The organism is Streptomyces sp. NPDC050658, from assembly GCF_044457025.1.
Lineage (GTDB): Bacteria > Actinomycetota > Actinomycetes > Streptomycetales > Streptomycetaceae > Streptomyces.
This window is the reverse complement of the sequence record NZ_JBITGM010000003.1, coordinates 276,693-332,136: the sequence shown is the minus strand read 5'-3', so window position 1 is coordinate 332,136 and position 55,444 is coordinate 276,693. Positions and strand designations below refer to the sequence as shown.

General features: G+C 69.2%; 55 protein-coding genes and 4 tRNA genes (2 of these 59 only partly in view). 41 read left to right on the top strand and 18 right to left on the bottom strand.

What is annotated here, in order from left to right; all coding sequences use genetic code 11:
• The 5 genes from ACIBKX_RS13125 to ACIBKX_RS13105 form a co-directional block, all read right to left on the bottom strand.
• On the bottom strand, positions 1–50 hold the 5' end (the start) of the coding sequence (locus ACIBKX_RS13125) for a 2-oxoacid:acceptor oxidoreductase subunit alpha (protein WP_363272874.1). Its footprint begins 1,882 nt before the window's first position; 50 of the gene's 1,932 nt are visible here — the first part of the coding sequence; the start codon lies at positions 48–50; its stop codon lies off the left edge, out of view.
• A gap of 341 nt (positions 51–391) precedes the next feature.
• Positions 392–1,069 (bottom strand): response regulator transcription factor, encoded by a 678-nt coding sequence (locus ACIBKX_RS13120; protein WP_363272875.1) that lies wholly within the window; start codon positions 1,067–1,069, stop codon positions 392–394.
• Positions 1,070–1,132: 63 nt separating this feature from the next.
• Positions 1,133–2,587: a hypothetical protein gene (locus tag ACIBKX_RS13115; RefSeq protein WP_363272876.1), complete on the bottom strand. Its 1,455-nt coding sequence runs from the start codon at positions 2,585–2,587 to the stop codon at positions 1,133–1,135.
• A 137-nt stretch (positions 2,588–2,724) separates the two neighbouring features.
• Positions 2,725–4,080, bottom strand: coding sequence for a sensor histidine kinase (locus ACIBKX_RS13110; protein ID WP_399375745.1), 1,356 nt, complete (start codon positions 4,078–4,080; stop codon positions 2,725–2,727).
• A gap of 106 nt (positions 4,081–4,186) precedes the next feature.
• Complete coding sequence (locus tag ACIBKX_RS13105) at positions 4,187–5,470, bottom strand: sensor domain-containing protein (RefSeq protein WP_363272878.1); 1,284 nt, start codon at positions 5,468–5,470, stop codon at positions 4,187–4,189.
• Between the two features lie 216 nt (positions 5,471–5,686).
• Between ACIBKX_RS13105 and ACIBKX_RS13100 the strand changes: the two genes are divergently transcribed.
• From ACIBKX_RS13100 to ACIBKX_RS13040, 13 genes are all read left to right on the top strand, one after another.
• The gene (locus ACIBKX_RS13100) at positions 5,687–6,076 is read left to right on the top strand and encodes an NADH-quinone oxidoreductase subunit A (RefSeq protein ID WP_363272879.1); all 390 of its coding nucleotides are present in this window, start codon (positions 5,687–5,689) and stop codon (positions 6,074–6,076) included.
• Complete coding sequence (locus tag ACIBKX_RS13095) at positions 6,067–6,714, top strand: NADH-quinone oxidoreductase subunit B family protein (protein ID WP_363272880.1); 648 nt, start codon at positions 6,067–6,069, stop codon at positions 6,712–6,714. The genes ACIBKX_RS13100 and ACIBKX_RS13095 overlap by 10 nt, the downstream gene beginning before the upstream one ends.
• Complete coding sequence (locus tag ACIBKX_RS13090) at positions 6,711–7,679, top strand: NADH-quinone oxidoreductase subunit C (protein ID WP_363272881.1); 969 nt, start codon at positions 6,711–6,713, stop codon at positions 7,677–7,679. Before ACIBKX_RS13095 ends, ACIBKX_RS13090 begins: the two co-directional genes overlap by 4 nt.
• Complete coding sequence (locus ACIBKX_RS13085; protein ID WP_363272882.1) at positions 7,676–8,644, top strand: complex I subunit 1 family protein; 969 nt, start codon at positions 7,676–7,678, stop codon at positions 8,642–8,644. The genes ACIBKX_RS13090 and ACIBKX_RS13085 overlap by 4 nt, the downstream gene beginning before the upstream one ends.
• Positions 8,644–9,240 (top strand): NADH-quinone oxidoreductase subunit I, encoded by a 597-nt coding sequence (locus tag ACIBKX_RS13080; RefSeq protein WP_363272883.1) that lies wholly within the window; start codon positions 8,644–8,646, stop codon positions 9,238–9,240. Before ACIBKX_RS13085 ends, ACIBKX_RS13080 begins: the two co-directional genes overlap by 1 nt.
• Positions 9,237–9,854 carry an NADH-quinone oxidoreductase subunit J gene (locus tag ACIBKX_RS13075; RefSeq protein ID WP_363272884.1) on the top strand — a complete coding sequence of 206 codons (618 nt, stop codon included), beginning with the start codon at positions 9,237–9,239 and terminating at the stop codon, positions 9,852–9,854. The genes ACIBKX_RS13080 and ACIBKX_RS13075 overlap by 4 nt, the downstream gene beginning before the upstream one ends.
• Positions 9,854–10,261 (top strand): NADH-quinone oxidoreductase subunit NuoK, encoded by a 408-nt coding sequence (nuoK, locus tag ACIBKX_RS13070; RefSeq protein ID WP_363272885.1) that lies wholly within the window; start codon positions 9,854–9,856, stop codon positions 10,259–10,261. The genes ACIBKX_RS13075 and nuoK overlap by 1 nt, the downstream gene beginning before the upstream one ends.
• Positions 10,258–12,291, top strand: a complete 2,034-nt coding sequence (locus ACIBKX_RS13065) for an NADH-quinone oxidoreductase subunit L (protein ID WP_363272886.1) — start codon at positions 10,258–10,260, stop codon at positions 12,289–12,291. The genes nuoK and ACIBKX_RS13065 overlap by 4 nt, the downstream gene beginning before the upstream one ends.
• 6 nt (positions 12,292–12,297) lie before the next feature.
• Entirely contained in the window at positions 12,298–13,887 is a 1,590-nt protein-coding gene (locus tag ACIBKX_RS13060) for an NADH-quinone oxidoreductase subunit M (RefSeq protein ID WP_363272887.1), read from the top strand.
• A complete protein-coding gene (locus ACIBKX_RS13055; RefSeq protein ID WP_363272888.1) occupies positions 13,884–15,425 on the top strand; it encodes an NADH-quinone oxidoreductase subunit N in 1,542 nt (513 codons plus the stop codon). The genes ACIBKX_RS13060 and ACIBKX_RS13055 overlap by 4 nt, the downstream gene beginning before the upstream one ends.
• A 176-nt stretch (positions 15,426–15,601) precedes the next feature.
• The gene (gene htpX / locus ACIBKX_RS13050; RefSeq protein ID WP_363272889.1) at positions 15,602–16,465 is read left to right on the top strand and encodes a zinc metalloprotease HtpX; all 864 of its coding nucleotides are present in this window, start codon (positions 15,602–15,604) and stop codon (positions 16,463–16,465) included.
• The gene (locus ACIBKX_RS13045) at positions 16,462–16,854 is read left to right on the top strand and encodes a YccF domain-containing protein (protein ID WP_363272891.1); all 393 of its coding nucleotides are present in this window, start codon (positions 16,462–16,464) and stop codon (positions 16,852–16,854) included. Before htpX ends, ACIBKX_RS13045 begins: the two co-directional genes overlap by 4 nt.
• Positions 16,855–16,932: 78 nt before the next feature.
• Positions 16,933–17,472 (top strand): SMI1/KNR4 family protein, encoded by a 540-nt coding sequence (locus tag ACIBKX_RS13040; RefSeq protein WP_363272892.1) that lies wholly within the window; start codon positions 16,933–16,935, stop codon positions 17,470–17,472.
• Between the two features lie 61 nt (positions 17,473–17,533).
• On the opposite strand, the gene ACIBKX_RS13035 is transcribed toward ACIBKX_RS13040, so the two are convergent.
• Positions 17,534–18,781: an APC family permease gene (locus ACIBKX_RS13035; RefSeq protein ID WP_363272893.1), complete on the bottom strand. Its 1,248-nt coding sequence runs from the start codon at positions 18,779–18,781 to the stop codon at positions 17,534–17,536.
• A 104-nt stretch (positions 18,782–18,885) separates the two neighbouring features.
• Here ACIBKX_RS13035 and ACIBKX_RS13030 point away from each other — a divergent pair, with 104 nt between their 5' ends.
• Positions 18,886–19,152 carry a GlsB/YeaQ/YmgE family stress response membrane protein gene (locus ACIBKX_RS13030; protein ID WP_363272894.1) on the top strand — a complete coding sequence of 89 codons (267 nt, stop codon included), beginning with the start codon at positions 18,886–18,888 and terminating at the stop codon, positions 19,150–19,152.
• Positions 19,153–19,281: 129 nt separating this feature from the next.
• On the opposite strand, the gene ACIBKX_RS13025 is transcribed toward ACIBKX_RS13030, so the two are convergent.
• Complete coding sequence (locus ACIBKX_RS13025; RefSeq protein WP_363272896.1) at positions 19,282–19,770, bottom strand: YajQ family cyclic di-GMP-binding protein; 489 nt, start codon at positions 19,768–19,770, stop codon at positions 19,282–19,284.
• A 197-nt stretch (positions 19,771–19,967) separates the two neighbouring features.
• Here ACIBKX_RS13025 and ACIBKX_RS13020 point away from each other — a divergent pair.
• The 3 genes from ACIBKX_RS13020 to ACIBKX_RS13010 all read left to right on the top strand — a co-directional run bounded on the left by ACIBKX_RS13020 (position 19,968) and on the right by ACIBKX_RS13010 (position 21,278).
• Positions 19,968–20,049: transfer RNA gene (locus ACIBKX_RS13020), tRNA-Tyr, on the top strand.
• Between the two features lie 223 nt (positions 20,050–20,272).
• Positions 20,273–20,983, top strand: a complete 711-nt coding sequence (locus ACIBKX_RS13015) for a hypothetical protein (protein WP_363272898.1) — start codon at positions 20,273–20,275, stop codon at positions 20,981–20,983.
• Positions 20,984–21,065: 82 nt separating this feature from the next.
• Positions 21,066–21,278 carry a hypothetical protein gene (locus ACIBKX_RS13010; RefSeq protein ID WP_363272899.1) on the top strand — a complete coding sequence of 71 codons (213 nt, stop codon included), beginning with the start codon at positions 21,066–21,068 and terminating at the stop codon, positions 21,276–21,278.
• Positions 21,279–21,325: 47 nt separating this feature from the next.
• On the opposite strand, the gene ACIBKX_RS13005 is transcribed toward ACIBKX_RS13010, so the two are convergent.
• Both ACIBKX_RS13005 and ACIBKX_RS13000 read right to left on the bottom strand, forming a co-directional pair.
• Entirely contained in the window at positions 21,326–21,982 is a 657-nt protein-coding gene (locus ACIBKX_RS13005; protein WP_363272900.1) for an SDR family oxidoreductase, read from the bottom strand.
• Positions 21,983–22,146: 164 nt separating this feature from the next.
• Positions 22,147–23,475, bottom strand: a complete 1,329-nt coding sequence (locus ACIBKX_RS13000) for an amidohydrolase family protein (protein ID WP_363272901.1) — start codon at positions 23,473–23,475, stop codon at positions 22,147–22,149.
• A gap of 282 nt (positions 23,476–23,757) precedes the next feature.
• Between ACIBKX_RS13000 and ACIBKX_RS12995 the strand changes: the two genes are divergently transcribed.
• From ACIBKX_RS12995 to ACIBKX_RS12960, 8 genes are all read left to right on the top strand, one after another.
• Positions 23,758–23,830, top strand: a tRNA-Thr gene (locus ACIBKX_RS12995).
• Between the two features lie 47 nt (positions 23,831–23,877).
• A tRNA-Met gene (locus tag ACIBKX_RS12990) sits at positions 23,878–23,950 on the top strand.
• 88 nt (positions 23,951–24,038) lie between these two features.
• Positions 24,039–24,203, top strand: coding sequence for a 50S ribosomal protein L33 (rpmG, locus tag ACIBKX_RS12985; RefSeq protein ID WP_003948671.1), 165 nt, complete (start codon positions 24,039–24,041; stop codon positions 24,201–24,203).
• 145 nt (positions 24,204–24,348) lie between these two features.
• A complete protein-coding gene (locus tag ACIBKX_RS12980; protein WP_363272902.1) occupies positions 24,349–24,801 on the top strand; it encodes a MaoC family dehydratase N-terminal domain-containing protein in 453 nt (150 codons plus the stop codon).
• Between the two features lie 3 nt (positions 24,802–24,804).
• Entirely contained in the window at positions 24,805–25,233 is a 429-nt protein-coding gene (locus tag ACIBKX_RS12975) for a MaoC family dehydratase (protein WP_363272903.1), read from the top strand.
• 134 nt (positions 25,234–25,367) lie between these two features.
• The gene (locus ACIBKX_RS12970) at positions 25,368–25,916 is read left to right on the top strand and encodes a helix-turn-helix domain-containing protein (RefSeq protein WP_363272904.1); all 549 of its coding nucleotides are present in this window, start codon (positions 25,368–25,370) and stop codon (positions 25,914–25,916) included.
• 75 nt (positions 25,917–25,991) lie between these two features.
• Positions 25,992–27,428 (top strand): MFS transporter, encoded by a 1,437-nt coding sequence (locus ACIBKX_RS12965; protein ID WP_363272905.1) that lies wholly within the window; start codon positions 25,992–25,994, stop codon positions 27,426–27,428.
• A 116-nt stretch (positions 27,429–27,544) separates the two neighbouring features.
• Positions 27,545–28,600, top strand: a complete 1,056-nt coding sequence (locus ACIBKX_RS12960) for a UDP-N-acetylmuramate dehydrogenase (protein ID WP_399375744.1) — start codon at positions 27,545–27,547, stop codon at positions 28,598–28,600.
• 47 nt (positions 28,601–28,647) lie between these two features.
• Here the strand turns inward: ACIBKX_RS12960 and ACIBKX_RS12955 are convergent, their stop codons facing one another.
• Positions 28,648–29,286 (bottom strand): NAD(P)H-binding protein, encoded by a 639-nt coding sequence (locus tag ACIBKX_RS12955; protein WP_363272907.1) that lies wholly within the window; start codon positions 29,284–29,286, stop codon positions 28,648–28,650.
• Between the two features lie 87 nt (positions 29,287–29,373).
• On the opposite strand from ACIBKX_RS12955, the gene ACIBKX_RS12950 reads away from it, so the two are divergent.
• Positions 29,374–29,973 carry a TetR/AcrR family transcriptional regulator gene (locus ACIBKX_RS12950; RefSeq protein WP_363272908.1) on the top strand — a complete coding sequence of 200 codons (600 nt, stop codon included), beginning with the start codon at positions 29,374–29,376 and terminating at the stop codon, positions 29,971–29,973.
• Here the strand turns inward: ACIBKX_RS12950 and ACIBKX_RS12945 are convergent.
• Together ACIBKX_RS12945 and ACIBKX_RS12940 are read right to left on the bottom strand one after the other, a co-directional pair.
• Positions 29,963–30,982: an adenosine deaminase gene (locus ACIBKX_RS12945; protein WP_363272910.1), complete on the bottom strand. Its 1,020-nt coding sequence runs from the start codon at positions 30,980–30,982 to the stop codon at positions 29,963–29,965. The two genes, ACIBKX_RS12950 and ACIBKX_RS12945, sit on opposite strands and share 11 nt — an antisense overlap.
• A 144-nt stretch (positions 30,983–31,126) precedes the next feature.
• Complete coding sequence (locus ACIBKX_RS12940) at positions 31,127–32,353, bottom strand: pyridoxal phosphate-dependent aminotransferase (protein ID WP_363272911.1); 1,227 nt, start codon at positions 32,351–32,353, stop codon at positions 31,127–31,129.
• Positions 32,354–32,534: 181 nt separating this feature from the next.
• On the opposite strand from ACIBKX_RS12940, the gene ACIBKX_RS12935 reads away from it, so the two are divergent.
• From ACIBKX_RS12935 to ACIBKX_RS12885, 11 genes are all read left to right on the top strand, one after another.
• Positions 32,535–32,607, top strand: a tRNA-Trp gene (locus ACIBKX_RS12935).
• A 108-nt stretch (positions 32,608–32,715) separates the two neighbouring features.
• Entirely contained in the window at positions 32,716–33,003 is a 288-nt protein-coding gene (gene secE / locus ACIBKX_RS12930; protein ID WP_190084400.1) for a preprotein translocase subunit SecE, read from the top strand.
• Between the two features lie 77 nt (positions 33,004–33,080).
• The gene (gene nusG, locus ACIBKX_RS12925) at positions 33,081–33,971 is read left to right on the top strand and encodes a transcription termination/antitermination protein NusG (protein WP_363272912.1); all 891 of its coding nucleotides are present in this window, start codon (positions 33,081–33,083) and stop codon (positions 33,969–33,971) included.
• 176 nt (positions 33,972–34,147) lie between these two features.
• The gene (rplK, locus tag ACIBKX_RS12920) at positions 34,148–34,582 is read left to right on the top strand and encodes a 50S ribosomal protein L11 (RefSeq protein WP_030782612.1); all 435 of its coding nucleotides are present in this window, start codon (positions 34,148–34,150) and stop codon (positions 34,580–34,582) included.
• An 86-nt stretch (positions 34,583–34,668) separates the two neighbouring features.
• The gene (rplA, locus tag ACIBKX_RS12915) at positions 34,669–35,391 is read left to right on the top strand and encodes a 50S ribosomal protein L1 (protein ID WP_363272913.1); all 723 of its coding nucleotides are present in this window, start codon (positions 34,669–34,671) and stop codon (positions 35,389–35,391) included.
• A 155-nt stretch (positions 35,392–35,546) separates the two neighbouring features.
• The gene (locus ACIBKX_RS12910) at positions 35,547–36,446 is read left to right on the top strand and encodes a hypothetical protein (protein WP_363272914.1); all 900 of its coding nucleotides are present in this window, start codon (positions 35,547–35,549) and stop codon (positions 36,444–36,446) included.
• Positions 36,447–36,508: 62 nt separating this feature from the next.
• Entirely contained in the window at positions 36,509–37,480 is a 972-nt protein-coding gene (locus ACIBKX_RS12905; protein WP_363272915.1) for a hypothetical protein, read from the top strand.
• A gap of 259 nt (positions 37,481–37,739) precedes the next feature.
• Positions 37,740–38,270 (top strand): 50S ribosomal protein L10, encoded by a 531-nt coding sequence (rplJ, locus tag ACIBKX_RS12900; protein ID WP_363272916.1) that lies wholly within the window; start codon positions 37,740–37,742, stop codon positions 38,268–38,270.
• Positions 38,271–38,383: 113 nt separating this feature from the next.
• Positions 38,384–38,767, top strand: a complete 384-nt coding sequence (gene rplL, locus ACIBKX_RS12895) for a 50S ribosomal protein L7/L12 (RefSeq protein ID WP_363272918.1) — start codon at positions 38,384–38,386, stop codon at positions 38,765–38,767.
• 592 nt (positions 38,768–39,359) lie between these two features.
• Entirely contained in the window at positions 39,360–42,845 is a 3,486-nt protein-coding gene (rpoB, locus tag ACIBKX_RS12890; RefSeq protein ID WP_363272919.1) for a DNA-directed RNA polymerase subunit beta, read from the top strand.
• Positions 42,846–42,942: 97 nt separating this feature from the next.
• Positions 42,943–46,842 (top strand): DNA-directed RNA polymerase subunit beta', encoded by a 3,900-nt coding sequence (locus ACIBKX_RS12885; RefSeq protein WP_363272920.1) that lies wholly within the window; start codon positions 42,943–42,945, stop codon positions 46,840–46,842.
• 62 nt (positions 46,843–46,904) lie between these two features.
• On the opposite strand, the gene ACIBKX_RS12880 is transcribed toward ACIBKX_RS12885, so the two are convergent.
• On the bottom strand, positions 46,905–47,729 hold the full coding sequence (locus ACIBKX_RS12880; RefSeq protein WP_363272921.1) for a M48 family metalloprotease: 825 nt from the start codon (positions 47,727–47,729) through the stop codon (positions 46,905–46,907).
• A 21-nt stretch (positions 47,730–47,750) separates the two neighbouring features.
• Here ACIBKX_RS12880 and ACIBKX_RS12875 point away from each other — a divergent pair, with 21 nt between their 5' ends.
• Entirely contained in the window at positions 47,751–47,885 is a 135-nt protein-coding gene (locus ACIBKX_RS12875) for a hypothetical protein (RefSeq protein ID WP_363272922.1), read from the top strand.
• Between the two features lie 193 nt (positions 47,886–48,078).
• Here ACIBKX_RS12875 and ACIBKX_RS12870 read toward each other — a convergent pair whose 3' ends face one another.
• The 5 genes from ACIBKX_RS12870 to ACIBKX_RS12850 all read right to left on the bottom strand — a co-directional run bounded on the left by ACIBKX_RS12870 (position 48,079) and on the right by ACIBKX_RS12850 (position 53,492).
• Positions 48,079–48,576, bottom strand: a complete 498-nt coding sequence (locus tag ACIBKX_RS12870; RefSeq protein WP_363272923.1) for a Pycsar system effector family protein — start codon at positions 48,574–48,576, stop codon at positions 48,079–48,081.
• On the bottom strand, positions 48,573–49,715 hold the full coding sequence (locus ACIBKX_RS12865) for a hypothetical protein (protein ID WP_363272924.1): 1,143 nt from the start codon (positions 49,713–49,715) through the stop codon (positions 48,573–48,575). Before ACIBKX_RS12865 ends, ACIBKX_RS12870 begins: the two co-directional genes overlap by 4 nt.
• A gap of 19 nt (positions 49,716–49,734) precedes the next feature.
• Positions 49,735–51,891 carry a hypothetical protein gene (locus tag ACIBKX_RS12860; RefSeq protein WP_363272926.1) on the bottom strand — a complete coding sequence of 719 codons (2,157 nt, stop codon included), beginning with the start codon at positions 51,889–51,891 and terminating at the stop codon, positions 49,735–49,737.
• On the bottom strand, positions 51,888–52,637 hold the full coding sequence (locus ACIBKX_RS12855) for a hypothetical protein (RefSeq protein WP_363272928.1): 750 nt from the start codon (positions 52,635–52,637) through the stop codon (positions 51,888–51,890). The genes ACIBKX_RS12860 and ACIBKX_RS12855 overlap by 4 nt, the downstream gene beginning before the upstream one ends.
• Before the next feature lie 135 nt (positions 52,638–52,772).
• A complete protein-coding gene (locus tag ACIBKX_RS12850; protein WP_363272929.1) occupies positions 52,773–53,492 on the bottom strand; it encodes a Crp/Fnr family transcriptional regulator in 720 nt (239 codons plus the stop codon).
• A gap of 392 nt (positions 53,493–53,884) precedes the next feature.
• On the opposite strand from ACIBKX_RS12850, the gene rpsL reads away from it, so the two are divergent.
• The 3 genes in view from rpsL to fusA are tightly spaced (at most 39 nt apart) and all read left to right on the top strand, a layout consistent with a single transcriptional unit that may run on beyond the window.
• The gene (gene rpsL / locus ACIBKX_RS12845; protein ID WP_003948652.1) at positions 53,885–54,256 is read left to right on the top strand and encodes a 30S ribosomal protein S12; all 372 of its coding nucleotides are present in this window, start codon (positions 53,885–53,887) and stop codon (positions 54,254–54,256) included.
• A 2-nt stretch (positions 54,257–54,258) separates the two neighbouring features.
• Entirely contained in the window at positions 54,259–54,729 is a 471-nt protein-coding gene (gene rpsG, locus ACIBKX_RS12840; protein WP_003974303.1) for a 30S ribosomal protein S7, read from the top strand.
• Positions 54,730–54,768: 39 nt separating this feature from the next.
• Positions 54,769–55,444: the 5' portion of an elongation factor G gene (gene fusA / locus ACIBKX_RS12835; protein ID WP_363272930.1), read on the top strand. Its footprint extends 1,451 nt past the window's final position; 676 of the gene's 2,127 nt are visible here — the first part of the coding sequence; its start codon is at positions 54,769–54,771; the stop codon falls past the right edge of the window.

Here is a 55,444-nt window from a genome sequence, read left to right as displayed (position 1 = left end):
ACGACTGCCCCGTCGGCCTGCTCGGCTGGGCTACTGACCTGGCTGGTCACTGAACTGGACCTCCTCGAGGCGGCTGAGCGGCAAAGGCCGGAAAGACCAGCCTTCCCAAGGCCCACCCTACGTCGGTAAGGGTCGCCTTCCCGGGCTCGCTCGCATGATGGACGTGCTTTTGAGACGCGCAATTGCCCTGATTTGCCATGTTCTGCCTCGCCCCCCGGTCCCTCATGGAAGACGCTCCCACTCATCCTTTGGTTCTAGGACTGTGCTCTGTGTGCTGCTTCCTGTACTCGTCCTTGCGAGTGCCTGGCCGGAGTCATGGTCACCCCTCGAACTAGCTTCGACCTAGTGGCACCCTTGTTGCCCGCTAAATAACTGACAGGGTGTCAGTTCCTCAGGAGTTGAGATAGGTCAGCACGGCCAGAACCCGTCGGTGATCCCCGTCACTCTGCGAGAGGCCGAGCTTCAGGAAGATGTTGCTGACGTGCTTCTCGACGGCGCCGTCGCTCACCACCAGCTGCCGGGCGATCGCCGAGTTCGTCCGCCCCTCGGCCATCAGGCCCAGCACCTCGCGCTCGCGCGGCGTCAGGTTCGCCAGCACGTCCTGCTTGCGGCTGCGGCCGAGCAGCTGCGCCACGACCTCCGGGTCGAGCGCGGTGCCGCCCTGCGCGACCCGCACCACCGCGTCCACGAACTCACGCACCTCGGCGACCCGGTCCTTGAGCAGGTAGCCGACCCCGCGGCTGGACCCGGCGAGCAGCTCGGTGGCGTACTGCTCCTCGACGTACTGCGAAAGGACCAGCACCCCGAGCCCCGGATACTGCTGGCGCAGCCGCACCGCCGCCCGCACCCCCTCGTCGGTGTGCGTCGGCGGCATCCGCACGTCGGCCACCACCACGTCCGGCAGCGCGTCCGCCGCGGAGAGCTCGTCGACCGTCTTGATCAGCGCCTCCGCGTCGCCCACCCCCGCGACGACGTCATGCCCGCGGTCGGTCAGCAACCGGGTCAGCCCCTCCCTCAGCAGCACCGAATCCTCGGCGATGACGACCCGCACTCTGTCCTCCACGTCCATGGCCCCCCGGCATATTGGTTCCTGCGTCCCCCGGCACCTCAGTATCGCGCGTGCGCGCGGGCGTTACCTGGTTCGTGGACAGACCGCCTTCTTGTGTTCGCTCTTGGCGGGCACGAAGGAGGCGTCTTCAAGACGCAAGCTGAGAGCGCGCTTCGTCTTCGGATCCCAGAGGGTCACGCGGTCACCCTTGGGTCCGAAGGTGAGGAGGGGACGGTCCTGGGGGAGGGTGCCGCCGTAGACGGGGGTGTCCTTGTCCTTCGGATGTACGCAGATGAAGTCGGCCTTCAGTCCGTAGTAGGCACCGGGCGTCTTGTACTCCTTCGCCGCGGCGAGGGCCCGGTCGCCGGAGTCGCCGGCGCGTTCGACCACGGCGCCGGCGAGGACGAACAGGCCCGCGGCACAGCCCAGGTACACGCCCAGCACCACGGTGATGCTGAGGGCGGAGCCGGAACGTGCGGTCGTCCGGAACACCCAGCCGCTCGCACCCAGGCCCGCCAGCAGTCCGTACAGAAACGCGAGCGACACCCAGAGCCCGGCGATCAGGCCGTCCGGCCACGCCCCCGCCGAGACCTCGCCGGACAGACCGAAGGCCGACAGATAGCCCGCGTACACCGACTGCCCCACCTGCGGAACCGCGGCGAACGCGGCGGGCAGGACGACCGGGAGCACCCAGGGCAGGATGGTGCGCAGGGAAGGGGACTGGAAGTAGAGCCACTTGACGCCGATGCCGAGATGGACGGTGAGCGCGATGACGCACAGGACGCGTCCGTCGAGCCACCAGTAGGAGTCGAACGGCTTGCGCATCGACAGGATGGCGTGCGAGGCGATGAGGACCGCGGCGCCGGCCATGACGCAGTGCGCCAGCGCCATCGGCGACGCCTGGTTGATCCGCGCGGGCCGCACCTCGTGCTGCCGGGGGTCGAACGGCGGCCAGGCCGGCGAGTGCGAGGCCGCCGCGGCCAGCGCGTCCGCCTCGGGTGCGTCCTCCGGGATCCGGATCACGCGCTCGGGCTGCGGATCCTCCGTCGATTCGGCGGTGCGAAGGCCCAGCAAGCCCCTCAGCCGCTCGCGCGGCGTTGGGACCCGCCGCGAATGGACCCGCCAGGTGATGTGCGGGTCCGGCCGGTGCTGGATCAGCGCCGCGTCCCTTACGTGCAGGGCGAGTTCCCTCGCGTACGACAGGTCCATGACCTGGTGCAGCGCATGCTGGGCCGCGCCCTCGCGAGCGCCGATGAGGCGGACCTCGACGATTCTCGGTACGTACGACGGTGTCACCTCGTCCGGCGCGTACTCGCCCGGCTTCGGCTCCCGGACCGGCCAGCCGCGGGCGGTCAACTGGCTCTCGGCGAGCGCCAGTTCATCGGGGTCCTCCTGGATCTCGACGAGGACGCGTACGCGGTAGTCGAACGGCAGCCCGTTGCCCGCGTCCTGCCCGCCGCCCCCGGAGTCCGCGACGGGCTCCGCGCCCCGCAGCCGCTGCTGTATCCGCTCGCGCAGACGGGACCGCCCTCGCTGCATGACGCGCCTCCCCCGAGAACTTCCCCTGTGGCCGATCAGCCAGAAGGTACCCAACTCGGGGGAGGCGAGGCACTGTTGATGCGGGCTGTTGATGCGGGCTGTTGATGTGTGCTGCTGATGCGGTCTGCTGGTGCGGGCTACGCCCGCCAGGGCAGCTCCGCCGTCACCATCGTCGGACCGCCCACCGGCGAGTCCACGACCAGGATTCCGTCCACCGCGTCGAGCCGCTCCGCGAGCCCCGCGAGGCCGGAGCCCGCGGTCACGTCCGCGCCGCCCGCGCCGTCGTCGGTGACCTGGAGCATCAGCCGGTCCTCGACCTTCCAGACGTCGACCGAGCCGCGCTGCGCCCGCGCGTGCTTCGAGATGTTCTGCAGGAGCTCGGAGACCGTGAAGTACGCGATGCCCTCGATCGCGGCGGCCGGACGCGCGGGCAGATCCACCTCGACCTGCACCGGAACCGTGCACCGCGCGGCGAGCGCGGACAGCGCCGCGTCCAGACCGCGGTCGGTGAGGACCGCCGGATGGATGCCGCGGGCCAGGTCGCGCAGCTCCTGGAGGGCGACCTTCACCTCGCCGTGCGCCTCGTCCACCATGCGCGCCGCGGCCTCCGGGTCCTCCGCCAGCTTCTCCTTGGCAAGCCCCAGGTCCATGGCGAGCGCGACCAGTCGGGCCTGCGCCCCGTCGTGCAGGTCCCGCTCGATGCGCCGCAGGTCCGCCGCCGCGGTGTCCACGACGACGCCCCGGTCCGACTCCAGCTCGACGACGCGCGTCGCCAGGCTCGACGGGCCGAGCAGACCGGCCACCATGACGCGGTCGACGGTGGTCAGGGCCCGGATGATCCAGGGCGTGGCCAGCGTGATCAGCAGTCCGGTGAGGGCGACGACGCCGATCTCGAAGGGGTTGTCCAGGTAGACGCGGTGGTTGTCGTCGCCGTAGAGCTGGATGCCGCCCTGCCCGCCGTACATCGGGAAGGTCCACTGCCACAGCGGGTACGTCAGCATCGTCCAGCCGTACGACCAGAAGACCACCGACACGGTGAACGAGAAGATCGCCCACGGCATGTGAAGCACCGAGTAGAGGAAGTGCCGCCAGGAGACACCGCTCTTGAGGACGGCGCCCATCCACGCCAGCGCGCCGCCGCCCTTGGGCCGCAGCGGCTCGGGGTTCGCCACCTCCAGGCCGAGCAGCGACCGCGCCCGCACCCGCTCCAGGGCGCCGATGCCGCGGCAGCCGGCCAGGCCCGCGGCGAGCACCGGGATGCCGATGAACGTGATCAGAAGGCCGGCGCCGAGCGACAGCATCGTGATCGCGTACGTGAACGTGACGATGCTGATGGGCAGGCTCAGCAGGACATAGCCGAACTCCTTCCACGCGCGGGCCTCGAACGGCGCGCGCAGCCCGGCGGGGACACGGCGGCGCCGCTCGTCGAGGTCGGAACCCCGGAACTCCGAACGGTCCATGCGTCCGTACTCCTGTCCGTACTCCGTGGCCATCGCTGTCGTCCGTTTCTGCTCGGTCGTGCGCCCTGTACCTCCAGCGTCCTCGCCGGGGCCGATCCGGACCATGTGGTGAGTTGGTGTCTTGGACCGGGGGTTTTCCCTACTCCCGAGCCGCCTCCCGACCGTCCCGCTCCCGGTCCTGCCCCTTGTCCCGGTCCCTGTCCTGCCCCTTGTCCTGCCCCTTGTCCTGCTCCTTGTCCTGCCCCTTGTCCTGCTCCCGGTCCCGCCACGGCAGCTCGGCCGTGATCGTCGTCGGGCCGCCCTGCGGCGAGTCGATGACGAACAGGCCGTCGACCGCGCCGAGCCGGTCGGCGAGCCCCGCCATGCCCGAGCCGCCGTCGAGACTCGCGCCGCCCCGCCCGTCGTCCCACACCTGGATGAGCAGCCGCTGCTCCGAGCGCCACACCTCCACGGACGCCGTGCGCGCCCCGCTGTGCTTGGACACGTTCTGCAGGAGCTCGGAGACAGTGAAGTACGCGATGCCCTCGATCGCGGCGGCCGGGCGGGTCGGCAGATCGGCCGTCACCTTCACCGGCACCGTGCACCGCGAGGCCACGGACGACAGCGCCGCGTCCAGACCGCGGTCGGTGAGGACCGCCGGATGGATGCCGCGAGCCAGGTCACGCAGCTCCTGGAGGGCCAGCTTCACCTCGCCGTGCGCCTCGTCGACCATCGCCGCCGCCGCATCCGGATCCTCCAGGAGCTTCTCCTTGGCCAGACCGAGCCCCATCGCGAGCGCGACAAGGCGGGCCTGCGCCCCGTCGTGCAGATCCCGCTCGATACGCCGCAGATCCGCCGCCGCCGTGTCGACCACGACGCCCCGGTCCGACTCCAGCTCGGCGATGCGCCGCTCCAACTCGTCGGAGGGCGAGAGCAGCCCGCGCACCATCGCCCGGTCGGCGTTGGTCAGCCCGCGCGCTATGTAGGGGAGCACGGGCCAGAACACGAAGAGCCCGGTGAAGGCGATCGCGAACGTCACCACGCCCCAGGGCAGCCGGATGAACTCGTACAGCATCGTGCGCCAGGCCACCGGATCCTTCAGGCTCGACCGCAGCCAGCCGAGAAAACCGTGCCCCCGCAGCTTCGGCATCGGGCTCGGCTCCTCGATCCGCAGCCCCAGCAGCCCCCTGGCCCGCGCCCGCTCCGCCTTGCCGAGCAGCCGCGCGCCGAGCAGCGCGCCCGCGAGCAGCGGCAGACCGACCACCGTCACCGAGAGCCCGAGACCCGCCGCGAGCGCCACCGTCACATAGGCGAAACCGGCCACGCCCAGCGGCAGATTGGCGAGGAGATGCGCGATCTCCTTCCAGGTCTGCCCGTCGTACGCCGCGAAACGCGCGGGCGGCAGTGCGGCGTGCGGGGCAGAAGACAGGGCGCGTGCGGTCATACGTGCCAGCCTGCCTGGCCGACCCCTCCCGCGCCATGAGGTTGACCGCCAACCAGGGCGGGGGATATCCCCACCCCAGACAGACCCCAGTCTCCTGACCGATACGTGACGCTCTGCTTACCTCGTCTTTAGCAGGCCCTAGACTCCCGTGCGTACAGATCGTCGAACAGTGATCAGTGACTGTGTCAGAGGGCGGTCAGGGAGTGAGGGGCTGACGTGGACGTGACGAACGTCGCGGCGAGCTACTACCAGTCGTACTCCGTCGTCGGACTGCTCGCCGTCGTGGGCGTGCTGTTCGTCGCCGTCGCGTTCGGCGCCGGGCGGCTGCTGCGGCCGGTCGTGCCGACCCCAGAGAAGCTCCTGACCTACGAGTGCGGAGTCGACCCGGTCGGCGAGGGCTGGGCCCACACCCAGGTCCGCTACTACGTCTACGCGTTCCTCTACGTCATCTTCGCCGTCGACTCGATCTTCCTCTTCCCGTGGGCGACGGTCTTCGCCGCGCCCGGCTACGGTGCGACGACGCTGGTGGAGATGTTCATCTTCCTCGGCTTCCTGACCGTGGGTCTGCTGTACGCATACAAGAAGGGCGTCCTGACATGGACGTGACCCCCGACTCCGCGGCCGCTCCGGTGGATCTGCCGGAGCCGACGCTGCTCCCCGAGCCGAAGAAGCTCGGCGTGCTCTCGCGCCTGGCCCCCGAGCCGATGAAGGTGGTCCTCAACTGGGGCCGCCGCTACTCGCTCTGGGTCTTCAACTTCGGCCTCGCCTGCTGCGCCATCGAGTTCATCGCGGCGTCGATGGCCCGCCACGACTTCATCCGGCTCGGCGTCATCCCGTTCGCGCCCGGCCCGCGCCAGGCCGACCTGATGGTCGTGTCCGGCACGGTCACGGACAAGATGGCCCCCGCCGTGAAGCGGCTGTACGAGCAGATGCCCGAGCCGAAGTACGTCATCTCGTTCGGCGCCTGCTCCAACTGCGGCGGCCCGTACTGGGACTCGTACTCCGTCACCAAGGGCGTCGACCAGATCATCCCGGTCGACGTGTACGTCCCCGGCTGCCCGCCCCGGCCGGAAGCCCTCCTCCAGGGCATCCTCAAGCTCCAGGAGAAGATCGCCCGGGAGTCGCTGGGCGAGCGTTACGGGAACGGCGCGCGGCCCTCGACGGCGGCGCTGCGGAGCGGCTTGGTGAAGCCGCCGGTTCCTTCGGCTTCTCCGTCTCCGGCTTCGGGGGAGGGACAGGCATGAGCGGCTGGCTCCCGAGCCCCGTGGAGGAGCTCTTCGGCGCGGACGCGACGGCCGAGGAGGCGTACGACCTCCTGACGGTGGACGTCCCGCCCGCCTCCTGGATCGCGGCGCTCGAAACGGCCCGCACGACCCTGGGCTGCACCTACTTCGACTGGCTGAGCGCCGTCGACGAGCCGGGCACCGGCTTCCGGGTCTCGGCCCACGTCGTCGCCCTGACTCCCGTACGCCGCCTCCTCGTCCGTACGACCGTCCCGCACGACGCCCCGGTCCTGCCGACCGCGGTCGACGTCTACGCGGGCGCCGCCTGGCACGAGCGCGAGACGCACGAAATGTTCGGCGTCGGCTTCGAGGGCCACCCGAACCTGGTGCCGCTGCTCCTGCCCGACAGCTTCGAGGGCCACCCCCTGCGCAAGGACTTCGTCCTGGCGGCGCGGGTCGCCAAGGCGTGGCCCGGCGCGAAGGAGCCGGGCGAGTCCGAGCACGGCGGCCCCAAGCGCCGCCAGATGCTGCCGCCGGGCGTACCCGACCCGAACGAGTGGGGCCCCCTGAAGGGCCAACTCCCCGCGGCCCCGGCGCGTCCTGCCCGCCGTACCCGGACCGCGGGAGACGCCGCAGCGGCCCGCACCGCCGGGGACGCTGCCCCCGGTGGCTCGGAAGCAGCGCCCCGTCCCCGCCGGTCCCGCAGCGTGAGCCAGGGCTCGGCGTCGCAACGTCCGGCCCCGGCCCCGGCTCCGGAGCCGAAGCCCGAAGCCGCACCGCCCGCTTCCGACGCCCCGTGGCACCAGGACCGCCCGGCGTTCGAGGAGCCGGCCGAGCCGTCGGGCGAGCCGGAGAACCCGAAGCCGGAGCCGTCGGGTGAACCGGAGACCCCGGATTCTTTGGGGACCTCGGAGTCCCCGGAGTCCCCGGAGTCCCCGGAGCCCACGAACACCACCGAAGACAATCGCCCAGGAGGCACGGAGTGACCGACGTACTCGACGTCGCCCTGCGGCTCCTCGTCGTCTTCGCCGTCTTCCTCGTCCTGCCCCTCGTCATCGGCCAGACCGAGCACAAGGTGATGGCCCATATGCAGGGCCGCCTCGGCCCGATGTACGCGGGCGGCTTCCACGGCTGGGCCCAGCTCGTCGCGGACGGCGTGAAGTTCGCGCAGAAGGAAGACGTCGTACCGGCCGACGCCGACCGCCGGATCTTCCAGCTCGCCCCCGCCATCGCCCTCCTGCCCTACCTCCTGGTTCTCGTCGCGATCCCGATCGGCCCCGGCGAGGGCGCGGTCGGCGAGGTCGTCGACGCGGGCATCTTCTTCGTCCTCGCGGTCATGGGCGTCGGCGTGCTCGGCTCGCTCATGGCGGGCTGGGCCAGCGCCAACAAGTTCTCCCTGCTCGGCGGCCTGCGCACCGCCGCCCAGCTCCTCGCGTACGAACTCCCGATGCTGCTCGCCGCCGCCTCGGTCGCGATGGCCGCCGGGACGGTGTCGCTGCCCGGCATCCTGAACGCCTTCGAGTGGTGGTGGCTGCCCTGGCAGATCGTCGGCGCCCTCGTCTTCTTCGTCGCGGGCCTCGCCGAACTCCAGCGCCCGCCCTTCGACATGCCGGTCGCCGACTCCGAGATCATCTTCGGCGCGTACACCGAGTACACGGGCCTGCGCTTCGCCCTCTTCCTGCTCGCCGAGTACGCCGGAATCGTCGTCCTCTGCGGCCTCACCACCGTCCTGTTCCTGGGCGGCTGGCACGGCCCGTGGGGCGCCGACGGCCTCGGTTGGGTCTGGACCCTCCTGAAGACCGGCGTCCTCGCCTTCGTGGTCATCTGGCTGCGCGTCAGCTACCCCCGTCTCCGCGAGGACCAGCTCCAGAAGCTCTCCTGGACCCTCCTCGTCCCGCTCGCTCTCGCGCAGATCGCGCTCACCGGAATCGTGAAGGTGGCGATCAACTGATGCCCCCGATCCCTGGGTCAGGCCTCGCCAAAGGCCTCGCCGTCACCCTCCGCACGATGACGAAGAAGACCGTCACCGAGCAGTACCCGCAAGCCCAGCCCGAACTGCCGCCCCGTACCCGCGGCGTCATCGGCCTCTTCGAGGAGAACTGCACGGTCTGCATGCTGTGCGCCCGCGAGTGCCCGGACTGGTGCATCTACATCGACTCCCACAAGGAGACGGTGCCGCCCGCCGCCCCCGGCGGACGCGAGCGCAGCCGCAACGTCCTCGACCGCTTCGCCATCGACTTCTCCCTCTGCATGTACTGCGGCATCTGCATCGAGGTCTGCCCCTTCGACGCCCTGTTCTGGTCCCCGGAGTTCGAGTACGCCGAGACCGACATCCGCGAACTCACCCACGAGCGCGACAAGCTCCGCGACTGGATGTGGACCGTCCCGGCCCCGCCCGCCCTGGTCCCCGCCGCCGAGGAGCCCAAGGAGATCGCCACCGCCCGCAAGGCGGCGGAGAAGCTGGCGGCGGCGGAGGCCGCGGAGGCCGCGGAGGCCGCGGAGGCCGCACAGGCGGCCCCGTCCGGTGAGCGGGAAGGGGAGTCGTGAACATCGCCGCGCAAACCCATGGCTTCCTCTCCCCGACGGGCGTGGAGATCGCCTTCCTCCTCGTCGGCCTCGTCACCCTCGGCGCGGCGATCATCACCGTCACGACCAGGCAACTGGTGCACGCGGCCCTGTGGCTGGTGGTCGCGCTCGGCGGGCTCGCCGTCGAGTACCTCCTGCTGACCGCCGAGTTCATCGCCTGGGTCCAGGTCCTCATCTACGTCGGTTCCGTCGTCGTTCTCCTCCTCTTCGGTCTGATGCTCACGCGGGCCCCCATCGGCCGCTCCCCGGACGCCGATTCGGGCAACCGTCCGGTCGCGCTCGCGGTGGCCGTCGCCGCGGCCGGCGCCCTGGTCTGGGTCGTCGTCGACGCCTTCCGCACCACCTGGATCGACCTCGACCGTGCCGCGGACGAGGCCCAGGGCTCCACCGCCGTGACCGGGAAGTTCCTCTTCCGGCACTGGGTGCTGCCCTTCGAGGCGCTCTCGGTCCTGCTCCTCGCCGCCCTGGTCGGCGCGATCGTCCTCTCCCGCAGGAACGCCCGCATGACCCGCCTGAACGGCGCCTCCGCAGACAGCCGCCCGACCGGCGCCCCCGGCGACAAGGAGCAGCGCTGATGCACCTCGCCTATCCCGCGGTCCTCGCCGCCCTCCTCTTCTGCGTCGGCCTGTACGGCGTACTCGCCCGCCGGAACGCGATCCTGGTCCTGATGTCCGTCGAGCTGATGCTCAACGCCGTCAACCTCAACCTCGTCGCCTTCGACGTCTGGCTGCGCGACACCCTCCACGCCGGCCAGGCGCTGACCCTCTTCGTCATCGCCATCGCCGCCGCCGAGATCGGCATCGGCCTCGCGATCGTCCTCGCCGTCTACCGCAACCGCGGCTCCTCCGCCGTCGACGACCTCCGCGACACCGCCGAGGGCACCGACGACCCCGATGACGACGACGATGACGATGCCGAGGGCGCGGCCGCCGAAGTGCCCGCCCCGGCCCAGCAGTCGCAGAAGGCTGAGGCCACCGCGTGACCACGACCACCCTCGCCGTACTCGTCCCCCTCCTGCCGTTCCTCGGCGCGGTCGCGGGCCTGCTGTTCGGCCGCCGGATCCCCGGTCTCGTACGCCCCCTTGCCGTCCTGCCGACGCTGACGGCCCTGGTCCTCGCCGTACTCGTGGCGGTCCGCCAGGGCGGGGAGACGTCCGTCGACGCCGCCACCGAACTCACCCCGACCGGCTCGGTCCCCATCGAACTCGCCCTGCACATCGACGGCTTCGCCGCCCTGGTCGCCGTCCTCGTCGGCGTCGTCGCGTCCTGCGTGCAGATCTACTCGACGGGCTACCTCCGCGACGACCCGCGCTACCCCTCGTACGCCGCTCTCGTCTCCCTGTTCACCTCCGCGATGCTGCTCGTCGTCTACTCCGGCGACCTGATGGTGCTCCTGGTCGGCTGGGAGATCATGGGCATCTGCTCGTACTTCCTGGTCGGCCACTACTGGGAGACGCCCGAGGCGCGCGCCGCCTCCCTCAAGGCCTTCCTGGTCACCAAGCTCGGCGACGTCCCCTTCCTGATCGGTCTGTTCGCGCTGGCCGTCGACGCCGGGTCGTTCCGCATCACGACCATCCTCACGAAGGTCGAGGTCGGCGGGCTCGACCACCCCACGCTCATCGCCCTGCTGCTCCTCGCGGGCGTGGCCGGCAAGTCCGCCCAGTTCCCGCTGCACACCTGGCTCCCCGACGCGATGGCGGGCCCCACGCCCGTCTCCGCGCTGATCCACGCCGCGACGATGGTCGCCGCCGGTGTCTACTTCGTGGCCCGGCTCCTCCCCGTCTTCGCCGCCTCCGCCGCGGCCCTCGTCGTCCTCGCCGTCATGGCCGCCGTCACGATGGCCGGCTCGGCCCTCGCCGCGCTCGCCCAGGACGACATCAAGCGCGTCCTCGCGTACTCGACGATCGGTCAGCTCGGCTACATGACCGGCGCCCTCGCCGTCGGCGACCGCGGTGCCGCCGTCTTCCACCTCCTCTCGCACGGCGCCTTCAAGGCGCTCCTGTTCCTCGCGGCGGGCGTGATCATCCACGCCGCCGGCACCAACTCGCTGGCCGCCATGTCCCGCATGCGGGGCCTGCGCGACCGCGTCCCCGACGCCTTCTGGACGATGACCGTGGCGCTCCTCGCGCTCGCCGCGATCCCGCCGTTCAGCGGCTTCTTCTCCAAGGAAGCCGTCCTGGGCGCCGCCGAGCACGCGGCCACCGGCCACTCCGAGACCGCCCCCAGTTCGGCGGGCTGGATCGTCCTCGTCGCGGGCCTGCTCACCGCCCTCCTCACCGCCGCCTACGCGACCCGCCTGTGGCTGCTCGCCTTCAACGGCAGGGGAGCCGAGGCCCCGGACCTTCCCCAAGCTCTCAACTCGGTTCGAGCAGGGGAGACCCCACCCCGCCAGCCCGTCGCGATGACCGCCGTGCTCTGGGTGCTCGCCGTCCCCTCACTCGCCTTCGGCCTCACTGTCGGCGTCCTGCCGGACTGGTTCGACGGCCACTCGCTCACCCCGACCCTCACCACCTCCGTTCTGGGTACGGGAGTCGCCCTCGTCGGCGGCCTCGTCACCTACGGCGCCTGGCGCCACACCACCGCGCTCGCCGCCCGCGTCCCGATGGGCGCGGTCGCCGCCGACGCGGGCGCCGACGGAGGCCTGGTCGAGGCCGAGGCCATCGCCACGCACGCCCCCGCGTACGGAGATGTGGCCGCCGCCCACGACCCGGCGGACCCGGGCCGCCTCCTGCTCGGCCCGCTGCACCGCCACGCCGCCGTCGGCTTCCACCTCGACGCCGTCTACGCCGCCCTGTTCGTACGCCCCGTCCAGGCCGCCGCGGGCCTCGTCCGGTTCCTCGACCGCGAGGTCATCGACACCTACGTACGCGGCGCGGGCACCGCACCCCGCTGGCTCGGCACGGCCGTCCGCCGCGCGCAGACCGGCAATGTGCAGACCTATCTGAGCGCGCTGCTCGCAGGCACCGTCGTCCTGGCTGTCGCCGCCGTCCTCGTCGCCACCGTCGGAGCGTGAGCAGCCGTGATCGGTATCAGTGAGTCCGTGATGCAGTTCCTTCTCGCATTGATCGTCGTCGGCCCGCTCATCGGCGCCGTCGCCGCTCTTCTCCCCGCCCCGCCCGGGCTGAAGGGGAAGTCGCCCGACCAGGCCGTGCTCCGCCACGGCGTGACCGTGACCGGCGCGGTGCTCATCGCCGCGATCGTCCTCGCGCTCGGATTCGACCACGACCAGCCGTCGAAGATGCAGGCCACGACGGACATCAGCTGGATCCCCGCACTCGACGTGCGCATCCATCTCGGCATCGACGGCATCTCCCTCCCCCTTCTGGTCCTGACCGCGCTGCTGACCTTCCTCTGCGCGCTGTACTCCTACTTCAAAATGCCTGCGGGCCCGTCTCCCAAGGCATTTGTCGCGCTGATCCTCGTGCTCGAGTCCGGCACCCTCGCGACCTTCGCCGTCCTCGACCTGCTGCTGTTCTTCCTGGCGTTCGAGATGGTGCTCATCCCGATGTACTTCCTCATCGCCTGCTGGGGCGGTGAACAACGGACCCAAGCCGCTTGGAAGTTCATCCTCTACACGCTGCTCGGCTCCGTCGTGATGCTGCTCGGTCTCCTCCTCATCGGCCTGAAATCCGGCACATTCGACATGGTGGCACTCGCCACTGACAACGGCCGTGAGCTGACCACATCCGTGCAGGTCATCGCCGTTCTGGCGATCGGGATCGGGCTCGCGGTCAAGACGCCGATGTGGCCGCTGCACAGCTGGCTGCCGGACGCGCACACCGCCGCGCCCACCGTCGGCTCGGTCCTGCTGGCCGGCGTGCTGCTGAAGATGGGCACGTACGGGTTCGTCCGCATCCTGCTCCCCATCGCACCCGACGGAATGCGGGAGTTCGCGCCGTACCTCGCGGCCTTCGCGGTCGTCGGGATCATCTATGGATCCCTCGCCTGCCTCGCGCTCGCCAAGCAGGGCGCGAAGGGTGACCTCAAGCGCCTCATCGCCTATTCGTCCGTGGGCCACATGGGCTTCGTGCTGCTCGGCATCTCGACGATGAGCCCGACCGGCGTGAACGGCGCGCTGTTCGCCAACATCGCGCACGGCCTCATCACCGGCCTCCTCTTCTTCCTCGTCGGCGCGCTGAAGGACCGCACGGGCACCAGCGACCTCGACACCCTCGCGCAGGAATCCGGCGCCGCGCTCTACGGCAAGGCGCCCCGCCTCGGCGGTCTGCTCGCCTTCGGCGCGGTCGCCTCGCTCGGCCTTCCCGGTCTCGCCGGGTTCTGGGGTGAAATGCTCGCGCTGTTCGGTGCGTTCAGGCCGGCCGACGACCTCAGCCGCCCCGCCTTCCTCACGTTCATGGCGATCGCCGCCTTCGGTACCCTGCTCACCGCCGCGTACATGCTCATCGTCGTACGCCGTGTCTGTATGGGCCCGATGCCACAGGGCGCCGCCAAGACTGACACCCCGGCGCTCGCCGACGTCCAGGGCTATGAGTTCGCCGCCTGGACCCCGCTCGTCGCCCTCACCGTCCTCGCCGGACTCTGGCCCGCCGCACTGCTCGGCCTCACCGACCCGGCCGTGCAGCAGCTCCTCGCAGGAGGCAAGTCGTGACCGTGGCCGCCGAAAGCGCCGCCAGTGTCGTCCAGTCCGTCGACTGGCTCGCGATCGCCCCGCCCACCATCGCGGCGGTCGTCGGTCTCCTGGTGCTCGTCGCCGACCTCTTCGTGGGCGACTCCAAGAAGGCGCTGCTCGGCTGGATCTCCGTGGCGGGCCTCGCCGCGGCCGCGCTGTCGCTGCTGCCGATCCTGAACGACGACCGGTCCACCTTCTGCCTGACCGGCAGCGGCACGCAGGCGTGCAGCTACACGGCCGACCGCTTCACGCTCGTCATCCAGCTCCTCGTGCTCGGCGGCGCCCTGCTGGCCGCGCTGCTCTCGATGAGCGCCCTCAAGGACGCGGGCGGCACCAAGAGGGAACTCCCCGAAGGGGAGTTCTGGTTCCTGCTGCTGTCCTCCGCCGCGGGCGCCGCGCTGCTGCCCGCATCGCGCGACCTCGCGACGCTGGTCGTGGCCCTGGAAGTCGCCTCGCTGCCCGCCTTCGCGCTCGTCGGCCTCCGGCACGGCGACAAGCGGTCCTCCGAAGCGGCCCTGAAGTTCTTCCTGTCCTCGGTCACCGCGACCGCCGTCACGCTGCTGGGCGTCAGCTTCGTGTACGCGGCGACCGGCACCCTGCATCTCACCGAGATGGCCGCCGAACTCCGGGGCGTGGACGGACAGCTGGACACGCTCGCCCAGACCGGCGTCGCCCTCACCCTCGTCGGCTTCGCCTTCAAGGTGGCGGCCGTGCCCTTCCACTTCTGGGTGCCCGACACCTACGTAGGCGCGCCCCTGCCGGTGGCGGCCTACCTCTCCGTGGTCGGCAAGGCGGTCGGTTTCACCGGCCTGATCCTCGTCACCGTCGTCGCCTTCCCGGCGTACGCGGACGTGTGGGGCCCGGCGCTCGCCGTGCTCGCCGCGCTCACCATGACCGCTGGCAACGTGGCGGCGCTGCGGCAGCAGGCCACGCGCGCGTACAGCGCGGTCCGCCTGCTCGCCTGGTCCTCCGTCGGCCAGGCGGGATACCTCCTGGTGCCGATCGCGGCCGCCGGTTACGCGGACAACCCGGCGGAGGCCGAGAAGGCCATCGGCTCCACCGTGGCGTACGCCCTGATGTACGCGGCGGTGAACCTCGGAGCCTTCGCGGTGGCGGCCCTCGTGGGCCGTACGCAGCGCCTCAACCGGGTCAGCGACTACCGCGGCCTGTACGCGCGCAGCCCGCTGTCCGCCCTGGTGCTCGGCTTCTTCCTGCTCTGCCTCGCGGGCCTGCCGCCGGGCATCATCGGCCTCTTCGCGAAGGTCACCGTCTTCTCGGCGGCGGTCGACGCGGGCCTCGGCTGGCTCGCCGTGGTGATGGCCGTGAACGTGGTGATCGCGCTCTTCTACTACCTCCAGTGGACCGCGCTGCTGTTCCGCGCCCCCGAGGGCGAGCCGGTCAAGCACCGCGTACCGGCCCCGCTCACTGCGGCCATCGCCCTGACCGCCGTCCTCGGTATCGCCCTCTCCGGAGCGCCCCAACTCGTCCTGAGGTTCTCCGACACCGGCCTCTTCTGACGAGGCCCGGCCTCTGGGGGCCGCTCGGGGCGTCACCCGGGCGGCCCACACCGCTCCTGCGCGCACAAGGGAACTAGTGCTCCCCGCCTGGCGTTGACCAGTACGGGAGGGTCCACTGAAGAGTGGAAGCACCAGTAGACAGAGGGTTCCCCCACGCACCACCAGGAGGGCGTACCGTGCACCGCCGGCACAACGGGCTGAAGACCGCCGTACTCCTCGGGGGACTGTCCGCACTCATCCTCGTCATCGGCAGTTTCTTCGGGCGTACGGGCTTGATCGTCGCGCTCTTCGTGGCGCTCGGCACGAATGCGTACGCGTACTGGAACAGCGACAAGCTCGCCCTGCGCGCCATGCGCGCGCGCCCGGTGAGCGAGTTCGAGGCCCCTGAGCTGTACCGCATGGTCCGCGAGCTCTCCACCCAGGCCCGCCAGCCCATGCCCAGGCTCTACATCTCGCCGACCGAGGCGCCGAACGCGTTCGCGACGGGCCGCAATCCGCGCAACGCCGCGGTCTGCTGCACGGAAGGGATCCTGCGGATCCTGGACGAGCGCGAGCTGCGGGGCGTCATCGGCCATGAGCTCAGCCACGTCTACAACCGGGACATCCTGATCTCGTCCGTCGCGGGCGCACTCGCCTCGGTGATCATGTTCCTGGTCAACTTCGCCTGGCTGATCCCCGTGGGCCGCTCGAACGACAACGAAGGGCCAGGCATCTTCGGCATGCTGCTGATCATGCTCCTCGGCCCCCTCGCCGCCTCGGTCATCCAACTCGCGATCAGCCGCTCCAGGGAGTACGAGGCGGACGCGTCCGGCGCGCAGCTCACCGGCGATCCGCTGGCCCTCGCGAGCGCCCTGCGCAAGCTCGACGCAGGCACGAAGCAGCTTCCGTTGCCTCCGGAGCCACGCCTGGAGACGGCGAGTCACATGATGATTGCGAACCCTTTCCGTCCGGGGCAGGGCATGTCCAAGATGTTCTCCACGCATCCGCCGATGGCGGAGCGCATCGCCCGGCTCGAACAGATGGCAGGTCGCCAGCAGTGAAGACAATCCTCAACATCATTTGGCTCGTCCTGTGCGGGTTCTGGATGTTCCTCGGTTATCTGGTGGCGGGCTTGCTCCTGTGCATCACGATCATCGGCATCCCGTTCGGACTCGCCAGCTTCCGGATCGGCCGCTATGCCCTGTGGCCCTTCGGCTACACGACAGTTGAGCGCCGAGACGCGGGCGCGCCGTCCTGCGTCGGCAACGTGCTGTGGCTGATCCTGGCGGGCTGGTGGCTGGCCATCGGCCACATCGTCACCGGATTCCTCCTCTGCGTCACGATCATCGGCATCCCGCTCGGCGTCGCCAACTTCAAGCTCATTCCGGTGTCGTTGATGCCGCTGGGCCGCGAAATCGTGCGCACGGACCAGCCGTTCGCCGCCCGCTAGGGCGGATCGCGGGGCGGCGGGAGCCCTGAGGCGGTCGCGCGGGGCTCGATTGTCAGTGCCGTGGTCCACCATGAACACATGACGGACATCGAGGAGTTGCTGGACCGCGTGGCCGCCGAGGCCCGGACCACCAGGCCCTGGGGCTGGGACGCGCTGCCCGCTCCCGCGGCCGCGAGCACCCTGGCCCGGGCGGAGGCCACCCTCGGCTTCGCCGTCCCGCCGCTCCTCGCCGCGCTCTACACCCGCATAGGCGACGGCGGATTCGGCCCCGAGTACGGCCTGTTGCCCCTGCTCGACGGAAACTCGTCCGGGGGCGAGCCGTCCGCCGTCGAGAAGTACGCGGGGATGCGCGACTCCGACGAGGGCTGGCCCGCGGGCGTCCTCCCGATATCCCACTGGGGCTGCGGGATGTACGCGTGCGTGGACTGCCGGGGCGAGTCCACCCAGGTCCTGCTCTTCGACCCGAACGGCGGCGATCCGGACCACGCCTGGTTCATGGACGCCCCGAGCCTCGCCGACTGGCTGACGACCTGGCTGGACGGCACCGGCTGGTACGAGGAGGACAACGACGACATGGACCTACCTCCGTGGCCCCACGAGGCCCGCATACCGGCCTGAGCGCCAGCCTCTTTAGAGCGTCCGCTATTGGCGCCCACCCGCCACTGGCCCCCGCCCGCCGTCATTTCGGCGCCCGCCCCACCCTCCACCGCACCTCATATGCCCCGGCCCCCACACAGAGCACCGCCGCACCCGACACCACCGAAGTCACCGGCAGCGCGAACGCGAGCACCACACAGCCGATCCCGCCGAGCGCCGGCAGTGCGCGGCTTCGGAGGGACGAACTCAGTGTCCAGGCGGCAGCGTTGGCGATCGCGTAGTACGCCAGTACACCGAAGGAGGAGAAGCCGATGGCGCCCCGCACGTCCACGGTCGCCGCGAGCACCGCCACCACCGCCCCCACCGCGAGCTCCGCCCGGTAGGGCACCCGGAAGCGCGGATGCACGGCCGCCAGCGCCCCCGGCAGATGCCGGTCCCGCGCCATGGCCAGCGTCGTCCGCGACGCCCCCAGGATCAGCGCGAGCAGCGAACCCAGCGCCGCCACCGCCGCGCCCACCCGCACCACGGGGACGAGCCCCGGCACACCCGCCGCCCGCACCGCATCGGCCAGCGGCGCCGCCGCGTCCGCCAGCCCGCCGACCCCGAGCACCGAGAGCACGCCCACCGCCACGGCCGCGTACACACACAGCGCGATGCCCAACGCCAGAGGGATCGCGCGCGGAATGGTCCGTGCCGGATCGCGTACCTCCTCGCCGAGCGTCGCGATCCGCGCGTACCCGGCGAAGGCGAAGAACAGCAGCCCGGCGGCCCCGAGCACCCCTTGCACGCCGCCCGAGAGCCCCACATCGATCCGCCCGGCATCGGCGGCCCCCGACCCCAGACAGACCGCCACGACCACCACAAGCACGGCGAGGACGACCGCCACGACGGCCCGCGTCAGCCGCGCCGACTTCTGGACGCCTCCGTAGTTCACGGCGGTCAGCGCCACCACGGCCGCCACGGCCACGGCATGTGCCTGCCCCGGCCAGACGTACGCCCCCACGGTCAGCGCCATCGCGGCGCACGAGGCGGTCTTGCCGACGACGAAGGCCCAGCCCGCGAGATACCCCCAGAACGCCCCGAGCCGCTCCCGCCCGTACACATACGTCCCGCCAGAAGCCGGATAGCGGGCGGCCAGCCGCGCGGACGCCGTCGCGTTGCAGTACGCCACCACGGCCGCGACCCCGAGCCCGAGCAGCAGCCCGGACCCCGCAGCCTCGGCGGCGGGCGCGAGGGCGGCGAAGATCCCCGCCCCCACCATCGAGCCGAGCCCGATCACCACCGCGTCGAAGACGCCCAGCGTTCGCCGCAGCTCGGGCTGTTGTGTCATACGCCGCACCTTACGGATCACCGCAACCGGGCCACTCCGTAGTGACGTCCTCCAGGACAACAGCGCACAAAAGTTCACCGCGCGAGAAAGGCCGGGTCACCGTTATGGGCATCATCAGCTGGATCGTTCTGGGGCTGCTGGCCGGCGCCGTCGCCAAACTGCTGCTGCCCGGCCGCGATCCGGGCGGCTTCATCGGCACGACCGTCATCGGCATAGCGGGTGCCTTCATAGGAGGCTGGCTCTCCGCCCGCTACCTCGACCGCCCGATCGTCAACGACTTCTACGACGGAGCGACCTGGGCGGCGGCCATCGGCGGCTCCCTTGTCCTGCTCGTCGGCTACCGCATCCTCTTCGGCCACTCACGCCGCTGAGCGCCACGGAGGGGCCGTCGAGCGCCCCGCTTCCCCCGATCTGCGGCCAGCAGCAAGGGCGGGCACCCCACCCGGGATGCCCGCCCTCCGCAGTCGTACGTACGACGGTGAAGCACCGCCCACCGCGAACTACCGGTAGTTCACGAACTGCAGCGCGAAGTCGAAGTCCTGCCCCTTGAGCAGCGCCTGCACGGCCTGCAGGTCGTCCCGGCTCTTCGAGCTGACGCGCAGCTCGTCGCCCTGGACCTGCGCCTTGACGCCCTTGGGGCCCTCATCGCGGATGGTCTTCGCGACCTTCTTGGCGTTCTCCTGGGAGATGCCCTCCTCGATCGAGGCGAAGATCTTGTACTCCTTGCCGGACAGCTGCGGCTCGCCCGCGTCCAGCGACTTCAGCGAGATGCCCCGCTTGATCAGCTTGGACTGGAAGATGTCGAGGATCGCCTTGACCCGCTCCTCGCCGTTCGCCTCCATGAGGATCTTCTCGCCGGACCAGGCGATCGAGGCGCCCGTGCCCTTGAAGTCGTAGCGCTGCGAGATCTCCTTGGCGGCCTGGTTGAGGGCGTTGTCGACCTCCTGCCGCTCGACCTTCGAGACGATGTCGAAACTGGAGTCGGCCATGTCCTGTGGCTCCTTGTATCGGGGTCTGCGTACTCAGCTGGTGCACGGCCGTCGGTCCTCGGCCGCACCCGCAAAGCCTAGCCACCGCCCCCGCGCCGGGTGCCGATCAATCGGGTGGCGAAGCACCCCTGTCCATCAGGTATCGTTTACGTCGTTGCCACGGAGCGCCGCGCAAGCGGAACAGGGGCAGCAACCTTGGCGGTGTGCCCGAGCGGCCAAAGGGAGCAGACTGTAAATCTGCCGGCTCAGCCTTCCCAGGTTCGAATCCTGGCGCCGCCACACTTGGGGAAGCCCCCGGTGAACTGCGAATTCGCAGCTCATCGGGGGCTTCGTCGTATCCGGCGGGCCCCCTTCGGGGCGGGCGGTCGCCATGCCCAAAGAGACAATTTCCCGCGCTTTCCTTTCTCCCTAGGGTCGTCGTGCGCCAGCCGTTCCTTGCAAGCCAGCGGGCGGAGGGTGTGGCAGTCATGCGACTCAGGACGTCAGAACGGGGGGCGCCGAGATGCGCCAAGTGATCCAGCGCGGTGCGATGGTCGTCGCACTCGTCTCATGCCTGGCCGGCGGCACCGTAGGGGCCGCGCAAGCACAGTCGGACGCTCCCGCGGGTGGTGCCGTGGCCGCGAAGAGCGACGGCGGGAGCGTGAGTGCCAAGGCGGAGGGGAAGTGGAAATCCGCGGGCTACAAGAGGGCGTTCTCGGGCTGGTCCAAGCCCCTCAAGAGGTGCGTGAGCGTCAAGATCACGGGCAAGATGCGCTACTACACCACGGAGAAACCCATCGGTGGCGGCCTTCCCAGGGTCATGGTCACGAGGGTCAAGCTCATCAAGCCGAAGGTCATCGCCAGCACGTCGAACCGGTGCGGCCGCAGCGTGCCGCGCAAGGTGGGCAAGATGCAGCTGTCGCAGAAGTGGTACGAACGCGCCTGCTCGACGAGTTCGAGCATCTCCGTGAGTGTGCCCTGGGGCGCAAGCGTCGGGAGCTCCCGCACCTGTGGCACCGTCCGCCGCGCCATTCGGTCGACGACGTACACCAAGAATGCCTCGTCCTACTTCCAGTACAACTCGGGGGCGCCGGTCACGTTCAAGGCCTGGCAGATGCCCGAAAAGCAGGGCAAGAAGGTGTGCGAACGCGTGGACGTGTCAGCGGTGGCGTACATCGGCAACAAGTCGGACGCCTTCGCCAAGAGCTTCATGGTCTGCGTCAAGCACAAGTGACCGCCCGTTAGAAAGAACACGCGAAGCCCTTGCCGTCTTGCGGAACCGCAGGACGGCAAGGGCCTTTTCGTACGCTGATGCCATGTCGTCCCGCCGCAGGAACTGCCCCGAGTGCCGTCGTGAAATCGCCGTCGTCGGAGGCCGGTTCGCCCGGCACGATCCGCCGGGGCCGCGCGGCAGCGGTGAGTTGGTCTCCTGTCCGGGTTCGCGCAGGCAGGCCCAGCTAGGGGCCGCGCAGCCCGCTCTGGACGGTTACGCGGTTCCGGAGTTCCCCGGGCAGCTCCCGCTGTTCTGAGGCGCTCACACGGGCGCTCAGGGCGTCGCCGCCCCGGTTGGCCGAACTCAGTTCCCCGCAACGGACTTGACCGCCACCGACACCGGCGTGGAGCCGCTGACCAGCTCCAGGGTCAGGCCCGCCGTCGCCGACGAGTCGACCAGCTCGGCGAGGACCGCGGCCACGTCGTCGCGCGGGATCGGGCCGCGCCCCGTCGACGCCTCCAGGCGGACCAGGCCCGTGCCCGCGTCGTCCGTCAGCATGCCGGGGCGCAGGATCGTCCAGTCCAGGCCCGCGCGACCGCGTACCGAGGCGTCCGCCTCGCCCTTGGCGCGGAGGTACGCGTCGAAGATCTCGTCGCCCTGGTGCGCGGGGTCCGCGCCCATCGACGACACGACCACGTGGCGGCGCACCCCGGCGCGCTCCGCCGCGTCCGCGAAGAGCATGGCCGCGTCCCGGTCCACGGTGGTCTTGCGGTCCGCCCCGCTGCCCGGACCCGCGCCCGCCGCGAACACGGCCGCGTCGGCGCCCTCCAGATGCCGTGCGACCTCGTCGACGGACGCCGACTCCAGGTCGCACAGCACCGCTTCGGCGCCCGCCGCCCTCAGGTCGGCGTCCTGCCCGGCCTTGCGGACGAGCCCGACCGGCTCGTCACCCCGCGCGGCGAGCAGTCGCTCGAGCCGCAGCGCGATCTGACCATGACCCCCAGCGATGACAATGCGCATGTCTTCGACCGTACGGCAGCCTCCGCTTGATCGCCCCGCGCACGCGGGAGCACATGCGGGGACTCACACGTGCGCCGCGAAATGACCGACCCAGGCGCCGCCACCCGCCCATGCGTCGCGCGAGCACACCCACTCGCCCATGCGTCGCGCGGGCACACCCGCCCTCAGGAAGCTTCGCCGCCCTTGGGCCGCCCCGGCCCCGGACCCGGACCCGGACCCGGACCCGTCCCCTTCGCCCGTCCCTGGCGCGGCAGATCCAGCGCAACGGCGGCCGCCGAGTCGCAGTACTCCCGCACCGCGCTGGTCCGCGCCACCACGCGCCCCCGGTGCACCACGATGCGGCTGTACGCGAGCGACAGCGCGCCCGCGAGACGGTCCCCGCGCACCGCGAGAAGCTCAGCGGGGAAGCCCGCCTCCACGCGGACCTCGGGGAGCCGCATCGCCGCCCTGGCGGCCCCGCTCACCGCCCCGTACGCGTCCTCCGGGCGCAGCCCGCAGCGCGACGCGAGGAGGTAGGCGGCCTCCAGGGGATCGCCGCGCCCCACCGGGTTCGACACGTCCCGCATGGCCCCGCTGCCCGCGGCCACCCGCACACCGGCCGCCCGCAGCAGCCGTACGGGAGCGACCGCGCCGCGCCGGTCCACGCTGCCGCACCCGCCCTGCGGCAGGCAGACCACGGTCACCCCGGCCGCCGCCAACTGGTCGGCGGTCCGCGCGGCCACGTCCGACGGCAGCCGGCCGAGCCCGCCGCACGGGCCGATCGTCACTCCGGGGCGCAGCCCGCCCGCCATCGCGGCGAGCCGCCCGAGGCGCGCCGGATCGCTGCCGTCCGTGTGCAGGTCGACCGGGCAGCCGTGCTCCGCGGCGACTTCGAGCACCGCCTCCACGTACCCGGTCGGATCGGGGTCCAGATCCGGGCAACCGCCCACTACGGAGGCGCCCATTTTCACCGCGTCCCGCAGCATCGCCAGGCCTTCGGCGCCCGCCGCCCCGGTCAGCAGCCGGGGCACGGCCACCGCCGTCAGATCGACCAGGCCGCGCAGCGAGCGCCGCGCCTGGAGCACCGCCTCCATCGACGTGAGGCCCTGCACGTCGCCGATCCGCACGTGCGAGCGCAGCGCCGTCGCACCGTGCCCGAGCTGCAGCAGGGCGGCTTCGGTGGCCCGCCGCTGGACATCCGGAAGGTCGTACGAGACAGGGCCGTCCGCCTCCGCCGACAGGGCCGTGTCGCTGTGCGCGTGCGGCTCTGCGGCCGCCGGCAGCAGGAGATAGCCGCCGAGGTCCACGCGCGCCGCGTGCGCGGTGAGACTGCCCGCCGTGCCGACCGCTTCGATGCGCCCGGACCCGAGTCGTACGTCCACGGTGCGGCCGTCGGTCAGCCGGGCGCCGCACAGCAGCACCGCGGTGCTGTCGGCGGCGTCACCGGAGGAGCCGGAAGAGGAGCCGGAACCGGACGAGCCGGAGGAATGGGGCTGCGGCTGGCTGTCGGGCATCGCGCTCCTGAGGTTCGGGGGCGGCTGCGGACCTGCGGCACGGCGTACGGACCGGCTGTCCAAGATCACGCAGCGTAGGTCGAGCCTAGGGCGACGACCGGCCCTCTTCGAGGAGGAGCGCAATAGTCGTACCGGTGTGGTGTGGGCCGTCCGGCGGCGCCGCCGAGGGGCTGCGATGTGACGTGGTGAGACGCCTGGGGCGGTTGTCGCGATGCCCCCGGACAGCCCCGGCGAAACGGATTTGGGCGATCGGCGACCAACCGTGTAATGTCTTCATCGCTCGCCCCAATAGCTCAGTCGGTAGAGCGTCTCCATGGTAAGGAGAAGGTCTGCGGTTCGATTCCGCATTGGGGCTCTGATGTCGAGTGATCCCCGCCTTCGGGCGGGGGGATCCGGCATCGCAGCGGTGTAGCTCAGTCGGTAGAGCAAGCGGCTCATAATCGCTGTGTCACCGGTTCAAGTCCGGTCACCGCTACTACTGGTAGCCGATTGTGGGGTCGGTCCTTCGATCGGCTACTCTTTTATGCGTTCATCCGTCCATCCGTCCGTCAAGGAGCACTCACGTGGCTGCCACCGACGTCCGCCCGAAGATCACGCTGGCCTGCGTGGAGTGCAAGGAGCGGAACTACATCACCAAGAAGAACCGGCGTAACAACCCGGACCGTCTTGAGATGAAGAAGCACTGCCCGCGCTGCAACGCGCACACTGCGCACCGCGAAACGCGCTAAACACAGGCTCGTACACGAGGCCGTCCCCGATTCCTGGGGGCGGCCTCGTGTCGTTTACCTGAAGACGTGTAGACGAAGACGTGCAGACGTGGCGCTCAATCCACAGACCTTGCAGCCCATAGACCTTGCAGGAGGTACCGAGTCCATGGCGCTCGACCAGTCCTTCGTGGGGCGGTCCTACCCGCCCACCGACCCCTATGAGGTCGGCCGGGAGAAGATCCGAGAGTTCGCCGAGGCCGTGGGTGACACGAATCCCGCGTACACGGACACGGAGGCGGCGAAGGCTTTCGGCCACGCCGACGTGATCGCCCCGCCGACTTTTGTGTTCGCCATCTCGTTCAAGGCCGCGGGTCAGGTGATCGAGGACCCGCAGCTGGGGCTCGACTACAGCCGCGTCGTGCACGGCGACCAGAAGTTCGCGTACACCCGCCCGGTGCGTGCGGGGGACCGGCTCACGGTCACCTCGACCATCGAGGCCATCAAGTCGATGGCGGGCAACGACATCCTGGACATCCGCGGTGAGGTCCACGACGAGGCCGGTGAGCACGTCGTGACCGCGTGGACGAAGCTCGTCGCGCGCGCGGCAGAGGGGGCTTAGGCGATGACGGCCAAGGTTTCGTACGACGACGTCGAGGTCGGCACCGAGCTGCCGGCCCAGAGCTTTCCCGTGACGCGCGCCACGCTCGTGCAGTACGCGGGCGCTTCGGGGGACTTCAACCCCATCCACTGGAACGAGAAGTTCGCGGTCGAGGTCGGTCTGCCCGACGTCATCGCGCACGGCATGTTCACCATGGCCGAGGCGATCCGCGTCGTGACGGACTGGACCGGTGACCCCGCCGCCGTCGTCGAGTACGGCACGCGCTTCACCAAGCCGGTCGTCGTCCCGAACGACGACAAGGGCGCGCTCATCGAGGTCAGCGGCAAGGTCGCCCAGAAGCTCGACGACAAGCGGGTGCGGGTCGACCTGGTGGCGACGAGCGCCGGCCAGAAGGTGCTGGGGATGTCCCGCGCGGTGGTCCAGCTCGGCTGAGCCGCCTCCGGAGCGGCGACGTAGGACCAGGCAAGACGAGGTAAGGGGCATCCGCCGTGGGCGGGTGCCCCTTACCGTTGCCCCACCCCTTGACGTAGTTAGTGATTGGCCACTAACTTTCTCGCATGGTCAGGATGAGCGCAGAGGAGCGGCGCGAGAGCGTCATCCGCGCGGCGATGATCGAATTCGCCCGCGGCGGCTACAACGGCACCTCCACCGAGGCGATCGCCAAGCGCGTGGGTGTCTCGCAGCCGTATCTCTTCCGGCTCTTCCCGGGCAAGCAGGCCATGTTCCTCGCCGCGGCCCGGCGCTGCTGCCAGGAGATCACCCAGGCATTCGGCCGGGCGGCGGAGGGCGTCGAGGGGGAGGAGGCCGTGCATGCGATGGGGCAGGCCTATCAGTCCCTCATCGCCGACGACCCGGACAAGCTGCTCATGCAGATGCAGATGTACGTCGCCGTGGCCGCCGCGGAGTCGTCCGGGGACCAGGAGTTCGGCGAGGCGCTGCGGGCGGCCTGGATGGAGATGTACGACACCGTGCGCATCGCGATGGCGGCGGACGTCGACGAGACGACCCAGTTCCTCGCGTACGGGACGTTGATCAACGTCCTGGTGTCGATGGGTTTTCAGCCCGATCACCGGGTGTGGACCGGCTTCTATGAGTCGGTGCAGCCCAAGAAGTGAGTCATGCGTGTCACGGGGGTGCGCACTTTTGCGCCCACGAAAGTTAGTCATCAATAACTAACCTCAGGGGAAGCAATGTCACAGCAGACAGCACGGCGCGGGGGAGCGGCCTGGGCCCTCGTCATCACCAGCGCCGCCGGATTCATGGCGGCACTCGACAACCTCGTCGTCACCACAGCCCTGCCCGCCATCCGCGAGGACTTCGGGGGAGGGCTGCACGACCTCGAGTGGACGGTGAGCGCCTACACCCTGACCTTCGCCGTGCTGCTGATGTTCGGCGCCGCCCTGGGTGACCGCTTCGGCCGCCGCAGGCTCTTCGTCGCGGGTCTCACGGTCTTCACGGCGGCCTCCGGCGCCGCCGCCCTCGCGCCCGGCATCGAGGCGCTGATCGCCGCCCGCGCGGTGCAGGGAGTCGGCGCCGCGGTCATGATGCCGCTCACGCTGACCCTGCTGACGGCGGCCGTGCCCGCCGCCAAGCGCGGTATGGCGTACGGCATATGGGGCGCCGTCAACGGCCTCGCGGTGGCCGGCGGTCCGCTCATCGGCGGCAGCCTCACCGAGCATGTCTCCTGGCAGTGGATCTTCTGGCTGAACGTCCCGATCGGCCTCGCGCTGCTGCCGCTCGCACGCCTCCGCCTCTCCGAGTCGTACGGCTCCGGAGCGCGCCTCGACATCGCGGGCACCGTACTCGCCAGCGGCGGCCTCTTCGGGATCGTGTACGCCCTGGTGCGCGGGCCCATCGACGGCTGGACCAGCGCCACCGTCCTCACCGGCCTGATCGCGGGCACCGCGCTGCTCGGCGGCTTCATCCACCACGGGATCCACAACAAGGCGCCGATCCTCCCCATGCGCCTCTTCCGTAGTCGTGCGTTCTCGGGGATCAACGCCGCGAGCCTGCTGATGTTCCTCGGGATGTTCGGCTCGATCTTCCTGCTCAGCCAGTACATGCAGGGCGTCCTCGGCTACTCGCCCACCGAGGCGGGGCTGCGCATGCTGCCCTGGACCGCCATGCCGATGCTCGTCTCGCCGCTCGCCGGCTATCTCTCCGACCGGATCGGCGGCCGTCCGGTCGTCGCGGCCGGACTCTTCCTGCAGGCCCTGGGCCTGGCCTGGTACGCCTCCGTGGTGGCGCCCGACGCCACGTACGCCGCACAGCTGCCTGCCCTGATCGTCAGCGGCATCGGGATGTCCCTGTTCTTCGCGCCGGCCTCCAACCTGGTCATGTCCGGCGTCCGGCCGCACGAGCAGGGCATCGCGTCCGGCGCCAACAACGCGCTGCGCGAGGTCGGCGGCGCCCTCGGCATCGCCGTGATGTCCTCGATCTTCTCGGCGCAGGGCGGCTACGGCACCCCGCAGACCTTCGTGGACGGCCTGGAGCCCGCGCTCTGGGCGGGCGCCGCGGTGGTCGCCCTCGCCGCGGTGGCGGCGCTGTGCATGCCCTCCCGGCGGGCGACACCGGGGGAGCCCGAGGCGCCCGCCCCGAAGCCGCAGGACGAGCTGATCGCCGCCTGAGAGCGCCCATGTGGCCACGTGGGAACGCTCACCTGGCCGGGCGAGAACGCCCACGCGGCCGCACACGGCAACGGCCCCGCCCTGACCGGCGGGGCCGTTCTCGTACTCTTGAGCACGTGCAGGAACTCCACGATGCCCCCCTCGCCCCGCTGACCACCTTCCGTCTCGGTGGCCCCGCGACCCGTCTGATCACCGCGACGACCGACGCCGAGGTGATCGCCGCCGTCCGCGAGGCCGACGACTCCGGGACCCCGCTGCTGCTCATCGGCGGCGGATCGAACCTGGTCATCGGCGACAAGGGCTTCGACGGCACGGCCCTGCGCATCGCCACCGAGGGCTTCGAGCTCGACGGTACGCGGCTTGAGCTCGCGGCCGGCGAGGTGTGGACCGACGCGGTGGCCCGCGTCGTGGAGGCCGGTCTCGCGGGCATCGAGTGCCTGGCCGGAATCCCCGGCTCCGCCGGTGCGACGCCGATCCAGAACGTGGGGGCGTACGGCCAGGAGGTCTCGTCGACGATCACCGAAGTGATCGCCTACGACAGGAAGGCCCACGAGACGGTCGCCATTCCGAACGCCGAGTGCGACTTCTCGTACCGTCACAGTCGTTTCAAGGCCGATCCCGACCGCTTCGTGGTCCTGCGGGTCCGCTTCGCGCTCGAGGACGCGCAGGGCATGAGCGCTCCCCTGAAGTACCCGGAGACGGCCCGCACGCTCGGCGTGCAGGCGGGCGACCGGGTGCCGGCCGCCGTCGCCAGGGAGACCGTCCTGAAGCTCCGCGCGGGCAAGGGCATGGTGCTCGACCCCGAGGACCACGACAGTTGGTCGGCCGGGTCCTTCTTCACCAACCCGATCCTCTCCGAGGACGAGTTCACCGCCTTCCACGCGCGCGTGGCCGACCGCCTGGGCCCGGACGTCGCGCCCCCCGCCTTCCCGACGGACGACGGCCGCGTGAAGACCTCCGCCGCCTGGCTGATCGACAAGGCGGGCTTCACCAAGGGCTACGGAGAAGGCCCCGCCCGCATCTCCACCAAGCACACCCTCGCCCTCACCAACCGCGGCGGCGCCACCACGGAGGACCTGCTGGCCCTGGCCCGCGAGGTCGTCGCCGGCGTACGGGACGCCTTCGGGGTCACGCTGGTCAACGAGCCGGTGACGGTGGGCGTCAGCCTGTAGACGCCCTCTAGGGAGGGGGCCTCTGTAAACGCCCTCTCCGTAGAGCCCTAATAGGCGACCCCCACGCCCTGCCGCACCGTCGACAGGTCGTCGATCGCCCCCAGCATCGCGTGCGCCACGTCGGACCGGGCGATGAACCGTCCGCTCACCGGCGTGCCCCCGACGACCCTGCGGTAGACGCCCGTCGCCGGCTTGTCCTGCAGCCGCGGCGGGCGTACCGACGTCCAGTCCGTCGCGCTGCGCGCCAGGTCCGCCTCCATGGTCCGCAGATCGTCGTACACGGGCTTCAGGATCCGGCTGACCAGCGCCCCCAGGACCCGGTCAAGCACCGGCTGCCGCTCGGCCGGCGGGCCGACCGGCGCCGCGCTGACCACCACCAGCCTGCGCACCCCCTCGGCCTCCATCGCGCGCAGCACCGAGCGCGTGAGCGTGGTCGCGACCGCCGCCCGGGCGTCCGCCGAGCCGCGCGCGCCGAGCCCCGAAAGGACCGCGTCCCGCCCGGCCACGGCCGCCCGCAGCGCCTCGGGGTCGGCCAGGTCGGCCCGGAACGTCTCCAGGCCCTCCCCGGTCGCCTGCAGCCGCGAGGGATCACGTACGACGGCCGTGACCTCGTGGCCCGCCGCGAGTGCCTGCCGGACGATCTCGCCGCCGACGCCACCGGTCGCACCGAACACCGTGAGCTTCATTGCGCAGCCTCCCCGGGTGGGTAAGTATTCACTCACCCCTAGGGTGAGTATCCGCTCACCTCTTCGTCAAGGTTGGTTGGACGGCACATGCAGCAGAAGCCCACCCGCGCCCGCATCCTCGACGCGGCCCGCGACCTCATGCTCACCGTCGGGCTCTCCCGTGCCACCACGAAGGAGATCGCCAAGGCGGCGGGCTGCTCCGAAGCGGCGCTCTACAAGCATTTCGCGAGCAAGGAGGAGCTGTTCGTGGGCGTCCTCCAGGAGCGGCTGCCCCGCCTCGGCCCGCTCCTCCGCCGCCTCGCCGAAGACCCGGGGGAGCGCTCCGTAGAGGAGAACCTCGCCGAGATCGCCCGCCTGGCCAGCCACTTCTACGCCCAGAGCTTCCCGATCGCCGCGTCCCTGTACGCCGAGACCAAGCTCAAGCGCCGGCACGACGACTCCATGCGGGAGATGGGCACGGGCCCGCACATGCCCATCGAGGCCCTCGACGCCTACCTCCGCGCGGAACGCGACGCCGGCCGGATCGCCCCCGGAGCCGACACCTTCGCCGCCGCCTCGCTGCTCCTGGGCGCCTGCGCCCAGCGCGCGTTCGCCTACGACGCCACGATCGGCAAGCAGCCCCCGCAGCCCGTGGACGAGTTCGCGGCCTCCCTCGCCCGCACCCTCCTCGCGGGCATCAGCCGCTGAGCCAGTCCTCGACCCCCGCCAACAGCTTCTCCTGTACGTCGACGGGGGCGGCCGAGCCGCGCACCGACTGCCGCGCCAGCTCGGCCAGCTCGGCGTCCGAGAAGCCGTGGTCCCTGCGCGCGATCTCGTACTGGGCGGCAAGACGCGACCCGAAGAGCAGCGGATCGTCGGCCCCGAGCGCCATCGGCACCCCGGCGTCGAACAGCGTCCGCAGCGGCACGTCCTCGGGCTTCTCGTAGACCCCCAGGGCCACGTTCGACGCCGGGCAGACCTCGCAGGTCACCCCGCGGTCCGCGAGCCGCTTCAGGAGCCGCGGGTCCTCCGCGGCCCGCACCCCGTGCCCGATCCGCGCCGCGTGCAGATCGTCCAGGCAGTCCCGCACAGACGCGGGCCCCGTGAGCTCGCCCCCGTGCGGCGCCGCGAGCAGCCCGCCGTCCCGCGCGATCGCGAAGGCCCGGTCGAAGTCCCGCGCCATGCCCCGGCGTTCGTCGTTGGAGAGCCCGAAGCCGACGATGCCCCGGTCCGCGTACCGCACCGCGAGCCGGGCCAGCGTGCGGGCGTCCAGCGGGTGCTTCATGCGGTTGGCGGCGACGAGCACGCGTATCCCGAGGCCGGTCTCCCGCGAGGCGCTCTCGACGGCGTCCAGGATGATTTCCAGGGCCGGGATGAGCCCGCCCAGGCGCGGCGCGTACGACGTCGGGTCGACCTGGATCTCCAGCCACCCCGAGCCGTCCCGCAGATCCTCCTCCGCGGCCTCCCGCACCAGGCGCTGGATGTCCTCGGGCTCCCGCAGACAGGAACGGGCGGCGTCATAGAGCCGCTGGAAGCGGAACCAGCCGCGCTCGTCGGTCGCCCGCAGCTTCGGCGGCTCCGCCCCGGTCAGCGCCTCGGGCAGCCGCACCCCGTACTTGTCGGCGAGCTCCAGCAGGGTCCTGGGCCGCATGGACCCCGTGAAGTGCAGATGCAGATGGGCCTTCGGCAGCTCTCTTACGTCACGTACACGCTCCATCCAAGGATCTTGCCGTACGCAGATGGCGTCCCGGTAGCCACTTTCCCCCTTCGTGGCCTTCCCCGAACGAAGAAACGGGCCGCCTCCCCGGATGAGGGGAGACGGCCCGCACGCGCGCGTGGCACCTACCGAAATCGGTACGTCCTAGTCGCGGGCCTCCGCCAGCAGCTTCTGGATCCGCGAGACGCCCTCGACGAGGTCCTCGTCACCCAGGGCGTACGAAAGACGCAGGTAACCCGGCGTCCCGAAGGCCTCGCCCGGGACGACCGCGACCTCGGCCTCCTCCAGGATCAGCGCGGCCAGCTCCACCGAGTTCTGCGGGCGCTTGCCGCGGATCTCCTTGCCGATCAGGGCCTTCACCGAGGGGTACGCGTAGAAGGCGCCCTCCGGCTCCGGGCAGAACACGCCGTCGATCTCGTTCAGCATCCGCACGATGGTCTTGCGGCGCCGGTCGAAGGCCTCGCGCATCTTCTCGACGGCCGTCAGATCGCCGGAGACCGCGGCGATGGCGGCCACCTGCGCGACATTGGAGACGTTCGACGTGGCGTGCGACTGGAGGTTCGTCGCGGCCTTGACGACATCCTTCGGGCCGATGATCCAGCCCACCCGCCAGCCGGTCATCGCGTACGTCTTGGCGACGCCGTTGACGACGATGCACTTGTCGCGCAGCTCGGGCAGGAGCGCCGGGAGCGAGGTGAACGTCGCGTCTCCGTAGACGAGGTGTTCGTAGATCTCGTCCGTCAGGACCCACAGCCCGTGCTCGACGGCCCAGCGGCCGATCGCCTCGGCGTCGGCCTCGCTGTAGACGGCGCCCGTCGGGTTGGACGGCGACACGAAGAGGACGACCTTCGTGCGCTCCGTGCGCGCGGCCTCGAGCTGCTCCACCGAGACGCGGTAGCCGGTGGTCTCGTCGGCGACGACCTCGACCGGCACACCGCCCGCGAGACGGATCGACTCCGGGTACGTCGTCCAGTACGGGGCCGGGACGATGACCTCGTCGCCCGGGTCGAGGATCGCGGCGAACGCCTCGTAGATGGCCTGCTTGCCGCCGTTCGTCACGAGGATCTGGGAGGCCTCGGGCTCGTACCCGGAGTCGCGCAGCGTCTTCGCGGCGATCGCGGCCTTGAGCTCGGGAAGCCCGCCCGCCGGCGTGTAGCGGTGGTACTTCGGGTTCCTGCAGGCCTCGATGGCGGCCTCGACGATGTAGTCGGGCGTCGGGAAGTCGGGCTCGCCGGCACCGAAGCCGATGACCGGCCGTCCTGCGGCCTTGAGGGCCTTCGCCTTGGCGTCTACGGCGAGGGTCGCGGACTCGGAGATCGCGCCGATGCGGGCGGAGACCCGGCGCTCGGTGGGAGAAGTGGCAGCGCTCATGGGCCCATCGTTCCAGACCCGAAACCGCCCCGGCACACCCGTTTCCATGACCACCGGATCTGAAGCTGTTCGACGGGGCGCCGCTGAGCACGTACACTCACTGCTCGTTGGCCCTCAACGGCCGCACCCTCTCAGCGCACTCTGTGCACCGGGTCGGATGCGGTAGGTTGGGGGAAATCAAAGGGTCGTAGCTCAATTGGTAGAGCACTGGTCTCCAAAACCAGCGGTTGGGGGTTCAAGTCCCTCCGGCCCTGCTACACACACCTTTCGCCAGGATGTGTGCGCATGTACGTACTGCAATGCACCGCCGTGCGGCTCAACCGGGCGCGGCACGGCCACGACCCGGAATCAGGTGAGGACGAGTGACGGACGCCGTGGGCTCCATCGACATGCCTGATGCCCAGGACGAGGCGCCGGAGTCCAAGAAGAAGGCCCGCAAGGGCGGCAAGCGCGGCAAGAAGGGCCCCTTCGGCCGTCTCGCGCTCTTCTACCGCCAGATCGTCGCGGAACTCCGCAAGGTCGTCTGGCCGACTCGCAGTCAGCTCACGACGTACACCACCGTGGTGATTGTCTTCGTCGTCATCATGATCGGCCTCGTGACCGTGATTGACTATGGGTTCAACCAGGCCGTCAAGTACGTCTTCGGCTGAGCCGAGAGCGAAGGGCGCCGTTCCCGGCGCCCGTTTCGCGCGTTCCACCCCTCTGTATCCAGGAAGAAGCAGCCACCGTGTCTGACCCGAACCTGAACGACGCCGTTGAGCCTCGCGCTGAACTCGCGGAGTCCGTGGAGGACCAGCTCGACATCGTCGAGTCGGCGGACGCCGTGGACCCGGACCAGGCCGAGGCTGCCGACGCCGCCGCGGGTCAGCCCGCGGAGGAAGCCGCCATCCACGTGGAGGGCGAGGACGAGTCCGAGGGCGAGGAGTCCGGGGACGCCGACGACGAGGAAGCCGTCGCCGAGGCCGCCGAGGACGAGGCGCCCGAGGAAGAGGCCGAGCCGGTCGACCCGATCGTCGCCCTCCGCGACGAGCTGCGCACCCTCCCCGGCGAGTGGTACGTCATCCACACCTACGCGGGTTACGAGAACCGCGTGAAGACCAACCTCGAGCAGCGCGCCGTCTCGCTCAACGTCGAGGACTTCATCTTCCAGGCCGAGGTGCCGCAGGAAGAGGTCGCCCAGATCAAGAACGGCGAGCGCAAGACGATCCGTCAGAACAAGCTCCCCGGCTACGTCCTGGTGCGCATGGACCTGACGAACGAGTCCTGGGGCGTCGTCCGCAACACCCCCGGTGTCACCGGCTTCGTGGGCAACGCCTACGACCCGTACCCGCTGACCCTGGACGAGATCGTCAAGATGCTCGCCCCGGAGGCCGAGGAGAAGGCCGCCCGCGAGGCCGCCGAGGCCGAGGGCAAGCCCGCTCCGCAGCGCAAGGTCGAGGTCCAGGTCCTGGACTTCGAGGTCGGCGACTCGGTCACCGTCACCGACGGCCCGTTCGCGACGCTGCAGGCGACGATCAACGAGATCAACGCCGACTCGAAGAAGGTCAAGGGCCTCGTCGAGATCTTCGGCCGCGAGACCCCGGTCGAGCTCAGCTTCGACCAGATCCAGAAGAACTAGCCTCCGCCGGTTCCGCTGGAACACACGCTTCCGACCAGGTCAGACGGGCTGTCAAAGCCGGTCTGACCTGCTCGGTTTTTAGCTGCGCGACTATACCCGTTATCGTTGTGCGGTATGCCTCCATCCGGATGACCGGATGGTCGGCTGAAAACTCTCACTAGGACCCGGAGAGAGCAATGCCTCCCAAGAAGAAGAAGGTCACGGGGCTTATCAAGCTCCAGATCCAGGCTGGTGCCGCCAACCCGGCCCCGCCGGTCGGCCCCGCGCTGGGCCAGCACGGCGTCAACATCATGGAGTTCTGCAAGGCGTACAACGCCGCGACCGAGTCGCAGCGTGGCTGGGTGATCCCGGTGGAGATCACGGTCTACGAAGACCGCTCCTTCACCTTCATCACCAAGACGCCGCCGGCCGCCAAGATGATCCTGAAGGCCGCTGGTGTCGAGAAGGGCTCCGGCGAGCCCCACAAGACCAAGGTCGCCAAGGTCACCGAGGCGCAGATCCGCGAGATCGCGCAGACCAAGATGGAAGACCTGAACGCCAACGACCTGGACGCCGCGTCCAAGATCATCGCTGGCACCGCCCGTTCCATGGGCATCACGGTCGAGGGCTGATCACCTCCCCCGTCTGACCTTTCTCAGTGGTAGGGCCAAGCGCTGGTCCGCACCACGACTCCATACCTGAACCACCAGGAGCAGCAGTGAAGCGCAGCAAGACTCTCCGCGCTGCGGACGCCAAGATCGACCGGGAGAAGCTGTACGCCCCGCTCGAGGCCGTCCGTCTCGCCAAGGAGACCTCCGCGACCAAGTTCGACGGCACCGTCGAGGTCGCCATGCGTCTGGGCGTCGACCCGCGCAAGGCCGACCAGATGGTCCGTGGCACCGTGAACCTCCCGCACGGCACCGGCAAGACCGCCCGGGTCCTGGTCTTCGCGACCGGTGACCGTGCTGCGGCCGCGGAAGCCGCTGGGGCCGACATCGTCGGCGCCGACGAGCTGATCGACGAGGTCTCGAAGGGCCGTCTGGACTTCGACGCCGTCGTCGCCACCCCGGACCTCATGGGCAAGGTCGGCCGCCTCGGCCGCGTGCTCGGTCCGCGTGGTCTGATGCCGAACCCGAAGACCGGCACCGTCACCCCCGATGTCGCCAAGGCTGTCAACGACATCAAGGGCGGCAAGATCGAGTTCCGCGTCGACAAGCACTCGAACCTGCACTTCATCATCGGCAAGGTGTCCTTCGACGACACCAAGCTGGTGGAGAACTACGCCGCGGCGCTGGAGGAGATCCTCCGTCTGAAGCCGTCGGCCGCCAAGGGTCGCTACATCAAGAAGGCCGCCATCACCACCACGATGGGCCCCGGCATTCCGCTGGACAGCAACCGCACCCGCAACCTCCTCGTCGAGGAGGACCCGGCCGCCGTCTGAAACTGACGGCAGCCGCGTCGCGCACGCGTTCTGTGGACGGGCCCCGCAACCTTTCGAGGTGCGGGGCCCGTCTTCGTATGGGCACATGTTCTTCAGCGCTGTCAGAGGACTGCGCTAGCGTGCAGGCTTCACACGAGTACAAGGGGTGGGACGTCATGAACGGCACGACCATGCGACGCGCGGGTCTCTCCATCGCGGTGGCCGCCGCGCTGACCGGAGTGGCGGCCTGTGGCTCCTCCGGCGGTTCCGGGGGCGGGAACGGCGGCGGCAAGGACAAGGGCGGCTCGGTGGCGCTCAGCCCGATAGCCGCCCTGCGCAGCATCGAGACCAAGACCGACGACGCGAACTCGGCCAAGGTCGAGGGCAAGACGGTCATGGGCACCCAGATGTCGATGGACATGGACGGTGCCATGGCCTGGAAGGACGGCATCACCGGCAACGTCACGGCGACCCTCACCGGCGGCACGCAGGCCGAGCAGATGAAGCAGATGGGGCAGTCGAAGATCGACTACCGCTATCTGAAGAACGGCTTCTACGCCAACATGGGCGACCAGTTCGCGTCCCAGGCGGGCGGCGGCAAGCACTGGATCGAGTACGACTACGCCACGCTGGCCGAGATGGGCGGTGCCGCCGGCGACGCCTTCAAGGACCAGATGCAGAACACCACCCCGAACCAGTCGGTGAAGATGCTGCTCGCCTCGGGCGACGTGAAGCGCGTCGGCGAGGAGACGGTGCGCGGCACCAAGACGACGCACTACTCCGGAGAGGTCGACGTCGCCGACTTCACGGGCAAGAACTCGGACCTCGACGCGGGCCAACTGGCCGAGCTGAAGAAGCAGTTCGAGCAGGCCGGGATGAGCACCGAGACGATCGACATCTGGGTGAACGAGGACGACCTGCTGGTCAAGAAGACCGAGAAGGCCAACATGAAGACGGGCGCCTTCTCCCAGACGGTCTACTACAGCGACTACGGCACCCCGGTGGACGTCCAGAAGCCCCCGGCCTCGGACACGCTGAGCTTCAAGGACCTCATGAACCGGCAGCCGCAGGCCTGACCTCGGATTTCGGGTAGTCTCGCCACGAAATATGTCGTTCATGTGTTCCTAGGGGTGGGGTCATGACTGTTGTTTCCGTACGTGGGGACAAGGGACGTAAGAGAGTGGCGGGCGCCGTGCTCGCCACCGCGCTGCTCTGCACCGGCGCGGTGGCCTGCCAGGGCTCCGACACCGAGGGCAAGGCCAAGGGGACGGGCTCGGGGGAGACCCAGTCCCGGTCGCAGGTGACCGAGGTCATCACGGCGGCGTACGAGAAGACGGCGAAGGCGAAGTCGGCCAAGGTCGAGATGACGATGTCGGCGCCCGCGTCGATGGGTGCCGACAGCGGCGACATGAAGATGTCCGGTGTCATGGGCTGGGACCCGACCGTGATGGACATGACCATGTCGGGCTCGGCACTCACCAAGGGTGACCCGTCGGCTCCCAAGAACGTCCGGCTGCGCTGGCTCGACAACGTGATGTACATGGACATGGGCGCCGCCGCGGCCAAGGACATGGACGGCAAGCGCTGGATGAAGATGGACCTCAACTCCATCGCCGAGCAGGCCGGTGACGAGAAGCTCGCCAAGCAGATGACCGGCGGCCTGGACAGCATGAACCAGGACCCGGCGCAGCAGCTGGCGATGCTCCTGGACTCGCCGAACCTGAAGCACCTCGGCTCCGCGAAGGTCGACGGCGTACAGACCCAGCGCTACAAGGGCCGGCTCACCGTCAAGGAGATGATGGAGAGCAACGAGGGCCTCGACGAGGTGCTCGGCAAGAGCGAGCGCGAGAAGCTCCTCAAGAACATCGAGAAGTCGGGCATCAAGGGGTACGACACCGAGGTCTGGGTCAATGAGGACGACTACCCCGTCCGCATGGACATCGACGTCAAGACGCCCGAGGGCACGATGAAGACCTCGCAGAAGTTCTCCGACTACGGCGCCGCCGCCAAGGTGAGCGCGCCCCCGGCCGGTCAGACCTTCGACCTGATGGAGATGTTCAAGGAGCTCGGCAAGGCCGGCGGCGGTGCCGGTGAGTCCGGCGGCTTCTGACCGATTTGCTTGACGCGAACCCGTTCGCGTACTCTTCCACAGAAGCCAAAGACCGCTGGTCGTTGCCGTGCGCTCGCAAGAGAGCGCGGTGGCCGAAGGATCCGCTGAAACTGCGGACGACCCGCGCAGGTGACTGTGGAAGTGCTCCCGGACGGATTCCGTCGGGTCGAGCTCACGCCCCGTGCGCCTGCGCCGGGGCGTTTTGTTTTGCCGGCACCTTCTGAGCGGTCCTCATCACCCGGAAGGAGGCCGACGCTCTATGCCGACGCCCGACAAGGCTGCCGCGGTAGCCGAGCTCACGGACAAGTTCCGCAGCTCGAACGCCGCTGTGCTGACCGAGTACCGGGGTCTCACCGTGGCCCAGCTCAAGCAGCTGCGCCGTGCCCTCGGTGAGAACTCCGAGTACGCCGTGGTGAAGAACACGCTGACCAAGATCGCGGCCAACGAAGCCGGGATCAACACGCTGGACGACCTCTTCGCGGGTCCGACGGCGGTTGCCTTCGTCACCGGTGACCCGGTGGAGTCGGCGAAGGGTCTTCGTGACTTCGCCAAGGACAACCCCAACCTCGTCATCAAGGGCGGTGTCCTTGACGGCAAGGCGCTGTCCGCCGACGACATCAAGAAGCTCGCGGACCTCGAGTCCCGCGAGGTTCTGCTCGCCAAGCTGGCGGGCGCCATGAAGGCCAAGCAGTCCCAGGCTGCCGCGGTCTTCCAGGCGCTCCCCTCGAAGTTCGTCCGCACCGCGGAGGCGCTTCGTGCCAAGAAGGCCGAGCAGGGCGGTGCCGAGTAATTCGGCTCGCGCATTGATCGACGCCCGTTAGGGCGCCGGTCGCAGCGGGCCCAACGTACGCCCGCCTTCATATACACCCGGCACCAGCCGAATTAGTGGAAGGATCGCCCATCATGGCGAAGCTCAGCACCGAAGACCTGCTTGCCCAGTTCGAGGAGCTCACGCTCATCGAGCTCGCCGAGTTCGTGAAGGCCTTCGAGGAGAAGTTCGACGTCACCGCCGCCGCTCCGGTCGCCGTTGCCGCTGGTGGCGCCGCTGCCGCCCCGGCCGAGGCCGAGGCCGAGCAGGACGAGTTCGACGTCATCCTCACGGGCGCCGGCGAGAAGAAGATCCAGGTCATCAAGGTCGTGCGCGAGCTGACCTCCCTGGGTCTGAAGGAGGCCAAGGACCTCGTCGACGGCACCCCGAAGCCGGTCCTCGAGAAGGTCGCCAAGGACGCCGCGGAGAAGGCCGCCGAGGCCCTCAAGGGCGCCGGCGCCTCCGTCGAGGTCAAGTGACCTCGCGAGTCGTCTGACTCTCTCTGAGCGCTGACGGCGCACTCTGCGAGTGTCGTCAGCAGCGCTTGCCAAGGGCGATCACCCATCTGGGTGGTCGCCCTTCGGCGTTCCCCGGCGCACCCGTGACGGCTGCCTTGCGCTGTCGGTCCCGACGAGTATGGTGATCTTCGTTGTGCCCAGGGACGCCCCGTGACGGTGACGGTCTCAGGGCCACGTCGGGGCCACGTCACGGCAGGGGGGCCTTGACGAACCGCACGCAGCGCGCAATTCTCAGGACGCGTCGTCACAACGATCCGCATCCGAGGCATGGATCGGCGGCGAAGAGGGCAGTATCGATGTGCATCGAGGGCGCAGCTTGCAGCAGGGGTTGAGAACAACGAGGGTCTTCAAAAACCCGCACTGGACATCAGTGGGCCGAGTGGCTACACTGACCCTTTGCGCTGCCTGTTAGCTGCCTCCTGCCCGTCACCAGGGGCATGCCCATGCTTGAGCACCGTGGACCGGACCTTCCCTGACCTGGGAGTTCTGTCCCTGTGCACGGCCTGGGACCGGTACGCGCGTAGTGAGTCCGAGCCCTCGGAAGGACCCCCTCTTGGCCGCCTCGCGCACTGCCTCGACCGCGAATACGAACAACGGCGCAAGCACCGCCCCGCTGCGCATCTCCTTTGCAAAGATCAAGGAGCCCCTCGAGGTTCCCAACCTGCTCGCGCTGCAGACCGAGAGCTTTGACTGGCTGCTCGGCAACACCGCCTGGCAGAGTCGGGTCGAGGCGGCTCTGGAGTCCGGTCAGGACGTCCCCACCAAGTCCGGTCTGGAGGAGATCTTCGAGGAGATCTCTCCGATCGAGGACTTCTCCGGGTCGATGTCGCTGACGTTCCGCGACCACCGTTTTGAGCCTCCGAAGAACTCCATCGACGAGTGCAAGGAGCGCGACTTCACGTTCGCCGCCCCGCTCTTCGTCACGGCCGAGTTCACCAACAACGAGACCGGCGAGATCAAGTCCCAGACGGTCTTCATGGGCGACTTCCCGCTCATGACGAACAAGGGCACCTTCGTCATCAACGGCACCGAGCGTGTCGTCGTGTCGCAGCTGGTCCGTTCGCCCGGCGTTTACTTCGATTCCTCGATCGACAAGACGTCCGACAAGGACATCTTCTCCGCCAAGATCATCCCGTCCCGGGGTGCCTGGCTGGAGATGGAGATCGACAAGCGCGACATGGTCGGTGTCCGCATCGACCGCAAGCGCAAGCAGTCGGTCACCGTTCTGCTCAAGGCTCTCGGTTGGACGACCGAGCAGATCCTCGAGGAGTTCGGCGAGTACGAGTCCATGCGCGCCACCCTGGAGAAGGACCACACCCAGGGTCAGGACGACGCGCTGCTCGACATCTACCGCAAGCTCCGTCCGGGCGAGCCGCCGACCCGTGAGGCCGCGCAGACGCTGCTCGAGAACCTCTACTTCAACCCGAAGCGCTACGACCTCGCGAAGGTCGGCCGCTACAAGGTGAACAAGAAGCTGGGTGCGGACGCTCCGCTCGACGCGGGCATCCTCACGGTCGAGGACATCATCGCCTCGATCAAGTACCTGGTGAAGCTGCACGCCGGTGAGACCGAGACCGTTGGCGACAGCGGCACGTCGATCGTCGTCGAGACCGACGACATCGACCACTTCGGCAACCGTCGTCTGCGCAACGTCGGCGAGCTCATCCAGAACCAGGTCCGCACGGGTCTGGCTCGTATGGAGCGCGTCGTCCGCGAGCGCATGACGACCCAGGACGTCGAGGCGATCACGCCGCAGACCCTGATCAACATCCGCCCGGTCGTGGCGTCGATCAAGGAATTCTTCGGCACCTCGCAGCTGTCGCAGTTCATGGACCAGAACAACCCGCTGTCGGGTCTGACGCACAAGCGTCGTCTCTCGGCGCTGGGTCCCGGTGGTCTGTCCCGTGAGCGGGCCGGCTTCGAGGTCCGTGACGTGCACCCGTCCCACTACGGCCGCATGTGCCCGATTGAGACGCCTGAAGGCCCGAACATCGGTCTGATCGGTTCGCTCGCCTCCTACGGCCGCGTCAACGCGTTCGGCTTCGTCGAGACGCCGTACCGCAAGGTCGTCGACGGTGTCGTCACCGACGAGGTCGACTACCTGACCGCTGACGAGGAAGACCGCTTCGTGATCGCCCAGGCGAACGCGACGCTCTCCGACGACATGCGCTTCACGGAGTCCCGCGTCCTCGTCCGCCGTCGTGGCGGCGAGATCGACTACATCCCGGGCGACGACGTCGACTACATGGACGTCTCGCCGCGCCAGATGGTGTCCGTCGCGACCGCGATGATCCCGTTCCTCGAGCACGACGACGCCAACCGTGCCCTCATGGGCGCGAACATGATGCGTCAGGCCGTGCCGCTGATCACCGCCGAGGCCCCCCTCGTCGGCACCGGCATGGAGTACCGCTGCGCGGTCGACGCCGGTGACGTGATCAAGGCCGAGAAGGCGGGTGTGGTCCAGGAGGTCTCCGCGGACTACGTCACCGTCACCAACGACGACGGCACGTACACCACGTACCGCATCGCCAAGTTCTCCCGGTCGAACCAGGGCACCTCCGTCAACCAGAAGGTTGTCGTCGACGAGGGCGCCCGCGTGATCGAGGGCCAGGTCCTGGCCGACGGTCCCGCGACCGAAGAGGGCGAGATGGCCCTCGGCAAGAACCTGCTCGTGGCGTTCATGCCGTGGGAGGGTCACAACTACGAGGACGCGATCATCCTGTCGCAGCGCCTCGTGCAGGACGACGTCCTCTCCTCGATCCACATCGAGGAGCACGAGGTCGACGCCCGTGACACCAAGCTCGGCCCGGAGGAGATCACCCGGGACATCCCGAACGTCTCCGAGGAGGTCCTCGCCGACCTCGACGAGCGCGGCATCATCCGGATCGGTGCCGAGGTCGTCGCCGGCGACATCCTCGTCGGCAAGGTCACGCCCAAGGGCGAGACCGAGCTGACCCCCGAGGAGCGCCTGCTCCGCGCGATCTTCGGTGAGAAGGCGCGCGAGGTCCGTGACACCTCGCTGAAGGTGCCGCACGGCGAGATCGGCAAGGTCATCGGCGTACGCGTCTTCGACCGTGAAGAGGGCGACGAGCTGCCGCCGGGCGTGAACCAGCTGGTTCGTGTCTACGTGGCGCAGAAGCGCAAGATCACGGACGGTGACAAGCTCGCCGGCCGTCACGGCAACAAGGGTGTCATCTCCAAGATCAACCCGATCGAGGACATGCCCTTCCTTGAGGACGGCACCCCGGTCGACATCATCCTCAACCCGCTGGGTGTCCCGTCCCGAATGAACCCGGGACAGGTCCTGGAGATCCACCTCGGCTGGCTCGCCAGCCAGGGCTGGGACGTCTCCGGTCTCAGCGAGCAGTGGGCGCAGAGCCTGCAGCGCATCGGCGCCGACCAGGTCGCCCCGCGGACGAACGTCGCGACCCCGGTCTTCGACGGCGCGCGCGAGGACGAGCTGTCGGGTCTGCTCGAGCACACCATCCCGAACCGCGACGGCGACCGCATGGTCCTGCCGTCCGGCAAGGCGCGGCTGTTCGACGGTCGCTCCGGCGAGCCGTTCCCGGACCCGATCTCGGTCGGGTACATGTACATCCTCAAGCTGCACCACCTGGTCGACGACAAGCTGCACGCCCGGTCGACCGGTCCGTACTCGATGATCACCCAGCAGCCGCTGGGTGGTAAGGCTCAGTTCGGTGGTCAGCGCTTCGGTGAGATGGAGGTGTGGGCGCTGGAGGCATACGGCGCCGCGTACGCCCTCCAGGAGCTGCTGACGATCAAGTCCGACGACGTGACCGGCCGCGTGAAGGTCTACGAGGCCATCGTCAAGGGCGAGAACATCCCCGAGCCCGGCATTCCTGAGTCCTTCAAGGTCCTCATCAAGGAAATGCAGTCCCTGTGCCTCAACGTGGAGGTGCTGTCCTCGGACGGCATGTCCATCGAGATGCGTGACACCGACGAGGACGTCTTCCGCGCTGCGGAGGAGCTCGGCATCGACCTGTCGCGGCGCGAGCCGAGCAGCGTCGAAGAGGTCTGACGGGAGTCTGGTGGAGCCCGGCACCGCTGGGCTCCACCGGCCCCAAGACCCCCGTTTCAGACCACAGACTTACAACCCTGAGAGGGATTGACGCATAGTGCTCGACGTCAACTTCTTCGATGAGCTCCGGATCGGTCTGGCCACCGCTGACGACATCCGTCAGTGGAGCCACGGCGAGGTCAAGAAGCCCGAGACCATTAACTACCGCACCCTCAAGCCCGAAAAGGACGGACTCTTCTGCGAGAAGATCTTCGGTCCGACCCGGGACTGGGAGTGCTACTGCGGTAAGTACAAGCGTGTCCGCTTCAAGGGCATCATCTGCGAGCGCTGCGGCGTCGAGGTCACTCGCGCCAAGGTGCGTCGTGAGCGGATGGGCCACATCGAGCTGGCCGCCCCCGTCACGCACATCTGGTACTTCAAGGGCGTCCCGTCGCGCCTCGGCTACCTGCTCGATCTCGCCCCGAAGGACCTCGAGAAGGTCATCTACTTCGCGGCGTACATGATCACGTTCGTGGACGAGGAGCGCCGTACGCGCGACCTGCCCTCCCTGGAGGCGCACGTCTCCGTGGAGCGCCAGCAGGTCGAGAACCGTCGCGACTCCGACCTGGAGGCCCGCGCCAAGAAGCTCGAGACCGACCTGGCCGAGCTCGAGGCCGAGGGTGCCAAGGCCGACGTACGCCGCAAGGTGCGCGAAGGTGCCGAGCGTGAGATGAAGCAGCTGCGTGACCGTGCGCAGCGCGAGATCGACCGTCTCGACGAGGTCTGGAACCGCTTCAAGAACCTCAAGGTCCAGGACCTCGAGGGCGACGAGCTGCTCTACCGCGAGCTGCGTGACCGCTTCGGCACGTACTTCGACGGTTCGATGGGTGCCGCGGCGCTGCAGAAGCGCCTGGAGTCCTTCGACCTCGACGAGGAGGCCGAGCGCCTCCGCGAGATCATCCGTACCGGCAAGGGCCAGAAGAAGACCCGTGCGCTCAAGCGCCTCAAGGTCGTCTCCGCGTTCCTGCAGACGAGCAACAGCCCCAAGGGCATGGTGCTCGACTGTGTCCCCGTGATTCCGCCGGACCTGCGTCCGATGGTGCAGCTGGACGGTGGCCGCTTCGCGACCTCCGACCTGAACGACCTGTACCGCCGCGTGATCAACCGCAACAACCGCCTGAAGCGCCTTCTCGACCTCGGTGCCCCCGAGATCATCGTGAACAACGAGAAGCGCATGCTCCAGGAGGCCGTCGACGCGCTCTTCGACAACGGCCGTCGTGGCCGCCCGGTGACGGGCCCCGGCAACCGTCCGCTGAAGTCGCTGTCCGACATGCTCAAGGGCAAGCAGGGTCGATTCCGTCAGAACCTGCTCGGCAAGCGTGTGGACTACTCCGCGCGTTCCGTGATCGTCGTCGGTCCGCAGCTGAAGCTGCACCAGTGTGGTCTGCCGAAGGCCATGGCGCTGGAGCTCTTCAAGCCGTTCGTGATGAAGCGCCTGGTCGACCTGAACCACGCGCAGAACATCAAGTCGGCCAAGCGGATGGTCGAGCGCGGCCGCACGGTCGTGTACGACGTCCTCGAAGAGGTCATCGCGGAGCACCCGGTTCTGCTGAACCGTGCGCCCACGCTGCACCGCCTCGGCATCCAGGCCTTCGAGCCGCAGCTGGTCGAGGGCAAGGCCATCCAGATTCACCCGCTCGTCTGCACCGCGTTCAACGCGGACTTCGACGGTGACCAGATGGCCGTGCACCTGCCGCTCTCCGCGGAGGCGCAGGCCGAGGCCCGCATCCTGATGCTGTCCTCGAACAACATCCTGAAGCCGGCAGACGGCCGCCCCGTCACCATGCCGACGCAGGACATGGTCCTGGGCCTCTTCTTCCTCACCACGGACGAGGAAGAGCGCAAGGTCATCGGCGACGGCCGGTCCTTCGGCTCGACGGCCGAGGCGATCATGGCGTTCGACGCCAAGGAGCTCTCGCTCCAGGCGAAGGTCGACATCCGCTTCCCGGTGGGCACCATCCCGCCGCGCGGCTGGACCCCGCCGGCCGTCGAGGAGGGGGAGCAGGAGTACCAGCAGGGCGACAGCTTCCGTCTCCGTACGACGCTGGGCCGTGCGCTCTTCAACGAGCTGCTGCCCGAGGACTACCCGTTCGTCGACTACTCGGTGGGCAAGAAGCAGCTCTCCGAGATCGTCAACGACCTGGCCGAGCGCTACCCCAAGGTCATCGTGGCGGCGACGCTCGACAACCTGAAGGCGGCGGGCTTCTTCTGGGCGACCCGTTCCGGCGTCACCGTGGCCATCTCCGACGTCGTGGTCCCCGAGGCCAAGAAGGAGATCGTCGCGGGCTACGAGGCCCAGGACGAGAAGGTCCAGAAGCAGTACGAGCGCGGTCTGATCACCAAGGACGAGCGCACGCAGGAGCTCATCGCGATCTGGACCAAGGCGACCAACGAGGTTGCCGAGGCGATGAACGCGAACTTCCCGAAGACGAACCCCATCTTCATGATGGTTGACTCGGGTGCCCGAGGAAACATGATGCAGATGCGTCAGATCGCCGGTATGCGTGGTCTGGTGTCGAACGCGAAGAACGAGACGATCCCGCGTCCGATTAAGGCGTCCTTCCGTGAGGGCCTCTCCGTCCTCGAGTACTTCATCTCGACGCACGGTGCCCGTAAGGGTCTTGCGGACACGGCCCTGCGTACCGCCGACTCGGGTTACCTGACCCGTCGTCTGGTGGACGTCTCGCAGGACGTGATCATCCGCGAGGAGGACTGTGGCACTGAGCGCGGTCTGAAGCTGAAGATCGCGGTCAAGGGCGAGGACGGCGTGCTCCGCAAGACGGAGAACGTCGAGACGTCCGTGTACGCCCGCATGCTGGCCGAGGACGTCGTCATCGACGGCAAGGTCATCGCGCCGGCGAATGTCGACCTCGGTGACGTCCTGATCGACGCCCTGGTCGCCAACGGCGTCGAGGAGGTCAAGACCCGCTCGGTCCTGACCTGTGAGTCGGCGGTCGGCACCTGTGCCTTCTGCTACGGCCGCTCGCTCGCCACCGGCAAGCTGGTCGACATCGGTGAGGCGGTCGGCATCATCGCCGCCCAGTCCATCGGTGAGCCCGGTACGCAGCTGACGATGCGTACCTTCCACACCGGTGGTGTGGCCGGTGACGACATCACCCAGGGTCTGCCCCGTGTCGTCGAGCTCTTCGAGGCTCGTACGCCCAAGGGTGTCGCCCCGATCTCGGAGGCGGCGGGCCGCGTCCGTATCGAGGAGACCGAGAAGACCAAGAAGCTCGTCGTCACCCCGGACGACGGCAGCGACGAGACGGCGTTCCCGATCTCGAAGCGTGCCAAGGTCCTGGTGCACGAGGGCGACCACGTCGAGGTGGGCCAGAAGCTCACCTTCGGTGCGACCAACCCGCACGACGTGCTGCGGATCCTCGGTCAGCGCGCGGTCCAGGTCCACCTGGTCGGCGAGGTCCAGAAGGTCTACAACTCGCAGGGTGTGTCGATCCACGACAAGCACATCGAGATCATCATCCGGCAGATGCTGCGCCGCGTGACGATCATCGAGTCCGGCGACGCGGAGCTGCTGCCGGGCGAGCTCGTCGAGCGCTCGAAGTTCGAGACCGAGAACCGTCGTGTGGTCACGGAAGGCGGCCACCCGGCCTCCGGCCGTCCGCAGCTGATGGGTATCACCAAGGCCTCGCTGGCGACGGAGTCGTGGCTGTCCGCGGCCTCCTTCCAGGAGACGACCAGGGTCCTGACGGACGCGGCGATCAACGCCAAGTCCGACTCCCTGATCGGCCTGAAGGAGAACGTCATCATCGGTAAGCTCATCCCGGCCGGTACGGGCCTGTCCCGCTACCGCAACATCCGGGTGGAGCCGACCGAGGAGGCCAAGGCCGCGATGTACTCGGCGGTCGGCTACGACGACATCGACTACTCGCCCTTCGGGACGGGGTCGGGTCAGGCTGTTCCGCTTGAGGACTACGACTACGGGCCTTACAACCAGTAAGACCTGGGTTTGTTGAAGGGCGGTCACCTCGCTTTTGCGGGGTGGCCGCCCTTCGGCGTTCTTCAGTGGCCGGGTTGTTGGAGATAGCGCTGGAGTTGCTGCAGCCGGGTGTGGTGGTCCGGCTTGGAGGAGAGCAGGGAAGGCGCCGGGAGAAGACGGCCGGAGCGGTGGGCCGGGGTGGGCCGCTTCGAGGCTTCCTCGTCGGTGATGAAGCGCTGCAGCACCGTGACCAGCTGGGGGCCGAAGCCGCGCAGGGCCGCGGCCCGGTCGGCGCGCAGTTCGGCACGCCTGTTCACCGCGGCGAGCAGCCATGGAGTGAGCGCCGGCAGCAGCAGCCAGGGGAACAGATAGAGCAGTACCAGTGCGATCAGGATCGCCAGCAGGATGAGCCGGCGGTTGGCTTCCTTGGCCTCGTGGTGCCGATGGGGAAGCGTGAGCTGGTGCAGGGCCCGCAGCGCCCGCCAGAGCAGCCGCCCGGGCTGGGCGTACCAGTTGCTCAGGAGCGCGGACCAGGAGTGTCCCGCGACATGGTGGCTGAGTTCATGGGCGAGCACTGCCGCGAGCTGGCCGGGCGGTAGCCGCAGTGCCGCCGAGGTGACGGTCACGATGCGTCCCGCTGCGGCCTCCGCGTTGAGATCCTCGCTCTCGGCGATCCAGAGCTGGTACGTGGCCGCGTCCGCGCCGAAGCGGGCCGTGACGTCGCGCCAGAGCGGCTCCAGTTGACCACTCTCGACGAGGGATGGTGGACGGTGGCCGAAGACATGGCGGGCCAGGAACGCTTCTGTCGGGCGGTGGAAGACCAGAGCACCGCTGAGCAGCCACCCGGCGACCGTGGCCCAGAGCGGAATGCCGGTCGCGCCCTCCAGCGCGTAGGCCAGGCATGCCACGACCAAGAGGCTGGCCGCGGCATGCGGCAGATGGAGTGCCAGCGATCCGACGGCGAGGGCGTCGGTACCCCCGCGGCGAGCCGCTATGTGGACACGACCGGTGTGCGGGACGTGGGCCTCGGGGTCCTGGGCGCGCACGGTCGCCGGTATCTCTGAGGCATCGGGTATTCGGGGTGCTTGCGGAGCCTGTGACGCCGGATGCGCTGCCGGTGTCCGCAAGGCATCGGGTGGGCGCGGCGATGGTGCGGAGAGCGGCTCGGGGTAGCGGGGTGACGCCGCCGGATCGTGTTCGGGGTACTCCGGTTCGTACGGCTGGGACATGGTGCTCCTTCCATCGGCACGGGATTCCTCAGCCGAGCAGCAGGGCCGCCGGCAGCAGCAGAGTCGCCGCCCCTAGGGCCACGAGTCCGACGCGTATCCACAGGTGTTTGTGTGCGGCGATCCGGCTGGTCGCCGCGAGGGCGGTCACGAGCAGGGGGGTCGGGTTGCGGTCGGCCTCCCTCAGGGCTTGTGCCAGGGCGCCCGAATCGGCGGCGCGCCGGACGTCGCCGAAGTAGCCGAGAGGCAGGCCGGGTTCCCAGACGCTCTTGTCGTAGCGCGGCAGGACCGCGACGAGCGTCGAGAGCAGGGATGCCGTCAACCCGCAGATCCCGCTCCACCAGACGACGGCCCAGGGGAGGGAGAGCCGAGCCGGGTCCCAGCCACGGGCGACGACGAGACCACCGAGAAGCCCCACCGCCATGGCGATGGCACCGATCAACACGGCGGCCTTGCTGTCGGCGCGGCCGATCTCGGCCCGGATCTCGGAGAGCAGCCGAGCACCGGATCTGGACTCCTCGGCGCTCACGCGGACGCCGCCGGGGAGTCGGGATGCTCGACGGAGATGCTGGTCGCCTTGGCCGGCGGATTCTCCTGCCGAGCGAAAGCCGGGTCCCCCATCGCTTGTGTGAAGATGGACCTGAACAGCGCGAGCACCAGCTGCTGGGGTTCCTCCCGTTGGTACTTCTCCAGGGTCTCGTCAGGCAGGACCCGGTCGATGAGCTCAAGCTGGTTCTCGATCGTCCTCTTCTCGTCGGCGCGCAGATTCTCGACGACCAAGTGAGTGTCCTGCGCGTGCTCGGACAGATGGAGGAGAAGGGCGTCGAGCCCTCCCTTGGCCAGATGGTGGCGGTAGAACTCGATTTTCTGCGCCTGGAGTTGTTGCTGCTGTTCCAGCCGGAGCCGCTCCACCTCGTGTTCGGACCACGCGGCCGCGGCGTTGTACTCCGCCGCGCGCAGGCGCCCCTGTTGCGCACGCGCGTCGGGATCGCGCCGCAGCCGGACCGTGCCGCCGAACCGGACTCCCTGGCGTGACACGTGGTCGCCGGATGAGTCGAGCACCTGCTGGACGGTGGCCTCGGCAGCAGCACTGGAGGAGATGGCGAACCCCCGGGTCACGGGTCGCAGCAAGCGGTGGAGCACACGGTTCAGTAAGGCCGGGATGTCGCGTTCCTGGCTGACGACGAAGGACTCCGGATCGGTCACCTGCCAGGTGAGGTCGAAGGTGGTGTCGAACTCGAACGTGTCGATCTCGCTGGGCAGACGGGTGCGCAGGCGCAGCGGATGAACCCCCAGATCGACCTCGTACACGGCGGTTCGGCCGCGCAGGCTCAAGGGCCGCCGGGGCGGCAGGTATGTCTCGTACGCGTCGTCGGCCCCGGCGACCACGAGAGCGCAGTCGGCGCGCCCCAGATATCGGCGGCCGGGGATCTCGTAGCGCGACAGCCGGCGCACGGCGAGCACGGGATCGATCAGCCCGGTGGGCTGGCTGGTCTGGCCTGGACGGCTCCCCAGGTCGTTCATGTGGTCGGGGCCCGGCCACTCGTTCAGGTGGGGCTGGGGCTGCGGCTCACGTGAGGCGGGGGCATGGGACGTCTCGGGTGGCGTCGACGCCTCGCGGAGCCACCGGAGTGCCTGGGCTTCGAGATGGTCCCGGCTGTTCGTCATGGCGGGCCTCCTTTCCAGGTCATGAGTGCGCTGTGACAGCTGTCATCAGGCGGCGAGCGACGTTCAGAGGGCTGCCGTCGGCGTCGAGCACCGTGCGCAGGAGGTGGTCGACGCGTTGCCGGTCGGTGTCGGTATCGGCGAGGGCGGCCAGCAGCGGCGTCAAGGACTGCTCGGTGTACAGGTCGTGCTCCGCCGCTCGAACCCACTGCTGCAAGGTCTCCCGAGCCGTGTCGGTGTGGGCGCGATCGCGCAGCCCGGCACGCCAGAGGCCGGCGACGAGTGCGTCCTCGTCGTTGTCGGGCGAGGAACGGGCATCGGCGAACCACTTCAGGACGAGGGGGCGGTCCGTGCCCTCCTCGGACTCACGGCAGGCCAGGCCGAAGGCACGCAGCGCGTGGTCGTGCAGCGCCTCGTCGTGCGGCGCCCGGTCGTCCTGGACCAGCGGGGCCAGCCGCGGGAGCACCGGCCCGTGGGCCGCGAGCAGCAACAGCTGGGTGGCTTCGGCGAGTTGGTTCACCTCCTCTTCCTCGTCGTTCTCCAGGCGTACGGTGTCGAGCAGCGCGTCCAGCGCCTCCACCGGCTGCATCGGGCCGAGGAGTCCGTAGACGCGGATCGCGGTCCAGCGGCGGCTCGGATGATCGCCGGTGCACCAGGAGTGCAGAATCCTGGATACGCCCCGCACCTCGAGAAGGCTGGCCAGGCTGAGCGTGTTGGCGGCGGTCAGCCAGCCGTTGTAGGACCTGCCGCCGGCCCAGGGCTCGATCAGATGCGCCATGGTGGACGGCAGATCGGCCTCGGCGAGGAGCGCCGTGGCCGCGGCGGCTCGGGTACGGACCAGCGGACGCCCGTCCTTCGCGAGCTGCTGGAGCCAGCGCACCAGGGCGGTGCGCGCCGAGGGATGCACGGTCCAGACCTCGTGCAGCAGCACGCGTGCGGTCTGCGCGTCCTGGAACTCGGCCCTGTACTGGGAGACCGGGCCCCATTCGGTCACCTCGTCCTGCGTACTGCCGACGGCGTGGGCGAATTCGAGCCGCGATGCCGTGGAACTGCCGAAGATCGGAATCTTGGGCGGCTCATGAGGGTTGGCCGTCGTCTGGAGTTCGACGAAGAGGCTGTCGCCGAGTTCCGCGGCGATCGCGTACGGAGCCTTGTCGAAGACGGCGAGTGCGATGAGGAACGTCTTGTCGCGCAGTTCGTCCCCGCCCTCCTTCTCGGGCGACGTGAGCCACCCGGAGACCCGGTCCGCCAGAGCCGACTGCGCGAAGTCGGCCAGTGCCTCCTCGTCGAGTTCCCCTCGGTGGTGGGCGGCGAGCTGCTGTGCGAACTTCTCGGTCTCGCCCGGTTGGTGCGTACGGGCAAGGAAGTCCTCGACCGGTGGGAACCGACACAGCCGCTCCCATGCCTCATGTCCCACCAGGGCCGTCACATGGGCACCGAGAACGTCTTCGACCGGGGGCGGTTCCCATGGGACGAAGGGGATGTCACCCAGTACCGCCGACGAGTCCACAGTGATCACGAACCGTCGGCCGTGCCGCAGCAGCTTCTCCCGCATGCTCAGTAGGTGGGGTTCGAGGAGCGGACGGCTGCGGCTGGTCGACAGCTCGTGCAGGAGGAAGCCGGGTGAGTCCTCCAGAGCGTCCGGCAGCGCCGCCGGGGCGGTGCTTGGTTCGAACGACTGGATCGGGTGCGCACCGAGCCGATGCAGCAGCATGAGCGCCGCGGACTCGCGACCGGTGCCGCGGCTGCCCTTGAGTACGACGACATGGTCGTCCCGGAGCCGCTCCAGCGCCGCGTCGAAGCTCGGGCAGGTCCGGAAGACGGTCGCGAGCCGCTCGACGCCCTCGCGGCGGACCTGGCCGGACACCGAACGTGAGCCCGTTCCGAAGCCTCGCGGACCGAGGTTGATGTTGACGTTGCCCGCGATGTGGCCGCCGGTGACCCCTAGCTGGTCGCCGTGGACCAGGCTGCCGACGAAGTCGGGGGCATGGTCGATCAGGTCGCGGCGGGCGGCCCAGGCAGGTTGCCGTTCTTCGGGTTCCTGCTCCGGCTCCTGGCCCTTGCCGCCCTCGGTGGCACCCTCCTCCGCCGGGGTGGCGTCACTGTCCGTCTTCTCGCTCTTCTCGGGGCGCTCGCCCTTCGGGGGCTTCGCCGGCTTGGCGGCCTCTTCCTGACTCACCTGCGATCACCCGGCTCTCCGCCGGGCAGGTTGAAGGTGATGCCGCCGTTGACGTGGCCGCCGGTCACTCCGTACTGCGAGCCCATGATCTGGGTGCCGGGAGAGGATGGCCCGGAGGAGAAGGGCCCTGGCGAGGAGGCCCCGGCGGTCGGGGGGCCCTCGCCGCCGCCCCGCTCGGGCGTCGCCACTTGGTGCAGCCAGGCGGTGGCGGGCCCTTCCTTGGTCTCCACGGCTACCTTGTGGAACTCCTCAGGACGTACGCCGTGGTGACCGTGGCGTACCACGCCCTGGTAGACGGTGTCGGAGACGCAGAGCACGCTGCTGCCGGCGCCCGCCCGCAGGGCCGCGCGCAGTGGCTCGGCATCCAACAGGCGGAAGGCGTGGTTCAGGTCCCCGCCGACCCACCCTTTCTCGTCCACGGTGACGTATCCGGCGGCCAGCACGATGCGCAGCCGCATCTGCGCGGTGCCCGCCATCAGCCGGTTCTTGGAGTGCAGCAGCATCGGGGTCTCGGTGAGCAGCGCCTTCAGCAGCCCGGGCACCGGAACGTTCGCGTCGATGAGTTCGACGACGGAGTCACCCCGGTCGGCGCGGAGCCGAGCGGTCTCGCTGACGTCGGCCGCGGCGAGGGTGCCGTCGGCGACGTCGTAGAGCATGCGTCGGAGAAAGGCCTGCTCGACATCGTCTCTGGTGCCGAACTGCTCGATGTCGAACAGCAGGATCGTGCGGCTCACGGACTCGGCCATGTTCATCCTTCGATCGGGGATCCGGACTGACCAGCAGCGTGGAGGCGCAGCGGTCCCCGTCGTGAGGGCGGATGACGCACTCGAAGTGTGACCGTGTGCACAGAGCCGGGCCGGGAAGCTCCTGTCCGGTGTGCGTCAGCGGGCCCCCGCTTGTCCCGCCCGAGCGATCATGCGCAGCACATCCGGCCGCCTGATCACCAGCTCACGCCGTCCTGTGGCCACGGCTTCCCGGTCCCGCAGCTCCTTGAGCAGCCGCTGCACCATCTCGCGGGACGCGCCCACGGACCCGGCAAGCTCCTGCTTGCTCAGCGGGACGGCGAGCTCGATGCCTTCGTCCGTACGTACGCCATGAGTGCGGGCCAGGTCGAGGAGCAGCGCCGCGAAGCGCTCCCGCACCGTCATCGACGCGAACTCCAGGCGGCGCCGGTCCGCCGCCCGCGTCCGGTCGGAGGTGAGGCCGAGAAGGGCGAAGGAGACCGTGGGAGAGCGGGCGAGGAAGCCGGTGAACTGGCGTAGCTCGACGGCGACCGCCTGCACCGGCTCCAGGGCGGTGACCGTCGCCGAGCGTGGGCGCCCGGTCAGCGCGGCGGACTCGCCGACTATGTCGCCCGGGCCGCGCAGGGCGAGCAGCGCCTCGTATCCGTTGGCGGCGGCCGCGGTCACCTTGGTCCAGCCGTGCAGGATCAGCAGGATGTGTGAGGACGGCTCGTGCTGGCGGATCAGCGTGGCTCGGGTCGCGAACGGCATCGGGCTGCCGAGCCCGAGCAGCGCGGACCGTTCCTCCCGCTCCAGACGGGCGAGGAACGGCACCCGGTCATCTAGGCCTCCGTCGCCGGGTGGCTGCGCAGCTGTCATGGGTCCCCCGATCGTCGAGCCGACCGACGAACGTAGTGAAACCGGCTGACCTGCGCCCGGGAACGGCTGAAAGCGGTTGCCCGAGGCCATTGAACGGCTGAAATCGCGTCAGATTGGCCGGGTTCCGCGAGCGAAAAGCCCGGCGTGTCGCCCCCCACCGCATTTGTTTTGACCGAACTCGATGAGGTAGGTACGCTCAGACCTTGTGCCTGGGGTGTGCCTGGGCTCGCGCGCGTGTCCTCTGCCGCTGCGGGAGTCCGAGAACGGCCACCGTAATCTGCGCCTCTTTCCGCCTTGCGGCGGGAGTCTGCAGCATTCGACACACCCGACCGCGTGGGTCGGCGACGTTCCAGGTTAGCTTTACTACTCGGCACACAGAAACCGGAGAAGTAGTGCCTACGATCCAGCAGCTGGTCCGGAAGGGCCGGCAGGACAAGGTCGAGAAGAACAAGACGCCCGCACTCGAGGGTTCGCCCCAGCGCCGCGGCGTCTGCACGCGTGTGTTCACGACCACCCCGAAGAAGCCGAACTCGGCCCTCCGTAAGGTCGCGCGTGTGCGTCTGACCTCCGGGATCGAGGTCACGGCCTACATTCCGGGTGAGGGACACAACCTGCAGGAGCACTCCATCGTGCTCGTGCGTGGTGGCCGTGTGAAGGACCTGCCGGGTGTTCGCTACAAGATCATCCGCGGTTCGCTTGACACCCAGGGTGTCAAGAACCGCAAGCAGGCCCGCAGCCGCTACGGCGCCAAGAAGGAGAAGTAAGAATGCCTCGTAAGGGCCCCGCCCCGAAGCGCCCGGTCATCATCGACCCGGTCTACGGTTCTCCTCTGGTGACCTCCCTCATCAACAAGGTGCTGCTGAACGGCAAGCGCTCCACCGCCGAGCGCATCGTGTACGGCGCCATGGAGGGCCTGCGCGAGAAGACCGGCAACGACCCGGTCATCACGCTGAAGCGCGCGCTTGAGAACATCAAGCCGACCCTCGAGGTCAAGTCCCGCCGTGTCGGTGGCGCGACCTACCAGGTCCCGATCGAGGTCAAGCCGGGTCGTGCGAACACGCTCGCCCTGCGCTGGCTGGTCGGTTACTCCCGCGCCCGTCGCGAGAAGACCATGACCGAGCGTCTGCTCAACGAGCTCCTCGACGCCTCCAACGGCCTCGGTGCCGCTGTGAAGAAGCGCGAGGACACCCACAAGATGGCCGAGTCCAACAAGGCCTTCGCGCACTACCGCTGGTAGTCGCTACCCACATCGAGACCGAGAGAAGACTGAGCCGACATGGCTACCACTTCACTTGACCTGGCCAAGGTGCGCAACATCGGCATCATGGCCCACATCGACGCGGGCAAGACGACGACCACCGAGCGGATCCTGTTCTACACCGGTGTGTCGTACAAGATCGGCGAGGTCCACGACGGCGCCGCCACGATGGACTGGATGGAGCAGGAGCAGGAGCGTGGCATCACGATCACCTCTGCTGCCACCACCTGTCACTGGCCGCTGAACGACGTCGACCACACCATCAACATCATCGACACCCCGGGCCACGTCGACTTCACCGTCGAGGTGGAGCGTTCGCTCCGCGTGCTCGACGGTGCCGTGACGGTGTTCGACGGCGTCGCCGGTGTTGAGCCGCAGTCCGAGACCGTGTGGCGTCAGGCGGACCGCTACGGCGTCCCGCGCATCTGCTTCGTCAACAAGCTCGACCGTACGGGTGCCGAGTTCCACCGCTGCGTCGACATGATCGTCGACCGCCTCGGTGCGACCCCGATCGTCATGCAGCTGCCCATCGGCGCAGAGGCTGACTTCAAGGGTGTCGTCGACCTCGTCACGATGAAGGCCTTCGTCTGGTCCGCCGAGACCAAGATGGGCGAGGCCTACGACATCGTCGACATCCCGGACACGCACACCGAGGCTGCCGAGGAGTACCGCGGCAAGCTGCTCGAGGCCGTGG

What these genes read in the sequence shown, in the direction of transcription:
- rpsG (WP_003974303.1), top strand. Translation starts at nt 54,259, where the DNA reads ATGCCTCGTAAGGGCCCCGCCCCGAAGCGCCCGGTCATCATCGACCCG.
- ACIBKX_RS13040 (WP_363272892.1), top strand. Translation starts at nt 16,933, where the DNA reads ATGACGGACATCGAGGAGTTGCTGGACCGCGTGGCCGCCGAGGCCCGG.
- ACIBKX_RS12970 (WP_363272904.1), top strand. Translation starts at nt 25,368, where the DNA reads ATGAGCGCAGAGGAGCGGCGCGAGAGCGTCATCCGCGCGGCGATGATC.
- ACIBKX_RS13105 (WP_363272878.1), bottom strand. Translation starts at nt 5,470, where the DNA reads ATGACCGCACGCGCCCTGTCTTCTGCCCCGCACGCCGCACTGCCGCCC.
- ACIBKX_RS12950 (WP_363272908.1), top strand. Translation starts at nt 29,374, where the DNA reads ATGCAGCAGAAGCCCACCCGCGCCCGCATCCTCGACGCGGCCCGCGAC.
- ACIBKX_RS12905 (WP_363272915.1), top strand. Translation starts at nt 36,509, where the DNA reads ATGACTGTTGTTTCCGTACGTGGGGACAAGGGACGTAAGAGAGTGGCG.
- rplJ (WP_363272916.1), top strand. Translation starts at nt 37,740, where the DNA reads ATGCCGACGCCCGACAAGGCTGCCGCGGTAGCCGAGCTCACGGACAAG.
- ACIBKX_RS12980 (WP_363272902.1), top strand. Translation starts at nt 24,349, where the DNA reads ATGGCGCTCGACCAGTCCTTCGTGGGGCGGTCCTACCCGCCCACCGAC.
- ACIBKX_RS12855 (WP_363272928.1), bottom strand. Translation starts at nt 52,637, where the DNA reads ATGGCCGAGTCCGTGAGCCGCACGATCCTGCTGTTCGACATCGAGCAG.
- ACIBKX_RS12910 (WP_363272914.1), top strand. Translation starts at nt 35,547, where the DNA reads ATGAACGGCACGACCATGCGACGCGCGGGTCTCTCCATCGCGGTGGCC.
- ACIBKX_RS12975 (WP_363272903.1), top strand. Translation starts at nt 24,805, where the DNA reads ATGACGGCCAAGGTTTCGTACGACGACGTCGAGGTCGGCACCGAGCTG.
- rplL (WP_363272918.1), top strand. Translation starts at nt 38,384, where the DNA reads ATGGCGAAGCTCAGCACCGAAGACCTGCTTGCCCAGTTCGAGGAGCTC.
- ACIBKX_RS13110 (WP_399375745.1), bottom strand. Translation starts at nt 4,080, where the DNA reads ATGGCCACGGAGTACGGACAGGAGTACGGACGCATGGACCGTTCGGAG.
- ACIBKX_RS13120 (WP_363272875.1), bottom strand. Translation starts at nt 1,069, where the DNA reads ATGGACGTGGAGGACAGAGTGCGGGTCGTCATCGCCGAGGATTCGGTG.
- ACIBKX_RS12875 (WP_363272922.1), top strand. Translation starts at nt 47,751, where the DNA reads ATGCGGCAGATGGAGTGCCAGCGATCCGACGGCGAGGGCGTCGGTACC.
- ACIBKX_RS13115 (WP_363272876.1), bottom strand. Translation starts at nt 2,587, where the DNA reads ATGCAGCGAGGGCGGTCCCGTCTGCGCGAGCGGATACAGCAGCGGCTG.
- ACIBKX_RS12955 (WP_363272907.1), bottom strand. Translation starts at nt 29,286, where the DNA reads ATGAAGCTCACGGTGTTCGGTGCGACCGGTGGCGTCGGCGGCGAGATC.
- ACIBKX_RS13005 (WP_363272900.1), bottom strand. Translation starts at nt 21,982, where the DNA reads ATGCGCATTGTCATCGCTGGGGGTCATGGTCAGATCGCGCTGCGGCTC.
- ACIBKX_RS13090 (WP_363272881.1), top strand. Translation starts at nt 6,711, where the DNA reads ATGAGCGGCTGGCTCCCGAGCCCCGTGGAGGAGCTCTTCGGCGCGGAC.
- ACIBKX_RS12865 (WP_363272924.1), bottom strand. Translation starts at nt 49,715, where the DNA reads ATGACGAACAGCCGGGACCATCTCGAAGCCCAGGCACTCCGGTGGCTC.
- ACIBKX_RS13030 (WP_363272894.1), top strand. Translation starts at nt 18,886, where the DNA reads ATGGGCATCATCAGCTGGATCGTTCTGGGGCTGCTGGCCGGCGCCGTC.
- ACIBKX_RS12945 (WP_363272910.1), bottom strand. Translation starts at nt 30,982, where the DNA reads ATGGAGCGTGTACGTGACGTAAGAGAGCTGCCGAAGGCCCATCTGCAT.
- ACIBKX_RS12850 (WP_363272929.1), bottom strand. Translation starts at nt 53,492, where the DNA reads ATGACAGCTGCGCAGCCACCCGGCGACGGAGGCCTAGATGACCGGGTG.
- ACIBKX_RS12965 (WP_363272905.1), top strand. Translation starts at nt 25,992, where the DNA reads ATGTCACAGCAGACAGCACGGCGCGGGGGAGCGGCCTGGGCCCTCGTC.
- ACIBKX_RS13015 (WP_363272898.1), top strand. Translation starts at nt 20,273, where the DNA reads ATGCGCCAAGTGATCCAGCGCGGTGCGATGGTCGTCGCACTCGTCTCA.
- ACIBKX_RS13010 (WP_363272899.1), top strand. Translation starts at nt 21,066, where the DNA reads ATGTCGTCCCGCCGCAGGAACTGCCCCGAGTGCCGTCGTGAAATCGCC.
- ACIBKX_RS13095 (WP_363272880.1), top strand. Translation starts at nt 6,067, where the DNA reads ATGGACGTGACCCCCGACTCCGCGGCCGCTCCGGTGGATCTGCCGGAG.
- ACIBKX_RS13035 (WP_363272893.1), bottom strand. Translation starts at nt 18,781, where the DNA reads ATGACACAACAGCCCGAGCTGCGGCGAACGCTGGGCGTCTTCGACGCG.
- nuoK (WP_363272885.1), top strand. Translation starts at nt 9,854, where the DNA reads ATGCACCTCGCCTATCCCGCGGTCCTCGCCGCCCTCCTCTTCTGCGTC.
- rplK (WP_030782612.1), top strand. Translation starts at nt 34,148, where the DNA reads ATGCCTCCCAAGAAGAAGAAGGTCACGGGGCTTATCAAGCTCCAGATC.
- ACIBKX_RS13000 (WP_363272901.1), bottom strand. Translation starts at nt 23,475, where the DNA reads ATGCCCGACAGCCAGCCGCAGCCCCATTCCTCCGGCTCGTCCGGTTCC.
- ACIBKX_RS13025 (WP_363272896.1), bottom strand. Translation starts at nt 19,770, where the DNA reads ATGGCCGACTCCAGTTTCGACATCGTCTCGAAGGTCGAGCGGCAGGAG.
- ACIBKX_RS13080 (WP_363272883.1), top strand. Translation starts at nt 8,644, where the DNA reads ATGCCCCCGATCCCTGGGTCAGGCCTCGCCAAAGGCCTCGCCGTCACC.
- ACIBKX_RS12940 (WP_363272911.1), bottom strand. Translation starts at nt 32,353, where the DNA reads ATGAGCGCTGCCACTTCTCCCACCGAGCGCCGGGTCTCCGCCCGCATC.